General features: G+C 68.3%; 40 protein-coding genes, 2 tRNA genes and 2 pseudogenes. 29 read left to right on the top strand and 15 right to left on the bottom strand.

What is annotated here, in order from left to right; all coding sequences use genetic code 11:
- Positions 1-34 precede the first annotated feature (34 nt).
- The 3 genes from D7X55_RS01435 to D7X55_RS01425 are packed head-to-tail and all read left to right on the top strand — an operon-like array spanning position 35 to position 2,927.
- The gene (locus D7X55_RS01435) at positions 35-1,999 is read left to right on the top strand and encodes a hypothetical protein (protein ID WP_121721988.1); all 1,965 of its coding nucleotides are present in this window, start codon (positions 35-37) and stop codon (positions 1,997-1,999) included.
- A 41-nt stretch (positions 2,000-2,040) separates the two neighbouring features.
- Positions 2,041-2,685, top strand: a complete 645-nt coding sequence (locus D7X55_RS01430) for a hypothetical protein (RefSeq protein WP_120547030.1) — start codon at positions 2,041-2,043, stop codon at positions 2,683-2,685.
- A complete protein-coding gene (locus D7X55_RS01425) occupies positions 2,682-2,927 on the top strand; it encodes a hypothetical protein (RefSeq protein WP_120547029.1) in 246 nt (81 codons plus the stop codon). Before D7X55_RS01430 ends, D7X55_RS01425 begins: the two co-directional genes overlap by 4 nt.
- 46 nt (positions 2,928-2,973) lie before the next feature.
- Here D7X55_RS01425 and D7X55_RS01420 read toward each other — a convergent pair whose 3' ends face one another.
- Positions 2,974-3,705, bottom strand: a complete 732-nt coding sequence (locus tag D7X55_RS01420; protein WP_120547028.1) for an FKBP-type peptidyl-prolyl cis-trans isomerase — start codon at positions 3,703-3,705, stop codon at positions 2,974-2,976.
- A 240-nt stretch (positions 3,706-3,945) separates the two neighbouring features.
- On the opposite strand from D7X55_RS01420, the gene D7X55_RS01415 reads away from it, so the two are divergent.
- The 24 genes and pseudogenes from D7X55_RS01415 to D7X55_RS43200 all read left to right on the top strand — a co-directional run bounded on the left by D7X55_RS01415 (position 3,946) and on the right by D7X55_RS43200 (position 36,478).
- Positions 3,946-4,278: a PilZ domain-containing protein gene (locus D7X55_RS01415; RefSeq protein WP_120547027.1), complete on the top strand. Its 333-nt coding sequence runs from the start codon at positions 3,946-3,948 to the stop codon at positions 4,276-4,278.
- Between the two features lie 193 nt (positions 4,279-4,471).
- Complete coding sequence (locus D7X55_RS01410; RefSeq protein ID WP_121721987.1) at positions 4,472-5,287, top strand: hypothetical protein; 816 nt, start codon at positions 4,472-4,474, stop codon at positions 5,285-5,287.
- A gap of 5 nt (positions 5,288-5,292) precedes the next feature.
- Positions 5,293-5,676, top strand: a complete 384-nt coding sequence (locus tag D7X55_RS01405; RefSeq protein ID WP_121721986.1) for a PEGA domain-containing protein — start codon at positions 5,293-5,295, stop codon at positions 5,674-5,676.
- Positions 5,677-5,798: 122 nt separating this feature from the next.
- A complete protein-coding gene (locus tag D7X55_RS01400; protein WP_120547024.1) occupies positions 5,799-6,983 on the top strand; it encodes an AI-2E family transporter in 1,185 nt (394 codons plus the stop codon).
- Positions 6,980-7,660 (top strand): uracil-DNA glycosylase, encoded by a 681-nt coding sequence (locus D7X55_RS01395; RefSeq protein ID WP_121721985.1) that lies wholly within the window; start codon positions 6,980-6,982, stop codon positions 7,658-7,660. The genes D7X55_RS01400 and D7X55_RS01395 overlap by 4 nt, the downstream gene beginning before the upstream one ends.
- 83 nt (positions 7,661-7,743) lie before the next feature.
- A tRNA-Val gene (locus D7X55_RS01390) sits at positions 7,744-7,815 on the top strand.
- Positions 7,816-7,902: 87 nt separating this feature from the next.
- Positions 7,903-9,831, top strand: a complete 1,929-nt coding sequence (gene thrS / locus D7X55_RS01385) for a threonine--tRNA ligase (RefSeq protein ID WP_120547022.1) — start codon at positions 7,903-7,905, stop codon at positions 9,829-9,831.
- A 101-nt stretch (positions 9,832-9,932) separates the two neighbouring features.
- Positions 9,933-10,442: pseudogene (gene infC, locus D7X55_RS01380) on the top strand (translation initiation factor IF-3); the annotation flags it as partial.
- Between the two features lie 238 nt (positions 10,443-10,680).
- A complete protein-coding gene (gene rpmI / locus D7X55_RS01375) occupies positions 10,681-10,887 on the top strand; it encodes a 50S ribosomal protein L35 (RefSeq protein ID WP_014397248.1) in 207 nt (68 codons plus the stop codon).
- Between the two features lie 91 nt (positions 10,888-10,978).
- Positions 10,979-11,326 (top strand): 50S ribosomal protein L20, encoded by a 348-nt coding sequence (gene rplT, locus D7X55_RS01370; RefSeq protein WP_014397247.1) that lies wholly within the window; start codon positions 10,979-10,981, stop codon positions 11,324-11,326.
- Positions 11,327-11,450: 124 nt separating this feature from the next.
- A complete protein-coding gene (pheS, locus tag D7X55_RS01365) occupies positions 11,451-12,500 on the top strand; it encodes a phenylalanine--tRNA ligase subunit alpha (protein ID WP_120547021.1) in 1,050 nt (349 codons plus the stop codon).
- 31 nt (positions 12,501-12,531) lie between these two features.
- Positions 12,532-14,946, top strand: a complete 2,415-nt coding sequence (gene pheT, locus D7X55_RS01360; protein WP_121721984.1) for a phenylalanine--tRNA ligase subunit beta — start codon at positions 12,532-12,534, stop codon at positions 14,944-14,946.
- Between the two features lie 94 nt (positions 14,947-15,040).
- Positions 15,041-15,319 (top strand): annotated as a pseudogene (locus tag D7X55_RS01355) (integration host factor subunit alpha); the annotation flags it as partial.
- 195 nt (positions 15,320-15,514) lie between these two features.
- A tRNA-Pro gene (locus tag D7X55_RS01350) sits at positions 15,515-15,591 on the top strand.
- A 257-nt stretch (positions 15,592-15,848) separates the two neighbouring features.
- Positions 15,849-18,092, top strand: a complete 2,244-nt coding sequence (locus tag D7X55_RS01345; protein ID WP_121721983.1) for a GTPase — start codon at positions 15,849-15,851, stop codon at positions 18,090-18,092.
- A gap of 62 nt (positions 18,093-18,154) precedes the next feature.
- Positions 18,155-19,765 (top strand): GTPase, encoded by a 1,611-nt coding sequence (locus D7X55_RS01340; protein ID WP_158626295.1) that lies wholly within the window; start codon positions 18,155-18,157, stop codon positions 19,763-19,765.
- A gap of 326 nt (positions 19,766-20,091) precedes the next feature.
- Positions 20,092-22,851, top strand: coding sequence for a hypothetical protein (locus D7X55_RS01335; protein WP_121721981.1), 2,760 nt, complete (start codon positions 20,092-20,094; stop codon positions 22,849-22,851).
- An 80-nt stretch (positions 22,852-22,931) separates the two neighbouring features.
- Positions 22,932-26,243, top strand: a complete 3,312-nt coding sequence (locus D7X55_RS01330) for a hypothetical protein (RefSeq protein WP_121721980.1) — start codon at positions 22,932-22,934, stop codon at positions 26,241-26,243.
- A complete protein-coding gene (locus D7X55_RS01325; RefSeq protein WP_121721979.1) occupies positions 26,240-29,377 on the top strand; it encodes a DEAD/DEAH box helicase in 3,138 nt (1,045 codons plus the stop codon). Before D7X55_RS01330 ends, D7X55_RS01325 begins: the two co-directional genes overlap by 4 nt.
- Positions 29,374-30,828 (top strand): hypothetical protein, encoded by a 1,455-nt coding sequence (locus D7X55_RS01320; protein ID WP_121721978.1) that lies wholly within the window; start codon positions 29,374-29,376, stop codon positions 30,826-30,828. The genes D7X55_RS01325 and D7X55_RS01320 overlap by 4 nt, the downstream gene beginning before the upstream one ends.
- Before the next feature lie 18 nt (positions 30,829-30,846).
- Entirely contained in the window at positions 30,847-33,045 is a 2,199-nt protein-coding gene (locus tag D7X55_RS01315) for a hypothetical protein (protein WP_121721977.1), read from the top strand.
- Between the two features lie 290 nt (positions 33,046-33,335).
- Positions 33,336-34,907: a serine hydrolase gene (locus tag D7X55_RS01310; RefSeq protein ID WP_121721976.1), complete on the top strand. Its 1,572-nt coding sequence runs from the start codon at positions 33,336-33,338 to the stop codon at positions 34,905-34,907.
- A gap of 102 nt (positions 34,908-35,009) precedes the next feature.
- Positions 35,010-36,311, top strand: a complete 1,302-nt coding sequence (locus D7X55_RS01305; protein WP_121721975.1) for a serine protease — start codon at positions 35,010-35,012, stop codon at positions 36,309-36,311.
- A 23-nt stretch (positions 36,312-36,334) separates the two neighbouring features.
- Entirely contained in the window at positions 36,335-36,478 is a 144-nt protein-coding gene (locus D7X55_RS43200; protein WP_158616156.1) for a hypothetical protein, read from the top strand.
- Between the two features lie 12 nt (positions 36,479-36,490).
- Here D7X55_RS43200 and D7X55_RS01300 read toward each other — a convergent pair whose 3' ends face one another.
- The 7 genes from D7X55_RS01300 to D7X55_RS01270 all read right to left on the bottom strand — a co-directional run bounded on the left by D7X55_RS01300 (position 36,491) and on the right by D7X55_RS01270 (position 46,100).
- Positions 36,491-37,897, bottom strand: coding sequence for a polysaccharide deacetylase family protein (locus D7X55_RS01300; protein ID WP_158626294.1), 1,407 nt, complete (start codon positions 37,895-37,897; stop codon positions 36,491-36,493).
- Between the two features lie 127 nt (positions 37,898-38,024).
- A complete protein-coding gene (locus D7X55_RS01295; RefSeq protein ID WP_121721973.1) occupies positions 38,025-40,271 on the bottom strand; it encodes a kelch motif-containing protein in 2,247 nt (748 codons plus the stop codon).
- Entirely contained in the window at positions 40,268-42,514 is a 2,247-nt protein-coding gene (locus tag D7X55_RS01290; protein ID WP_121721972.1) for a kelch repeat-containing protein, read from the bottom strand. Before D7X55_RS01290 ends, D7X55_RS01295 begins: the two co-directional genes overlap by 4 nt.
- Before the next feature lie 152 nt (positions 42,515-42,666).
- Entirely contained in the window at positions 42,667-42,798 is a 132-nt protein-coding gene (locus tag D7X55_RS45280) for a hypothetical protein (RefSeq protein WP_255424941.1), read from the bottom strand.
- A 144-nt stretch (positions 42,799-42,942) separates the two neighbouring features.
- Complete coding sequence (locus tag D7X55_RS01280; protein WP_233609460.1) at positions 42,943-44,652, bottom strand: glycoside hydrolase domain-containing protein; 1,710 nt, start codon at positions 44,650-44,652, stop codon at positions 42,943-42,945.
- Positions 44,653-44,801: 149 nt separating this feature from the next.
- Entirely contained in the window at positions 44,802-45,905 is a 1,104-nt protein-coding gene (locus tag D7X55_RS01275) for a CapA family protein (RefSeq protein ID WP_121721971.1), read from the bottom strand.
- An 18-nt stretch (positions 45,906-45,923) separates the two neighbouring features.
- On the bottom strand, positions 45,924-46,100 hold the full coding sequence (locus D7X55_RS01270; RefSeq protein WP_120547013.1) for an FmdB family zinc ribbon protein: 177 nt from the start codon (positions 46,098-46,100) through the stop codon (positions 45,924-45,926).
- Positions 46,101-46,333: 233 nt separating this feature from the next.
- Here D7X55_RS01270 and D7X55_RS01265 point away from each other — a divergent pair, with 233 nt between their 5' ends.
- The gene (locus tag D7X55_RS01265; protein ID WP_121721970.1) at positions 46,334-47,419 is read left to right on the top strand and encodes a hypothetical protein; all 1,086 of its coding nucleotides are present in this window, start codon (positions 46,334-46,336) and stop codon (positions 47,417-47,419) included.
- Between the two features lie 9 nt (positions 47,420-47,428).
- On the opposite strand, the gene D7X55_RS01260 is transcribed toward D7X55_RS01265, so the two are convergent.
- The 5 genes from D7X55_RS01260 to D7X55_RS01240 form a co-directional block, all read right to left on the bottom strand.
- Positions 47,429-48,586, bottom strand: coding sequence for an ABC transporter permease (locus tag D7X55_RS01260; RefSeq protein ID WP_121721969.1), 1,158 nt, complete (start codon positions 48,584-48,586; stop codon positions 47,429-47,431).
- A gap of 3 nt (positions 48,587-48,589) precedes the next feature.
- Entirely contained in the window at positions 48,590-49,756 is a 1,167-nt protein-coding gene (locus D7X55_RS01255) for an FtsX-like permease family protein (protein WP_121721968.1), read from the bottom strand.
- Entirely contained in the window at positions 49,753-50,448 is a 696-nt protein-coding gene (locus D7X55_RS01250) for an ABC transporter ATP-binding protein (RefSeq protein ID WP_120547009.1), read from the bottom strand. Before D7X55_RS01250 ends, D7X55_RS01255 begins: the two co-directional genes overlap by 4 nt.
- Positions 50,445-51,683 carry an efflux RND transporter periplasmic adaptor subunit gene (locus tag D7X55_RS01245; RefSeq protein WP_233609459.1) on the bottom strand — a complete coding sequence of 413 codons (1,239 nt, stop codon included), beginning with the start codon at positions 51,681-51,683 and terminating at the stop codon, positions 50,445-50,447. The genes D7X55_RS01250 and D7X55_RS01245 overlap by 4 nt, the downstream gene beginning before the upstream one ends.
- 188 nt (positions 51,684-51,871) lie before the next feature.
- Positions 51,872-53,125 carry a polysaccharide deacetylase family protein gene (locus tag D7X55_RS01240; protein WP_121721967.1) on the bottom strand — a complete coding sequence of 418 codons (1,254 nt, stop codon included), beginning with the start codon at positions 53,123-53,125 and terminating at the stop codon, positions 51,872-51,874.
- A gap of 224 nt (positions 53,126-53,349) precedes the next feature.
- Here D7X55_RS01240 and D7X55_RS01235 point away from each other — a divergent pair, with 224 nt between their 5' ends.
- A complete protein-coding gene (locus D7X55_RS01235) occupies positions 53,350-53,712 on the top strand; it encodes a YciI family protein (protein ID WP_121721966.1) in 363 nt (120 codons plus the stop codon).
- A 45-nt stretch (positions 53,713-53,757) separates the two neighbouring features.
- Here the strand turns inward: D7X55_RS01235 and D7X55_RS01230 are convergent, their stop codons facing one another.
- Together D7X55_RS01230 and D7X55_RS01225 are read right to left on the bottom strand one after the other, a co-directional pair.
- A complete protein-coding gene (locus tag D7X55_RS01230; RefSeq protein WP_121721989.1) occupies positions 53,758-54,228 on the bottom strand; it encodes an NUDIX hydrolase in 471 nt (156 codons plus the stop codon).
- Positions 54,225-55,331 carry a DUF2380 domain-containing protein gene (locus D7X55_RS01225; protein ID WP_233609457.1) on the bottom strand — a complete coding sequence of 369 codons (1,107 nt, stop codon included), beginning with the start codon at positions 55,329-55,331 and terminating at the stop codon, positions 54,225-54,227. The genes D7X55_RS01230 and D7X55_RS01225 overlap by 4 nt, the downstream gene beginning before the upstream one ends.
- Between the last annotated feature and the right edge of the window lie 126 nt (positions 55,332-55,457).

Here is a 55,457-nt window from a genome sequence, read left to right as displayed (position 1 = left end):
GGCCTCCACCACCGCGCCCGCGCCGTCCGCGCCCGTGACGAAAGCGTCACTTGCCGCGCTCAAGCAGGAGCTGGTGGAGCAGCACGGCGAGGCGCAGCGCGCCCGCATCGAGCGCGGCGTGGAGCAGGTGGCCGCGCTGTGGCGCCCGGAGGACGGGGACCTGGCGGCCTTCGCGCGCGAGCAGTTCCTTCCCACGGGCCCGCGGCTGGACGCGACGTTCACGCGCTTCGAAGGGCTGTTCGAACAGTTCGACGGCCACATGAACGAGCTGGGCCGCGAGCTCCAGTGGTTCACGGACCTGGACCTGGGGCCGCTCTTGCCGGTGGAGCCGCTGCTCGCGGCGTATGACCCTTCCGCCAACGTCACCTCGGACCTGTTCAACGCGAAGCCGGGCTTCGTCGTGCTGCTCAACTTCCCGCTCACCACCCTGGCCGAGCGCGTGAAGGAGGGCCCGAACTGGACGCGGCGCCAGTGGGCGGAGGCGAAGCTCGCGTCACGGTTCAACCGGCGCGTGCCCGCGGCGGTGGAGCAGAAGGTGTCGCAGGCCATCGCGGACGCGAACCTCTACATCGCCGAGTACAACGTCTGGATGCACCACCTGGTGGACGCGAAGGGCCAGCGGCTCTTCCCCCAGGGCCTGCGCCTCATCAGCCACTGGAACCTGCGCGACGAACTCAAGGCGGACTACACGGATCCGCGGGGGCTGGCGAAGCAGCGCGCCATCGTCCAGGTGATGGAGCGCATCGTCACGCAGACCATTCCCGCCGCCGTCATCGACAACCCGCGCGTGGACTGGGACCCCTTCACCAACAAGGTCACCGTGGCGCCGCCGGAGACGGTGGAGGCGAACGCGCCCCAGCGGCCTGCCAAGGCGGACGCCGCGCCGGAGCCGGACACGCGCTACGCGAGGCTGCTCGCCACGTTCAATGCGTCGCGCAAGGTGGACCCGTATTCGCCGGTGGCGCCCACGCGCATCGCCCGCGCCTTCGAGCTGGACCGCGGCCTGCCGGAGGAGCGCGTGCGCGCGCTGCTCACGCAGCTGCTGGAGTCCCCGCTGGTGCCGCGCGTGGCGAAGCTGATTGAGACGCGCCTGGGCCGCCCGCTGGAGCCTCAGGACCTGTGGTACCCGGGCTTCCGTCCGGGCGCGAAGGTGCCGGAGGCGCAGCTGGACGCGCTGACGCGCAAGCGCTACCCCACGGCGGACGCCTTCGCGCGCGACATCCCGCGCATCCTCCAGAGCCTGGGCTTCACGCGGGAGAAGGCGGACGTGCTCGCCTCGTACATCCGCGTGGACGCGTCCCGGGGCGCCGGCCATGCCCAGCAGGCGCTGCGCCGGGGCGACTTCCCCCGCCTGCGCACGCGCGTGGAGAAGGGGGGCATGGACTACAAGGGCTACAACATCGCGGTGCACGAGCTGGGGCACAACGTGGAGCAGGTCTTCAGCCTGTACCAGGTGGACCACACGCTGTTGTCCGGCGTCCCCAACAACGCCTTCACGGAGGCGCTGGCCTTCGTCTTCCAGGCACGCGACCTGGAGCTGCTGGGCCTGGGCCAGCCGGACGCGACCAGCGAGCGCGTGCTCAACGACTTCTGGCAGTCCTGGGAGATCGCCGGCGTGGCGCTGGTGGACATGGCCACGTGGCACTGGATGTACGAACACCCGGACGCCACGCCCGCCCAGCTGCGCGACGCGGTGGCGGACCTGTCGCGCGACGTGTGGAACCGCTACTACGCGCCCGTGCTGGGGAAGAAGGACAGCGCCGTGCTGGGCATCTACAGCCACATGATCAGCTACCCGCTGTACCTGCCGGACTACCCGCTCGGGCACCTCATCGCCTTCCAGATTGAAGAGCACCTGAAGCAGCACGGCCCGCTGGGCGCGGAGTTCGAGCGCATGGCCACCTTCGGCTCCGTCACCCCGGACGAATGGATGCGCCACGCCACCGGGGCCCCCGTCAGCGCGGATGCTTTGTTGCGCGCCACCGAAGCCGCACTGTGATAGTCGGGCATTCCTCATTTAACTCATCTGGAGGATTTGCCTTGAATTTCATCTCTCGTGCGCTGGTGCTGGGCTCCCTGTCGACCCTCGTGGGCTGTGCGACGACGAAGGGCGGCACGAAGACCCCGGACACGACGGAGCCGACGCCGGCGTCGCTGGTGGAGCACTGCGACGACACGCAGAAGGCCATCTCCAAGGAGGCGGACGCGATGGCCAGCCCCTACGGGATTGATCAGCACATCGCGAAGAACTTCCCGGACCGCAGGGTGTCCTGGCTGATGACGGACAGCGCGTACCAGAAGTTCGTGGTGCAGACGGGCGCGAAGAACTTCGGCCGCTGCAACGACACGGCCTGCTACCTGTTCGCGGCGCCGTCGGCGGCCATCCACGGCGCGGTGGAGAAGTCGAAGACGGCGGACGGCAAGCACGACCCGGCGGTGCTGGGCCAGGCGCTGGGCCTGCCGGCGAAGAACTTCGAGGGCCCGCTGCGGATGATGACGCTGGACCTGGGCGCGCAGAAGATCTGCACGCGCCTGCCGGTGGACGCGGACCCCGGCGTGTGGAAGTGCCAGACGCCGGAGGACACGGACTGCTTCAAGTTCGGCGGCTACACGTCCGGCGGCGCGCCGGAGGTGATGGTCATCAACGCCCCGGTGGCGGACACGCAGGTGGCGGAGATCCCGTGAGCGACGAGGAGGTGCTCCTCCTGAGCCCGCTCCTGTACCGCGTGCTGCGCGAGCAGGACGGGGCGCTGTCCATCGAGGTCGTGGTGGGCGGCATCATGCAGTTCGAGGTGCGCGTGCGCCTGAACGCGGAGGAGACCGAGTCCTTCCAGCGGGAGGGACGCGCGTTCTCGGACCGCCTGGCCCAGGCCATCACGGCCGACCCGCCCTTTGGCGGCCGGTCCGTGAAGGTGTCCCAGGGGTAGAACCTTCGCGGGGACCCGCCACGCGCGGGTCCCCGTCGTGGGTGGACTACGGCGTGGCGGCGGTGTTGCCGGGGATCTCCACCAGCTCCACGTCGAAGGTGAGCACGGCGTTGGGCGGGATGCGCGAGCCCGAGGGCGGGCGCTCACCGTACGCGGTGTTCCCGGGGCAGGTGAGCTTCGCCTTGCCGCCGACCTTCATCTTCTGCACGCCCTGGGTCCAGCAGGGGATGACGCCGTTGAGCGGGAACTCCACCGCCATGCCGCGCTTGTAGGAGCTGTCGAACTCCGTGCCGTCCACCAGGACGCCCTGGTAGTGCACCTTCACGGTGTCGATGGCGCGGGGCGACTTGCCGGTGCCGGCCTTGAGCTCGCGGTAGATGACGCCGGAGGGCAGCTTCGTGGCCCCGGGCTCCTTGGCCGCGCGCTCCAGCGTGGCGGCGTTGACCTGGGCCAGTCGCGCCTTCGCGAGCGCCTGGATCTTCGGGCCGTACTCCTTCGGATCCACGGCGGGCGCGGTGCCATGGACCGCGTCCTGGAGGCCGCGCTGGAGCAGCTGCAGCTCCTCGGGGCTGAGGGCGAGCGCCGTCACGCTCTGGCCCAGCGAGACGCCCAGCGCGTAGACGGTCTTCTGATCATCCGTCTGGAGCTCCAGCGGCGCCGCCTTCGCGGCGGCCTCGGGCGCGGCGGCCGGCTTGGAGGTCTTCGTCGGGGCCTGGGCCAGGGCAAGGCCCGGAGCACCGAGCATCAGGACCAGGGCCGCCTTCCACTGCATACGCATGCTTCCGCCTTTCACGAGAACGGAGGGGACTATAGGGCCGCTCATGCGCCGCCGGTCGGTCATCCGCGCGCACAGGCCAACGCGAAGAATCCAGCGAGCGGAAAACCACGGCGCACGCAGGCTCGCCTGGCGCGCTGGAGGGCCGCCGTTTTCTTGCGCGCATGACGTCTGAACGTACTGTGCCTTCAGGTCGCTGCACCCCCGCAGCAGCCTGTTGCACCTGCTGGAGGTCATGAGCCAATGAGCGAGAAGCGGAAGGCCAATCGGGCGCCCCTGGACATCTACCTCAACAAGTACATGGGCGGCGTGCCGTACATGACCCGGGCCGCGGACATCAGCCAGGAGGGCGTCAGCCTCTCGCGCCTCATCGAGCCCCAGCACGACGCGCGCCGCGTGGGCCTCCAGTTCCAGCTCCCCGGCTCCGAGGAGATCATCTACGCCGAGGGTGAAGTCGTACGCGAGTGGAAGGAACTGGGCCGCAAGGAGCAGTCCGGCGTGCGCTTCACGCTGCTCACCGAGCGGCACCGCAAGATGATCGACGCCTACGTCGACCGTCACAGCAACGGCAACTGACGCAAGGCATTACCCTCCGCGTGCGCCACCGCGATTGCGCGGTGCCACCGGCGGTTCGCGGTACACGAAGCTGGCGGATCCGCCTCTGCCCGGGTCGCCTTGACTTCGCGCGAAGTGACCCCCTTGAATGACCGGAGAGGTTCCCTGTGCGCTCGCCGACTTTTCGCGGCGGCGACAACGGGAGGAGTGCTCCGTGAGGCGTTCGCTGTGGGGATTGTTGCTGGTCGTGCCGCTGACGGCGCTGGGCCAGGGCAAGGAAGCGAAGGTCGCCGCACCCGCGACCCCCGCCGCTGAACCCGTGCGCGGCTCGGGGGCCCCGGGCATCAACTGGGAGGGCCAGATCCTGCGCGCCACGGGCGCCGGGGCTCCGGACCTCAAGGCCGCCAACCCCGGTCAGGCCCGCCTGGGCGCCGAGCGCGCCGCGAAGCAGGACGCCTTCCGCAACCTGATGGATCAGGCCAAGGGCATCCAGGTGAGCGCCGGCCGCACCGTGGGCGACGAGCTCACGCGCGAGGATGTGAAGACCCGCATTGAAACGGCCATGCGCGCCTACAAGGTCGTGGCCACGCGCTACTTCTCCGACAGCGGCGTGGAGATGGACGTGGAGGTGCCGCTCGCGGCGCTCACCGCAGCGCTGACGCCCGCGCAGGAGCCGGCCATCGTGCTCAACGCCGAAGGCGCGGCGAAGTACACGGGCCTCGTGGTGGACGCGCGCGGGCTGGGCGCGAAGCCGGTGCTCGCACCCCGGCTGGTGGACACGACGGGCAAGCCGCTCTACGGCGCGACGGTGCTGACGCAGGAGGCGCGCGGCACGGCGGGCGTCGCCGCGTGGTTCAACAGCCTGGACGCCGCCCGCAAGGCCTCGCGCGTGGGCGACAAGCCCCTGGTGGTGAAGGCCGCGCAGCTCCAGGGCTCCGACCTGGTCCTGAGCGCCGAGGGCATCCGCGCGCTCACCGAAGCGAACACGCGCTTCCTGGCCGAGGGCCGGGTCGCCATCGTCACCCAGTAGCGCCCATGGCCCGCGTCCGGACGACAGCGCTGTTCGCGGGACTGGTGCTGCTGACAGGCGGCTGCGCGGCGAAGCAGGAGCAGCCCGCGACGGTGGCCCGCGCGGAGCAGTTGATGGCGGCCAACGCCGCCAAGCGCGGCGACCTGGTGCTCCGGTGCGAGCCGGCGGACGCGCAGGTCCTGCTGGACGGCGTGGAGCAGGGGACGTGCAGCGACTACGCCGGGGTGTCGCGGAGCCTGCGGCTGATGGACGCGGGCTTCCACCAGGTCGAAGTGAAGAAGCGCGGCTTCTATCCCTACACGACCTACTACCAACCCAGCGGAGCCCGCGTGTCGCTGAACGTGAAGCTCCGGCCCCTGGGACCCGAAAGCGGCTCCATTCCTCCCTGAGCGAGGGGCCGGGCGAGGCCTCCCGCGCGTTCATGGACCGCAATCAAGGGTCGAAGACGCCGTAGGATGGGCGGGGACAGGAGGCAGCCATCGGACGTCGCAAGAGAGGCAGTGAGCGCGCGGTGAGGGTTCCCCAGCCTGGCGCGCCCCCGGAGGTGTCCCCGGTGCTGCACGTCGTGCAACCGGAGCCCGTCCCCCCGGCCGGCGACCCTTCGGCCCTGGATGAGGCGGAGGCCCGCCGGGTCGACTTCGTCTGGTCCGCGGTGATGGTGGGCTCGCTGGCGCTGGTGTTCGCGCTGCTGTCCGTGTTCGGCGGGGTGGCGGTGCCGGTGCTGCTGGCGCTGACGGGCGCGTACGCGTTCAACCCGCTCGTCACGCTGCTGGAGAAGCGCGGCGTGGACCGCACCTGGGGCACGTCCATCCTCTTCTTCGCGGGCACGCTCCTGATGGTGGGCGCGGGTCTGTACCTGGTGCCGGTGTTCCGCGACGAGGCCGCGAAGCTGCCCGGCTTCTTCCAGCGCGCCAGCACTCAGGTGGTGCCGCAGGTGGAGTCGCTTTTGGGCGTGTCGCTGCCGGACCTGGTGAGCCAGCGCACCGCGGAGCTGGGAGAGAAGGCCTCCGAGCTGCTCCAGAGCGCGGGCCCCACGGCGGCCCGGCTGGTGGCGAGCTTCGCCGGCAACACCGCGCGCTTCGCAGCCACGCTCCTGGGCCTGTCCGTGGTGCCGGTGCTGGCGTTCTTCTTCCTCCAGGACTACCCGCGCCTCATGGGGCGCATCCAGGACCTGCTGCCGCGCCGCTCGGTGGCGCTGGTGAGCCAGCGCTTCCGTGAGGTGGACGAGGTGCTGTCCGCCTTCGTCCAGGGCCAGCTCACCGTGGGCGCCATCCTGTCGGTGCTCTACGCGGTGGGCCTGTCCGTGGCGCGCATCGACCTGGCCATCGCCATTGGCCTCATCGCCGGCTTCGGCAACATGGTGCCCTACCTGGGCACGGGCATCGGCGTGGTGCTGGCCCTCCTGGGCGTCCTGCTGTCCTGGCAGGGGCCGTGGCAGCTGGCGGTGGTGGCGGCCACCTTCATTATCGGGCAGCTGGCCGAGGGCTTCGTCATCACCCCGCGCGTCGTGGGGGAGAAGGTGGGCCTGGCCCCCGTGGCGGTCATCATCGCGGTGCTGGCCTTCGGTGAGCTGTTCGGGTTCGTGGGCATCCTCCTCGCGGTCCCGGCCAGCGCCATCCTCAAGGTCGTCCTGAGCGTCGTCCTCCAGCGCTACCGCCGCACGGAGCTCTACAAGGGGAGCGCACGCGCGCCGTGACGAAGCTGGAGAAGCTGCATCAGGAGATCATCGCCTGCTGGGCCTGTCCCCGGCTGGTGGCCTGGCGTGAAGAGGTGGCCCGCGTGAAGCGGCGCGCCTACCGCGACTGGGACTACTGGGGCAAACCCGTCCCCGGGTTCGGCGACCCCAGGGCCCGGCTGATCATCGTGGGGCTGGCACCCGCCGCGCACGGGGCCAACCGGACGGGGCGGATGTTCACCGGGGACCGCTCCGGGGACTTCCTCTACGCGGGCCTCCAGCGGGCGGGCTTCGCGAACCAGGCCCACAGCGAGCACCGGGACGACGGGCTGAAGCTGACGGACGCCTTCATCGTCGCCGCCGGCCGGTGCGCCCCGCCGGACAACAAGCCGCTGCCGGAGGAGCTGGCCCGCTGCGCGCCCTTCCTGGACCGGGAGATGGCGCTGCTGCCCGGACGGGTGCTGCTCGCCCTGGGGGCCATCGGGTGGAACGCCGCGCTGGCGTCCGCCGCCCGCACGGGCAACCGGATTCCCACGCCCCGGCCCGCCTTCGGCCATGGCGCCGAGTACCGGCTGCCGGATGGCCGGTGGCTCGTGGGCAGCTACCACGTCAGCCAGCAGAACACCCAGACGGGGAGGCTCACCCCCGCCATGTTCGACGCGGTGATGAAACGCGTCCGCGCGTTGTTGGAGACGTGAACGCGGGAAGATCAGCACCCCGTGCTCATGTTCCTTGACAGGTGCGGGAGCCCGCTGTTATTCCCCGCGCCCATCCGCACGACGGGTCGTTAGCTCAGCGGTAGAGCACTACCTTGACACGGTAGGGGTCAGTGGTTCGATCCCACTACGACCCATCATCAGTAAGTGATCCATCTCGCGGGCGGCCGGCTTTCTCAAAAGCCTGCCGCCCGCGGTTTTTTCAGCTCAGGGGTTTATCCGCCATGTCCGAATCCATCACGGTGACGCTCCCCGACGGCAGCCAGAAGCAGACCGCCCGGGGCACGACCATCGCGGACTTCGTGAAGGGCAGCATCGGCGTGGGGCTCGCGAAGGCGGCCCTGTTCGCCCGGGTCAACGGCCAGGACATGGACCTGGCCCGGACGCTCGACGAGGACGCGAAGCTGCAGATCTTCACGTCCAAGAGCCCGGAAGGCCTGGACCTCATCCGTCACGACGCCGCGCACGTGGTGGCCAGCGCCGTGCAGAAGCTGTTCCCCGGCACGCAGGTGACCATCGGTCCCGCGACGGAGGAGGGCTTCTACTACGACTTCTTCCGCGAGAAGCCCTTCACGCCGGAGGAGCTGGAGAAGATCGAAGCGGCCGCCAACGCGGAGCTCAAGCAGGACATGCCGTTCGTCCGCACCGAGATCTCCATGGAGGACGCCATCAAGCTCTTCGAGGAGAAGGGCGAGAAGTTCAAGGTGGAGATCGTCAAGGACATCGCCGCCAAGGGCGCCAAGACGCTCACGCTCTACACCCACGGCGACTGGGTGGACTTCTGCCTGGGGCCCCACGCGCCCAGCACGGGGAAGATCGGCGTCATCAAGATCCTCTCCTCCAGCGGCGCGTACTGGCGCGGTGACCACCGCAACCCCATGCTCCAGCGTGTCTACGGCACGGCCTTCTTCGACAAGAAGGCGCTGGACGCGTACCTCACGCGCATTGAAGAGGCCCGCAAGCGCGACCACCGCAAGCTGGGCAAGGAGCTGGACCTCTTCCACTTCCACCCGTACTCGCCGGGCGCGGCCTTCTGGACGCCCAAGGGCACCGCGCTCTACCAGACGCTGTCCAACTGGATGCGCAGCCTCACGGCCGGTGACGGCTACGTGGAGATCAAGACGCCCCTGATGTTCAACAAGGGCCTCTGGGAGACGAGCGGCCACTGGGGCAAGTACAAGGAGAACATGTTCCTGGTGCTCGACAGCGAGTCCGGCGAGCACGACTTCTCCCTCAAGCCGATGAACTGCCCGTCGCACCACCTGTACTTCGGCTTCAAGAAGCACAGCTACCGCGACCTGCCCCTGCGCCTGCACACCCAGGACGTGCTCCACCGCAACGAGGCCGCGGGCTCCCTGGGCGGCCTCACCCGCGTGCGCCAGTTCGCGCAGGACGACGCGCACATCTACTGCATGGAGAGCCAGATCACCGACGAGGTGCGGCGCTTCGTGCAGCTGCTGGACCGCGTCTACAAGGCGGTGGGCCTCACCTACGCGGTGAAGCTGTCCACGCGCCCCGAGCAGCGCCTGGGCGACGACTCCCTCTGGGACCGCGCGGAAGGCGGCCTCAAGGCGGCGCTGGAGTCGCTGAACCTCCAGTACGAGCTGGCCCCCGGCGACGGCGCCTTCTACGGCCCGAAGATCGACTTCGCGGTGTCCGACAGCATCGGCCGCAAGTGGCAGCTGGGCACCATGCAGCTGGACTACCTGGCCCCGGAGCGCTTCGACCTCACCTACGTGGGCGAGGACAACGCCGAGCACCGCCCGGTCGTCCTGCACCGCGCCATCTTCGGCTCCTTCGAGCGCTTCACCGCCATCCTCATCGAGCACTTCGCCGGCGCGTTCCCCGCCTGGCTGGCCCCGGTGCAGGCCACCATCGTCACCGTGGCGGACCGTCAGCTGGACTACGCCCGCAAGGTGCGTGACGACCTGCGCGCCAAGGGCTTCCGCGTGGAGCTGGACGAGCGCGGCATGACGCTCAACGCGAAGATCCGCGAAGCCCAGATGCAGAAGGTCCCCTTCACCCTGGTGGTGGGTGACAACGAGGTGGAGGCCGGCGCCGTGGCCCCCCGCCGGTACGGCGGCGAGGACCTGAAGACGATGAAGTACGCGGACTTCGAGGCCCTGCTGGCCAAGGAAGCCACGCTGCCCTGAGGCGGGTGGGGGACTTGACTCCCAGTCCGGGCTGAACTACGTGCCGGGCTTTCCGGGGATTGGAGGACATCCTCCTTCCCCGACCGTCGGAGGGTCCTCCCATCGTTCGCGATCAGAGAACCAATCGCCGTATCCGAGCCCGGGAGGTCCGCGTCGTCGGGCCCAACGCCGAGCAGCTCGGAGTGATGTCCCTGGAAGCAGCCCTGGCGCGGGCCCAGGCGGACGGACTCGACCTCGTCGAGATCTCCCCCATGGCCAAGCCGCCGGTCTGCAAGATCATGGACTACGGCAAGTTCAAGTACGAGGAGAAGAAGAAGGCCTCGGACGCCAAGAAGAAGCAGGTCGTGGTCCACCTGAAAGAGGTGAAGCTCCGCCCCAAGACGGAGGAGCACGACTACGAGTTCAAGGTCCGCAACACCCGCCGGTTCCTGGAAGAGGGGAACAAGGCCAAAATCACCATCCAGTTCCGGGGTCGTGAAATCACCCACAAGGAGCTGGGGAGCGCCATCCTGGACGACGTGGTGAAGGACCTGAAGGAAATCGCGGTGGTGGAGCAGCACCCCCGGATGGAAGGGCGCCAGATGTTCATGATCCTGGCCCCCAACCCGAAGGTGGCGCAGCGTGCCCGCGAGCTGGCCCGCCAGCAGGTGGAGGCGGCCGGGAAGAAGCAGGAAGGCAGGCCGGCGGTCCCCGCGGCGGTCGTTTCCGCGTCGGCGGTAGGAAATCCTGCCCCTGTCGCGGCAAAAGAGTGATAGAGGCTTCCGCCCAAAGCGTCCGGGAACCGTGTGTCCCGGTCCGCCGTCAGTCACGAAGACTGCCGGCCGACAGGCAGAAGGAAGGTTTGGGATCATGCCCAAGTTGAAGACCCGCAGCGCCGCGAAGAAGCGCTTCCACGTGAAGAAGAGCGGCCAGGTGAAGTTCGGCAAGGCGTTCAGCAAGCACCTGTTCACCTTCTCCAAGACGCCCAAGCAGAAGCGCGGCAACCGTGGCACGGGCCACCTGCGCGACATGGACGCGAAGAAGGTCATCAAGGAGCTGTTCCCCTACGGCGCCTGAGTCGTCCTCGGGTTTGAACCAATCGTGAGTCCTGGCGGAGCGGCGTGAGGCCAGCGCCCCGGGGCTCCCTTCCAGAAGTCAGGAGTGTGTCATGCGCGTCAAAAAGGGATTCAAGGCTCGTCGTCGTCGTAATCGCATTCTGAAGCTTGCGAAGGGCTTCCGCGGCCGTCGCAAGAACTGCTACCGCCGTGCGAACCAGGCCGTCGAGCGCGCCCTGGACTACGCCACCCGCGACCGCGCGGTGCGCAAGCGCAACTTCCGCTCCCTGTGGATCGTCCGCATCAACGCGGCCGCTCGCACGGTGGGTCTGTCCTACTCGAAGCTGATCGCCGGCCTGGCGAAGGCGAAGATCTCCCTGGACCGCAAGGTCCTGTCGGATCTGGCCATCGCGGACCCCGCGGGCTTTGCCGCCATCGCCAACATCGCGAAGGCAGCCTGAGACACGGCCGGCGGTGACGCCGGCTCCCGAAGCTGAAACGGGCTGCCTCCACCAGGGGGCGGCCCTTTTTTTTGCCCGGCGCCAGAGGCGTTCCGGGGCGTGAATGGAAGGCGGGAAGAGGACCATGCGAGACCGGTTGCAGGCGTTGGCGGACGCGGCGCGCCAGGAGATCTCCGGCGTGTCGGAGCCCTCGCAGGTGGAGGCCCTGCGCATCCGCTACCTGGGCAAGAAGGGTGAGCTGTCCGCGGTGCTGGGCGGCATGGGCAAGCTGCCCCCGGATGAGCGCCGGGCCCTGGGCGAGATTGCCAACACCGTCAAGGCGGAGCTGGAGCAGCTGCTGGCGGACGCCACGAAGCGGGCGGAGGACGCGGCGCTGGAGGCCCAGCTGAAGGGCCCCAGGCTGGACGTGACGCTGCCCGGGCGCGCGGTGCCGCCGGGCGGACGGCACCCGGTGTCGCGCACGCTGGAGGACATCGTCCGGACGTTCGCGCGGCTCGGGTTCGAGGTGGCGGTCGGCCCGGAGATCGAGCTCGACTACTTCAACTTCGAGGCGCTGAACCTGCCCAAGGACCACCCCGCGCGGGACATGCAGGACACGTTCTACGTGGACGAGCCCACCCTGGGCCACGCGAAGAAGGCGGACAGCCCGTCGCTGCTGCGCACGCACACGTCGCCGGTGCAGGTGCGGCACATGCTGTCGCGCAAGCCGCCCATCCGCGCGGTGATGCCGGGCCGGGTGTACCGGCGGGATTCGGACATCACGCACACGCCCATGTTCCACCAGGTGGAAGGCCTGCTCGTGGACAAGGACGTGAGCTTCGCGGAGCTGAAGGGGACGCTGGACGCGTTCGTGAAGGCGTTCTTCGGCTCGGAGACGCGCACGCGCTTCCGCCCGTCGTTCTTCCCCTTCACGGAGCCCTCCGCGGAGGTGGACGTCACCTGTGCGTCGTGCGGTGGCAAGGGCTGCCGCGTGTGCAAGCAGACCGGCTGGCTGGAGGTGCTGGGCAGCGGCATGGTGCACCCCAACGTCTTCACCGCCGCGGGCTACGACCCGAAGGAGGTCACGGGCTACGCGTTCGGCATGGGCGTGGAGCGCCTGGCCATGCTGCGCTACGGCATCGACGACCTGCGGATGATGTTCGAGAACGACGCCCGCTTCCTCGCGCAGTTCTGATTCCGGCCCCCCAGGCAAGAGGACAAACCCTGTGAAGATTTCAGTGAAGTGGCTGGGTGATTACGTCGCGCTGCCGCCGTCCGTGGACGAGCTGGCGCGCAAGCTGACCGCGGCGGGCCTTGAGATTGAAGGCGTGGAGCGCCCCGGCGAGGGCCTGCGCGGCGTGGTGGTGGCGCAGATCCGCGAGTCGGTGCAGCACCCGAACGCGGACAAGCTGTCCGTCACGCAGGTGGACATCGGCGGCTCGGCGCTGTTCCAGGTGGTGTGCGGCGCGAAGAACTTCAAGGTCGGCGACAAGGTGCCGCTGGCCACGGTGGGCGCGAAGCTGCCCAACGGCATGGAGATCAAGCAGGCCGCGCTCCGGGGCGTGGACAGCTTCGGCATGCTCTGCTCCGCGAAGGAGCTGGGCATCACGGAGGACTCGTCCGGCCTGCTCATCCTCCCGGCGGACACGAAGCTGGGCCTCCCCATCGCGGAGGCGCTGGGGCTGGATGACTCCGTGCTGGAGGTGAACGTCACCCCGAACCGGCCGGATGCCTTGAGCCACCTGGGCATCGCGCGCGAGGTGGGCGTGGTGACGGGCGCGCAGCTAAAGGTGCCGCAGCCCAAGCCCGTGGAGTCCGGCAAGGCCGTGGCGGAGCTGGTGAAGGTGCGCATCGACGCGAAGGAGCGCTGCTCGCGCTACGCGGCGCGGGTGGTGGAGGGCGTCACCATCCAGCCGTCGCCGCAGTGGATGCAGGACCGGCTGAAGGCGTGCGGCGTGCGCGCCATCAACAACGTGGTGGACGTCACCAACTACGTGCTCCTGGAGTACGGCCAGCCGCTGCACGCGTTCGACCTGGACAAGGTGGCGGGCCAGGAGATCGTCGTCCGCACCGCGAAGCAGGGCGAGAAGCTGCGCACGCTGGATGACAAGGAGCGCACGCTGGACGCGGACGACCTGGTCATCGCGGACCGCGACCGGGCGCAGGCGCTGGCGGGCGTGATGGGCGGCGGCGACAGCGAGGTGACGCAGGGCACGAAGCGCATCGTCATCGAGTCCGCGCACTTCCACGGCTCCGGCGTGCGCCGGTCCGCGAAGCGCTACGCGCTGCACACGGAGGCGTCGCACCGCTTCGAGCGCGGGGCGGACCTGGACGCGGTGCTGCCGGCGTTGGATCGGGCCGCGCAGCTCATCGCGGAGCTGTCGGGCGGCACGGTGGTGCCGGGCCGGGTGGACGTGCAGCCGGAGCCGCTGGCGCCGCGCCGGGCGACGCTGCGCTACGCGCGGGTGGAGAAGGTGCTGGGCGTGGCGGTGCCGGAGGCGGAGGTCCGGCGCATCCTGACGGCGCTGGGCTTCAAGTCCGTGGACGAGTCCGCGGGCCAGACGACGTACGAGGTGCCGCGGGCGCGCGTGGACGTGGAGCGGGAGGAGGACCTGATGGAGGAGGTCGCCCGCGTGTACGGCTACGACAACATCCCGGCGAAGCTGCCGCGAGGGCTGGAGACGCTGGCGCCGGAGCCGCCGACCATGGAGGCCGAGCGCCGGCTGCGCCACGCCCTGGGCGGCGCGGGGCTGTCCGAGGTGGTGAACTACTCGTTCGTGGCGCCGAAGTCGCTGGAGGTGCTGGGCGGGAAGGAAGCGCCCATCGCGCTCCTGAACCCGCTGAGCGTCGAGCAGTCGGTGATGCGCACGAGCCTGCTGCCGGGCCTCCTGGAGAACCTGTCGCGCAGCGTGCGCCATCAGGTGGAGTCGGTGGGCCTGTACGAGACGGGCCGGGCGTACTTCCGGGATGCGGAAGGCGGGCAGGGGATGCGCCCCGCGGCGCGCGAGGTGCCTCGGGTGGCGGGCCTGGTGTGGGGCCTGCGCGGCGGTGGCCGGACCTGGACGCAGAAGGACTCGCGCGTGGACTTCTACGACGCGAAGGGCGCGGTGGAGGCGCTGCTGCACGCACTGCACGTGGAGGGCGCGACGTTCACTCCGGCGGAGGCCCCCGCGTACCACCCGCGCAGCTGCGCCCAGGTGGCGCTGAAGGACGGGACGGTGCTGGGCCTGGTGGGTGAGGTGCATCCCCGCGTGACGAAGGCGCTGGGCCTGCCGGAGGGCGTGTTCGTGTTCGAGCTGGACACGGATCCGCTGTACGCGGCGGCACGGCTGGTGCCTCAGGCGGCGGCGCTGCCCAAGTACCCGGCGGTGCTGCGGGACCTGGCGGTGGTGGTGCCGCTGGAGCTGCGCAACGAGGAGGTGCGCCGGGTGATTCTGGAGGTGGGGGCGCCGCTGGTGGAGGACGCGCTGGTGTTCGACGTCTACACGGGCAAGCCCATCCCCGAGGGGAAGAAGAACCTGGCGTACGCCTTGAGGTACCGCTCGCCAGAGCGGACGCTGACCGACGCGGAGGTCACGGCGGCCCACCAGCGCATCATCACGGAGGTGAACCAGCGGCTGGGCGCGGCGCTGCGCGCCTGAATTCCTGAATGAAGTCAGGACGTTGACACGGTTCGGGGAAGGCTGACACCATGCCCCGCGTTCACCGGCCATTCACGGGTGCCAGAGGACTCGCATGACGAAAGCGGACATCATCGAGGGGGTCTACGAGAAGGTCGGCTTCTCCAAGAAGGAGTCGGCGGAGATCGTCGAGCTCGTCTTCGACACCGTGAAGGAGACGTTGGAGCGCGGGGACAAGATCAAGATCTCCGGGTTCGGAAACTTCCAGGTGCGCCAGAAGAAGGCGCGCGTGGGACGCAACCCGCAGACGGGCAAGGAGATCGAGATCAGCGCCCGCCGGGTCCTGACCTTCCGGCCGAGCCAGGTGTTGAAGAGTGCCCTGAACGGCGAGGCACCTCCGGAGAACCACGCGGAGATCGACGCGCAGGAGGAGGCGGCGGCGGACGCGGCGGAAGCCCGGGGCGAGGACTTCGACGAGGGAATGGAAGAGGGCGACGAGTAGGTTTTTTTCACCGGCGCCCGTCACCTCGCGCTTGACCCAAGAGAGCGGCGAGGGCATAAGGCAGCACCGTTTCACGACGGCGGTTCACGGGGCGTAGCGCAGCCTGGTAGCGCACTTGCTTGGGGTGCAAGTGGTCGCAGGTTCAAATCCTGTCGCCCCGACCAAATAGAGGCCCTGGAGTTTCCGGTGCAAGCCGGTGACTCCAGGGCCTTTGTTTTTGGCGTGGCAGGGACTTGGCGAGGCGATAGCCCTTGCGCCCCCGTCTCCATCTCCTTTGTTCCTACAGATCCGCCTACCCCTCATGGGGGAGCACCTTGAACGGAGCAACCTCGTCGGCCAGTGTGGTCAGACGCGGCGGGGCCACGGCATCCAGGCTGGGTGGTTTGGCGCATGCCGTCGCGAGCCCGTGGGGAGATAAGGCATGCCGCAGTCCTCCGCCCGTCTGAGCGCCAGGAGCGAGCGTCTGGGGCGCGTCGCTCTGGAGGGCAGCGTGGTGCGCTGCCGGCGCGTGGCCCGCGAGAGCTTCGCCGCGACTCAGGCTGAGTTCGCTCGCATGGAACGGGCGCTCCGTGTCTTCGATGCAGAACTCGAAAAGGTCGCGCGGCTGGAACTCGGCCGGCACTCGCATGAGGAGGTCCGCAAGGCGGTAACACTGCTCCTTGAACAGAAGCGGGCGCGCATCAAGGACCGCTTCAAGGATCTTGTCGAAGCGCACGAACTCCGGCGGCAACAGCTCGACTCCTTCACGGTCCTGTTCTTCGGCAAGACCATGGCCGGAAAGTCGACCACGATCGAGGCCATCAGCGCGGGGAGCGGGAACACCATCGGCGACGGTGGACCCGACTACACGAAGAAGGTTGAAGGCGTGTCTTGTGGCGGCCTGCTGCTGGTCGACACGCCCGGACTTCTGGGCTTCCGAAGGGAACTCGCCGGAGTTGCGGAGTCCTACGTTACCCGTGCCGACCTGATCTGCATGGTCGTCGCGGACGAACCCATTGAACCCGAGCTGTTCGAGCGGATGCGGGAGATCCGCGGCCAGCACAAGCGCCTGGCGGTCCTGCTCAACGTGAAGGCTGCGAACCGGAGGCTCCTCTCCGGAGACTTGGAGGAGGCGTGGGACGCGCGTGAAGTCGGCGAATACGTCGAGCTCATCCGCTTGCAGCTTCAGGCCGCGTTCCCGGGGGATGAGGTCCCCATCATTCCATATTGCGCGAACGTCGCCTTTGAGGCGCAACGAGCGGAGGACCCGGATTGGCGAGCGTTTCTCTGGAAACACAGCCGCATTGAGGATGTCATCCGCGTCATAGCGAATACCGTCACTCAGGATGGCCTGGCCATCCGTGCGACGGCGCCTTTCGACGCGCTCGGGTGGTTCGCCCAGAGCATCGCGGAAGAGCTGGAAGAGGACCTTCCCATATTTCGCCGTCAGCTCCCGGAGCTGCGTCGCAAGCAGGGCGAGGCCTTCCGGCGCTTCGAGCGTGTCATCGCGGACTCAGCAACCGAGCTCTCGCAGATCAAGGGCCACTTTCTACAGGTGAACGACCAGCTCTACGACCTCGCGGGGGAAATCATCCGGGGTGAGAGATCCGAATCACCCAATAAGGCGTTCCGCCGCATCTGCAGCTGGAACGTGGTCCAGGAGAAGGCCCGCGCGTACCAGCAGGGGGTGATCGAGCGCCTGCAACGGAACGTCGAGGACTTTCGCGATGCCCTGCAGAGCGACCTTGCCGCCCTTGTGCAGATCGAAGCGGAGCTTGAGGACGTAGTCACGCCGGAATTTGAGAGTCAGGATTGGAAGAAGGCGACGGCGCGCGCACTGCGGGTTGCCGGCAGGCCTCTCGCCGGATTTGGGGGGGGGGCGGCCGGAGGTGCAATCGGGCTTATGCTCGGAGGACCGATTGGCGCGGCTATCGGCACGCTTCTCGGTGCCTGGCTCTTCTCGTCGGGCGTCGAAACAGTTGCCGACGAATTTGATGCGAACGCAGAACGTGAGCTGCGCCGCCAGCATCGGAGTCTTCGGGAGGCCATGCAGAATCAGCTCTGGAGCGCGTACCGGGGCTTGAATGATCGCCTTTTCGATTGGACGAAAAGGGCCGCCGAAAAAACGGGACGCGCTGTTGGTGAGTTCCTTGGCGGTCTGGGCGATGCGATCGATGGCCTTGTGCGGGCGACTGGGACCCTCGTCGACACGCTGCACCGATCACGCCAATCGCTGGCACGCGGCTCCTACCGTGTACTTCTCTCACAGTGCCATCCGGCATTCCGAACAGGAAAGGTAGAACTTGTCGATGCGACCCAGTGGATGCGCTACCGCGCCAAGCTCCGCGTGCGGTGTCCCGACGGAAGCTCGCCCATTGGTCTCGTCGTGGGTCGTGGCGGAGAAAAACTGAGGGCCCTCCGGGCGCATACAGGTACGCCCATCGACGTGGTCGCTGACGCGGGCAGCCGGACGACGCGTGCAATGGTGGTGGAAGCACTTCGACCGGCACGGCTTGACCCAGGAGCGATCTCCCTCGGCCACACGATCTCGGTGCAGGCGAATGGTCCACTCATTGGGGCGATCCGCGGCAGACGTAGCCGCAACCTGCTCCTCGCCAGAGAAATCCTCGGCATCGAAATCTCGCTCGTGACGAAAGCATGGGCCGAACCGCGAGGTTCGCGATGAGGCAACGACGACTCCGATTCGTCGAGGCTGGAGAGACTGCACGTTTCGCGCTCGACCAGTTCATGCGATTGCTCGAAGAGGCAGGCGAGCCCGCCCGCGAGCTCCTTGGTCGTACGCGTGAAACCGTGCGGTTGGAGCCGCGCCGCCTGTCGCTCGCGCTCGCCGGTGAATACTCCGTCGGAAAGAGCAGCCTTGTTCAGGCGCTCACGGGGCAGAGCATTCCCGTTGCCGCAGGACCGACCACGGCCGACGTGACGCCCTACCAGTTTGGGGACATCGACCTCGTCGACATGCCGGGCACGCTGTCAGGGCAGTTTGAGCACGACGAACGCGCCCACAGGGCGATCTCCGATGCGGATCTCCTGCTCTACGTGGTGACCAACGAACTGTTCAATGCGGCGAGCCTTCCCTATTTCCGGATGGCCGCCGAGAGGCTTGAGAAAAGCCAGCAGATGCTTCTCGTCGTGAACAAGTTTGATCGGTTCAACCTTGGTCGACGCACTCCCGAAGAGGCAGTCGCATTCATCAAGTCCACACTGGCCGAGGAGATCCGGCCGTTACCGATTGAGCCGTTCGGCCCGGTGGTCGTTTCGGCGCGAGACTACCTCTCGTCTCTCGCTCAAACGGACGAGGCGCGCAAACAGCGCCGCCTCGCGGAGAGTCGCTTTGACACGCTCTTCGAGGCGATCGATGTCATGACGCGGGAGCGGGGGCTGCTTGGCCAGGCGGCTCGCCCACTCCAGCAGTTGCTCGATTTGATTGGAGATGCCCGGACGCTGGCGCTCGCGGAGGAACCCGCCGCGCAGAACGCCGAGGCGTTTCTTCGTCGGAAGGCCTTCCAGCTCAGTGAAGGTCGAACCTTCGGTCGTAACGAGCTCAACGCGCTTTGTGATCGCGCCCGCGCGCGCCTCGTGAAGCCCCGAGAGCGCGTCCTCAATGCCCTCGATAGCAAGGTGACTCCCGAGGAAATCGAAGCGCTCTGGAAGGAGATCAACGGCGAGGTGGAGCGCGTGGTCGAAGCGACCGGCCGCGAATTCAGCGGCCTTGTCGAACGGCTCTCCCAAGACCTCGCCAATCGGATTGAGGAACTGGAAGGTTCACCCGCAGCGAAGAGGCTCCTTGAGGACTTCGCCGTAGACCTTTCCCGGCCCGACCTGCCGGACGTCTCCAATGGGATTCCCAAGAAGGTTCGCGATTCATTGCTGAAGTCAGCACGCTCGGGGGCGGCGCAGCTCGCGAAAAACGGGGAGCAGGTCGGCGTGGTGGTCGCGAAGATCTACAAGTTCTTCGGAGGCAGATTCAAGCCATGGGGCATCAAGAAACTCGGATCGTTTCTTGGAGGCGCTGGCAAGGTGCTGGGGCCGCTGCTTGTCGGCTTCGAAATGTATCTGAACTACCGCGAGGAGCAGGCTCGAGAGGAGGACGACCGAGCCATGGGCCGCGCCCGCGCGGACGTTCGGATGCAATTCGACGATGCCGGAGACCAGTTCCGGGCGACGCTCGTTGAGCAAGCGGAAGAAGTGGTGAAGGTGCTCTACGACGAGCCCATCGCGAAGACACGGGAGGTCGCCAGTGAGCTCCTCTTGCGCGTGAAGTCACGCCAGGCTCTGGCGACAGGTTTGGAGGAACTCGAATGGAAATGCCGACGGGCCATTCGCGACCTCGAAGCGTGACGTTTCGCAGGTGGGAATAGGGTGTGAAGGTCTTGTACCGGCTGGGCAGACCCCAGAGGGGCTTGGGACACAAGTGGACCCATCCCCATTGGCAGCGGGTTGTGCTTCTCCATGGTATGGTAGGGGTCGAAGTCTGCTGGGGGGACCGCTTGGCGAAGAATAAGAAGCGCTGGTTTCAGCAGGCAACTGCAGCACCGACACCGACAGAAGCGCTTGCGAAAACGCCGGATGCCATGATTGGCAGCCCAGTAGAGAGTTCGAGCCCGGCTGCGCGGCCCGCTGAGCCCGCCTCTGTAGCAGGTGCTCCCGTTGTGAATGGCCTTGCTATGGCTGAGCTGATCCGGGCCAGTGCGATGGACATCGGGACGGTACTGTCCTCCTTGAAAGCCCCCATCGACGAGCTGCGGAGCACGATGCAGGAACTGGCCAGGACCGCGGTGCCGGGCCAGATCGAGAGCATCACCCAGGCAGCGCTCGTTCCTATGCGGACCCAAGTGGAGAAGGCCCTGGGGGGATTCGAACAGCGGCTGGCGGAGGTCCAGCAGAGGCTTGCGGCGCTGAATGGATTCCTGACCGAGGAGCGCGCCAGCCAACTCGTCCATGCCGAGGCTCGCCAGGTGGCCGGACGCCTCCAGGAGGATCTGCAGGCTCGGCTCCTGGAGCTTCAGCAGGCTTTTGAGGACGCCGACGATCGGTACGGGAAGATCAAGAGGCTCATCGATAGCTTCAACCCAGGTGGGCTCGCCGTCCTTCACCAGGAGAACACCGCGCTCCGGGAGACCCTCTCCCGCCGCGAGCAGGACCTCGCCAAGGTCCAGAGCCGCTTTCAAGAGTCGGAGGAAAAGGTCGCCCAACTCGATCGCGAGCTCCTTCGGCTCAGGCTCACTCAAGGCGCGTCCACGCTCGAGGAGTTGGAGAAGCGCCGTAAGGAGCTCTCCGAGCAGGAGTCCGAGCTGCGCGGCCGGGAGGTCCTGGCGGCAGAGAACCAGCGACTGGTGAAGCAGCGGGAAGAGCTGAATGAGGAGCTTGAGCAGTGGCGCAAGCAGGATCGTGCCGAGCAGCGGTACGCGATCGATAAGAAGGAACTGGAGGAGCTTCGGGAAGCAAGGAGCGAGGCCGCCTCGGACAAGGAGCGGCTCGAAAGGGCGCGCGCCAAGGCTGAGCGGGAGCGGAACGAGCTGAAGCGCCGGGTCGATGCGCTCGAGGCTCAACTAGCCGAGGGGAAGCAGCTCCAAGAGGTAGCCCTGAAGCGTGAGGCGCGCCTGGAACGGCTCGAGCAGGAGCGGGAGATCCTCCTGCAGACCCGTGAGGACGCCCGCGTCGAAAGAGATGAACAGCACCGCAAGACGGCCGAGCTGGACCGCAAGGTGAACGAGCTTCTGCGCAAACTCAGTGAGGAGCAGAGCCGCGTGGCTCGGCTAGAGGTGGAGAGGGAAGAGGCGCTTCGCCTGAAGGAGACGCAGGTCAGCAAGGCCGTTCGAGAGAGCCTCCGCAAGGAGTTCGGGGATTGGGCGGAGGACCAAGTGCAGAGCCGTGCCGCGAGGGCCATCACGGAGCGGGACACGGCATTGCAGGAGTGCAAACGCATCCAGGACCGGCTCTCCAAGTTGGAGCAGGAGCTGCAGGACGCCAAGGCATACAACAAGCAACTGGAGACCAAGAGTGCGATGGAACAGGCCTCTCTCGAGGTACAACGCCAGCGCATCCAAGAGAGTGCCTCAGACGAGCTGAACCGCGCGCGCGCTAAGGGCGCGGAGCTCCTCAAGATGGCGGAGGAGCGGAAGGCCAGTGTGCAGCAACAGGCCCAGGAGGAGAGCACTCGGGTGCAAAGCCTCCGCGATGAGTTCCAGAAGTTCGCGCGCGATCTGGCTGCGCTCACGGGAGAGATCGCGGCAAGGCAGGCGGAGCGCGACAATCTCCTCAAGCGCATCGATGAACTCACGGAGAAGGTGCGCTCGAGGGATGATCGCCTGAAGCAGCTCGTTGAGCCCCTCTTCTCCCAGGCGGAGCTTCCGCCCCTCTTTACTGAGGTGCCCGCGGAGACGGACTGGCTGGCTCGTGTGGAGCAGGGCCTCAAGGATGCGGGGTTCCGCTTCCACTCGCGCCTGGTGCACGCCTTCCACACCTCCTTGAAGGTAGCCCAGAGTTCGCCTCTGACCATCCTCGCGGGCATCTCCGGCACAGGAAAGAGCGAGCTGCCGCGCCTCTATGCTGATCTGGGCGGGCTCAGCTTCCTGCCCGTGGCGGTGCAGCCCGGCTGGGACAGTCCCAGCGATCTGTTGGGCTTCTTCAACTACACGGATGGGAGGTTGAAGGCCGACCCCCTGGCGCGCCTGCTCTACCAGGTGAATGCGGAAGGTTCGCGCCTGCGCGAGGGTCTCAGCATCGTCCTGCTCGACGAGATGAACCTCGCGCGGGTGGAGTACTACTTCTCCGAACTCCTTTCGAAGCTCGAGGCCAGACGCGGTGTGGGCGGGGTTCCGGATCGCAAGCGGGCCTCTGTGTCCATCGACCTGGGGGCGGGCGAAACGCAGGAACTTCTCTACCTCGACGAGCGCGTGCTCTTCGTGGGCACGATGAACGAGGACGAGTCCACCCACACCCTGAGCGACAAGGTGCTGGATCGCTCCTGCCTGCTGTCATTCCCCAGTCCCCGCAACATGCGGCTCGAGAAGCAGGGCCACATTTCACGCTCGAAGGAGCGCCTGCCGTTCGAGGCCTGGAAGCAATGGTGTGGGGAGAAGCGCTCCTCAGAGGCCGCAAACACGCTCAACGAGATCAACGACATCATGGAACGCGTGGGCCGGCCCTTCGGGCACCGGCTCTTCCGCGCCATTCACAGCTACATCGCACAGTATCCGGGCAGCACCCTGGAGACCCGCGATCACGCTTGGTCGGATCAGTGGGCCATGAAGATATTGCCTCGCCTCAAGGGCTTGGAGTGCGAAGCCCGCCAGGTCCGGGAGGGGCTCGACGCACTCGCCCGCCACCTTCCGGCAGAGCTCACAGAGTCCTTCGAGCAGGCTCGCCGCGAGGACTACTTCGCTTGGAGGGGCGCGGCGGAACTCTACCGGATCGCCGAATGAGCACGCTTCCCGCTCCACCTCCGCCTTCCCTGCGGCAGTTCCCCTCGGGCGAGCCACGCAACGAGGTGGAGGATGGTCTCTTGCTGCTCGCCCTTCACGGTGCGTTGCTGGAGGCGCTCACGTCGCGAAACCCCGCTGATTTCCAGCCACTTCCCATCGACTTCCTCGAGACGGGCCGCCGCCTACACGAAGTTCTGCGTCGGACCGAGATGCTGCCTCCTCCGTTGGTGGCGGGGCTTGCGCCGTTGCTGACTTCCCGCCTGAGGCGGCTCAGGCATCACCTGCGGCGCAGGCTCGCCCGGACTCGCCGCGAGGTCCCTCTTCGGAGGGTGCGAGAGATGGATCCCGCCTGCCTTCGGGTGAACGCTCGCAAGCCAGGCCGAACCCTGCTGGAGAAGGCAGGGCCCCGGCAGACGCTGCGCGCGCTCGTCCGCGTCGAGCGCTACGACACCAGTGAGAATCGCATCCTGCGCGCCGCCTGTGTCCGCTTGCAGCGGACGGTCCAGAGTGCGTTGCAAGGGGGGCTTGGCTCTCACGAGCGTGCCGATCCGCAGGTCCGGCAGCTTCATGCCCTGGGCCGCGAGGCGGCCGCCCTCATTGAAAGTGAGGAACTCCGAACCGTGGGCCTGCCGCGCCCCGACGAGCGCCCTTCCAATGCCTTGCTGGGGGATGCCGACTACCGCGCGGTCTGGCGCGCCCTGCAGCTGTTGCGTGACGAGGAGGAGCGGTTCATCGAGGAGTGGCGGAGCTTGGAGCGTGTCCTCGACGAGGTGCTCCTCGTGGCGGCGTGGTGTCATTTCGATGCGCAGGGGGAGTTTGCCCCCCTTCCTGGCTGGGTCCGTCCGCTGCATCGCCGGGTGGACTCGAGACGGCTTGAGAGCGACAGACATCGGGGATGGGTCCGCTTCGGCCAGGACCAGGTCGAGGAGTGGTCGGTCCTGTCGGAACCCGGAGGGTTGAGCGTCAGCCACCGGCGCTGGAAGGGAACCTCGCGGCAGGAGCGCACGTTCCGCATCGAGGGCACCCTTGTACAGGCGGCGGATAGTCCGTTGAGCATGCGGCTGAAGGTGATGCTCGCTTCAGGGGCACACTGCCAGGAGTACTCGGCCGATCGAAGCCTGCTTGCTGCCATGGACAGAGTGTTCGGTGAGCTGAACCCGGCACAATCCGCTTTGGCGCCTCCTGCCCACCGCGAGTTGAAAGGGTGGGTGGCTGTCTCAGCACTGGACGCCACCCTGCGCATGATGGATGACGCGGGACCGTTCGATGCGGGCCCGAGCGCGGTGGTCACGATTCTCGCAGGGGGCTCATCGTCACTGGATGTGGTGGGGAGATCGGCCACGCTGGGAGGCGGCGATATGGCCGGTCCCCTCGCGCTGCACGGCCCTCATGCCGAGCGATACAGCCGTCTGCTCCACCGCTGGAAGCAACGTGCTGTCGCGGAACTCGCCGTCGTCGTGCCGGATCGCTTTGATGAAGGGGCGCTTCAGCGGCTGCGGATGCATGCCGGTGCGTGCTGGGCCGTCTGGCAGCCCGTGGCCGTCGCGCTCCAATTGGGAGAGCAGGAGCCTCAACGGGTGACACCTCCGCCAGGAAAGACCCTGCGGGTGCTCGTCATCGCCCTGAGTGATGCCGCCAACGATGTCGCGCTCCTGTCATGTGAGGCGATGCCCGGTGGCGAGCGCGTCTGGCTGCGTGAGCGAGCCGGTCAAGCGCTCCCCTCGGGCGAGGCGCTGCGGTTCGATCCGGTGGAGGCCGAGCGGCGCGAGCCCTTGCGCGCGGCATGGCTGCGCCAACCTGCGGATGACCAGGCCTGGGTACGGCAGGGCGAGGATTGGGAACTGTCTCCGCTGCCGCCGGCCGGCGACCAGTTGGACAGACATCTTCTCGAGGCAGCGAGGACATTGTCGGGAAAGGGCATCGACCTGGTGGCTATCGCGGGTGCAGGGCCGGAACTGGAGGAGCGTCTGCGGCAGGGACTGGCTTCGCTCCCGATCGTCTTCCTTTCCTCGGATGCGGCAGTGCGAGGGGCTCGTGTGTTCCTGGAGCGCTACCGGGCCGGGCGGCCCACGTGGAGGGACAGGCTGCCTGCGCTGACCGTTGAGGTCCGGGAAGAGAACCGGCGCAAGCATGTCGATGTCGTGCCGGAGGGCTCCTATGCCGAACCCGGGCGCCCATTGTCCTTCGTCTCGGCACAGACCCTGATCCTTGAGGCGGGCAAGGATGTGTTCGACTTGAGGATGCTCCGCGACAGGCAGGTGGCTCCCTTCAATCTGCGCCTGGAGGGGCCTCCGCTGCCGCTGTCGCAGGCCGTGACGGTACGTATCTCCGTCCGCTTCCGTTACGGCCTTGAGGATGTGGAGGGACGGCTGGTTCCGTACGAAGCGGCTCCCTTCGAGCGAATTCCCTTTCGACTCCAAGGGGCCGAGCCTGATGCCGGGGACAGGGAAGAGCCCAGCAGCCCCCCCGAATACCGCCCTCCGCCCTTGCTCGAGCAGCAGGCCCTGGAGCGCATTCTGGCGGCCAGCCAAGCCCTGGCTGAATGGTGGCGCAAGTTGTCCATCAAAGAGCGCAAGCAGGCCAAGACGAATGCGGGGTTGCTCAAGGATGACATGCTCCCGCTCGTGGAGAAACTCGAGCAGGCGCTTCGTGCCGTCCAGGGGTCGGGGTCAGCGTCCCTCAGCCAGGAAGGACGCCAGCTGCTGGAGGACGTGGTGGCCCCGCGGCTGGACTGGCTGCTGGGGCTGCGCAGAGGCCCGGACAAGGAGGGGGAGGCGCCCGCGCTCACGGAAAAGGCGAAGCTCTGGGCCATTCGCGCCAGGTCGCGGGCGGCCGTTCGCGGAGATGGGCGCTTCGCGAGCTTCCTCATGGAGAGGATGAAGGAGGCCAAGGGAGGCACACGGACCGAGTGGTGGCGAGGACTTGGCCGCATCGTCGATGGCCGAGCCGATGAGGTCTGGGACGTGATCGTCGGGTTTGAGCCAGGCTCTGATGATGAGCGCCGGAGCCTGGGCAATGCCATGCTCTGGGCGCTTCAAGCCCACCCGGAAGTCACGCCTCACCTGGGCGAAGCGCGTGCCCGTGCAGCGCTCACCGTCCTCACGCGCGAGCTCGGGCGGCTCGAGAAGTCAGAGCGTCGGAAGGATCACTTCGCCTTCCTCCTGCAGTCCCTGATGCACCTGTGCCGCTGCCGCGTGGCCGGCCTGCTGGCCCCCGAGGACCCTCAAGTCCGAGAGACAGTCGCCTTCCTTCGAGAGCTGCGCCAGCAGCTCCCTGAGGAGGTGCTGCGGCAAGCCGTGCGCTCCACGGCCCAGGACGAGCCGCTGTCGATGGCCATCGATGCATTGGAGGGGCGTATCGTGACGCTGCCTCTCGCAGGGAGCGAGCCATGAACATCGCACCTCACCTGGCACGGACCCTGCTGGAGGGGCGGCAAGGCCATGCTTTCCGCACCGAGGCCATTTCCTACGAGGTGGTGGATACGCTCGTGACCTTGCGGATGGAGCGCAAGACAATGCTCCATCTGCCGGGCGGAGACGCGCGCGAGATTCAGCCCGTGTCGGCACAGGACCTGCGGCGCATCCTGGATGCTTGCCCCCACGCCGTCTGGGTGTGCGGATTCAGCGTGAAGGAGCAGTCCGGATCATTGCTTCCCTTCGCGCCGCCCAGGACCCTCCCGCTGTCGGCTCGAATTCCATTCCGTATCCCCGCGTGGCTTGCGGAGCGGGCCGGACAGCTGGGACTCCGTTCCGGGCAGGACGCACTGGAGCGCCTGTCCCTGGACGTGGGCGGCAGGCGCATTGCCGTCATCGGGCAGCGCAGCATCGCCGCACTCTCCGATGATGATGCCCGTGCCGTTACGTGGTGGCTGCCCACCGGGGAAGTCATTGAGACGCAGTTGGTGACGCAGGACGGACATGCCTGGTTCGAACTGCGCCAGTGCATTGATGCCCGGGATGCCGCGACTGCTCGCTGTGGGCCCAACGGGCTGGTGCGGATCGAGCCGGGAGCAGGCTTGCCTGTCTCTGGAGAGGAGGCGGCGGGCGCGGCTGTCGCCGACGCTGTCGCCTTCATGTCGGAGCGCTCGCCCTTGTTCGATACCTGGGCGCGCTATGCCCAACTCTCCCGCGAACGGGCTCAGGAGAAGCAGCAGGCCCGGGCCGCAGTGCCCCTGCACTACGAGGGGGCGAGCCAGCATGGGAGCACGTGGGTGGCACGGGCCCGTTTGAATGACGAGGGCATGCGGGCCTGGCTCGGGCCTCAGCAGCAAGAGGGCCGCTGGGTCAAGCTGGATCAGACGGTGAAACAGGAGGGGACGGAGGAGGGGGCGCTGACGATCGAGAAGATTCGACGCAAGGGCCCCGGGCTCGTGGAACTGCGTATGAAGCCAGGGCGAAGCGTCCGGGAGATTCCTGCCGCGGGCGTGTTGCAGGCCGTGGAGAACCGCGGCGTCCGCAAGCAGGAGGAGCGGCAGCGGGAGGCCCTGGACGTCCTTCGCGCCGGACGCGCGGCCTGCTCTCGCTTGCTGGACATCCTCAATGCACCAAGCCTCACCCGGGAGCCCGCAGTCGTGCGGCTTCCCAGGCCTGTGCTGGATCAGCTCGACGAGCACCAACAGGCCGCTCTCCTGAAGATCCTAGGCTGTCAGGAACTGGTGGCGATCCAGGGGCCGCCCGGCGCGGGCAAGACGCGCGTCATCGTCGAGGCACTCCAGCAGCTCGCAGCGACCCGGCGCCGGTCGCAGCCCCCCATCCGGGTGCTCATCTCCTCCGTGCAGAACGAGGCCATCGACAACGTCGTCGAGAAGCTCGAGTCCATCCAGGGGCTCGTCGTCCGGACCGTCCGGAAGGGCGGGCAGAACGAGGACGAGGACTTCGCCCAGGCCGAGCGGCGTGCCTGGGGACGAGAGCGCATCATCGACTCGCTGCAGACGCGCCTGAGTGCGGATCCCATCGTTCGCAAGCTACAGAGCCTGGAGGATGTCCGCTCGGAGATGGCGCGGTTCCGGCTCCTGATGCTGGCGGGGGAGGTGGCTTTCGAGAAGATGGCGGAGGCGCTGGAGCAACTGGCTGGCAACGAGGCGGCTCCGCTCACGCCTTCCTCCCGCGAGGAGGCGTGGAGCCTGGCAGGAGCGTTGCGCGCATGGGCTCCACCAGCCGGGCCGGAGGGGGAACCTGATGCTTCTCCGCAACTCCCCGAGCAGGCCGGAGACGTTCAGGCCTGGTGGGCGCACGTTCGGGACTCGTGGCCCATCGCCTCCCGGGCGCACGTGGATGCGGCCGTGGCGGCCGTCCTCGAAGCCACGCAAGGAATGCGGGTCAACCCCTTGCGTTGGTCCCGCCGGGTGGAAGAGCGGTGGAAGGAGCTGCGGACGTGGGTCGAAGCAGGGCATCGTCCGGCCCATCCGCCCCTCCCGCCAGCGCCTAGCGAGGGGGATGTCCTGCGCCAGCACCTCGCGGCATGGGCGAAGCGCGCCGAGGAGGATGTGCGCCAGTGCGCCGATGGGCTGGTCCGCACGCCCGTGGCCGTCGCGTTCCGATTCATGACCCGGCTGCGCAACGATCCCGCCGCCTGGGAAACCATCAAGCAGCGGCATGGCAACACCACCGCGGCGACGTGCTCCATGGCGGCCAAGGCGCGAGTGCCCGATGAGCCTGAATACGACTGGGTCCTCATCGACGAAGCCGGCAGGGCCTCTCCCTTCGAACTGCTCGTCCCCATGGTGCAAGGACGCCGAGTCGTCCTCATCGGAGACCACCGGCAGCTGCCCCCGATGGTGGAGGACGAAATCATCGATGCCCTGGAGAGCGATCGGCCGCCTTCTGTGGACATCCAGCGAGAGACGCTCTTCGGGCTGCTTTACGGGCTGATCCCCGCGGGCTGCCGCATCCGTCTTCAGACGCAGTACCGCATGCACGGGACTATCGGGGCGCTCGTAGACCGGCTCTTCTACGCACCGCATCAGGAAGCGATTGACAGCTACCATTCCGGCCCTGTGTTGGCTGCGAAGCGTGCGCCGTTCTGGGGCGTGCTGGCTGATCGGCCTGTGGTATGGCTCGACCTGCCTCGAACCAAGGAGGCCGTCTATACGAATCCCACCGAGATTCGGGCGGTGCTCCAACTCCTTGAGCAGTACAGCCGCAGCCAGGCGGCGGACAATGGCGCACCCTTCGTGGGCGTCATCTGCGCCTACCTCGCCCAGAAGGAAGCGCTGGACTACGCCTTGAGGACGCGGCCAGAGCTGAGGGCCATTGCCACCGTGCGCACCATCGACTCGGTGCAGGGACGTGAATACCCCGTGGTCCTATTTTGCACGACACGGATGGACGGCAAGCCGGGCTTTCTTGCCGCGCCCTCGCGCATCAACGTCGCGCTGAGCCGGGCGCAAAGGCAACTCATCATCCTCGGCAACGCAGGCGCCATGTCCTCAGGGCTCGTCAAGACGGGAGCGCCCCACCTGGCTCAGCTCGTGAGTCACTGCCAGGAGGCGAGTCTCATTGAGCCCTGGAAAGAGGCGCTGGCATGACGGCCGAGCAGCGCATGTGGTGTCAGGTCCCGGCCTGGTGGTTCCCTGTCTGGGTTTCGTTGCACGGAGACGCCCATGCGCAGGATCCGCTGGAGGAGGCCGTTCTCGGTTTGATCGAGCTGGGGCATGGGCATCCTGGAGACCTCGCCCTGACCCTGCAAGTGGACGCAAGCCTCATCCACTCCGTGCTGGATGCCCTGGACGGTGCAGGGCAGATCCAACAGCAGCCGGGGCAGGAGCGCTGGGAGCCGCGGCCAGCCGTCAAGCCATCCGAGGAGCCCTACGAGCGTGAAGGATGGATCGCCTGGGATCCGCTTGCCCGCAGGCCGCTGCTGCAGGTCGTGTTTGGCTTGCACCCCAAGGACAGGCCGGAGCTGCCCAAAGGATGGCAGGGTGTCGCCTGCGATGCCGAACCTGAACTGGGAAAGCGTCCGAGCGACGGGGTCGTGGATAGGGCACTTTCTTTCCTACCGGACGTGCCCGAGCTGCGAGGGATCGAGCGGATGGGGAGCGGCGTGCAGAATTTCGACTCCGGGTTGATCCGCCGGATCCGCCGAAACCCTCGCGAGAGGCCCGAGCGCGGGAATGTCTTTGTGCCCGTCGAGTTCCGGCCGACGACGGACCCGGTGGTCTGGCGTCCGTGTGTCGTTCCCTCCGCACGGATCTCCTCCGAGTTCGACTCCGCCGGGTGGCAGGGGCTGCTGTCACGGGTGGATGAGGCGGGGCGCCGTGAGCTCGAGGCACGGAAGCTGGAGGTGAGTGCGTTGCTCACCCCCTTCATCCTGAAAGAGGCGGGCTACGCGAGCATGAGCGATCTGCGCGAGGCCGCAGGCCGCAAGGCCCGGCATGCACTCGTGGGCGTCTGGAACAATCCCGGCTGGGAGTTGCTGCAACGGATGGTCGTGGATGCCGAGGTCTTCGCCACGATCGCGCATGCCGTGAAGCACACCTCGCTGCGTCAGGCGCTCCACTGCTGGGCTGATGTGCTGGAGGCCCTATCAGGGATGCTTCACCAGCGATTCGAGGCCGCCTTCACCAAGGAGCGCTTTCGGGAGGTGTTGGCGCTTCCCATCACGACCCGGAAGGATCGCGTCCTGGCTCGGAGCGCCAACCTGGGCAGGAGCGCTCAGCATCTGCTGAAGACCGTGTCCAAGGATGATCCTCTGCACCAACTTCGCGGGGTTCTGGCGCGCAACGCCACCATCGGAACGCGGATCCTGGGGTTTGCATTCGCGCGTGTCTTCGTGCCCGACGTCGGGCGGCTCGCAGATCCAGCACTGGAGGAGTGCCCGGCATTCTTTGACGAACTGGCCGATGCGAACGAGCGGCGGGTAAAGGTCGTGCATCCTGACATCGATGAGACCGAGACTTCGGAACCCGTCGATCTGGAAGACTTCCGGCAGCGCGTCCTGGGCATCGTCCGGGCCTCAATGAAGATTCCCTCGCAGTGAGCATCGGGAGGCACGTGCATGTCTCACCCCGTCTGGACACTCGCTCTGGATGAGTCAGGCCGCTTCGAGCAGGAGCCTCCGCAGGACGAAGTCCTCGTCATTGGCGGTGTCCTCTGCCCCGGCGAGGTGGATCGGCTCGCAGCGCCGTTGGAGCGCGCCTTGCGGCAGGCCTGCAAGGCAGAGGGGATCGACAAGTGGCCCCCGCACGCCTCCGAGTTGCCCCGCGAAGTTCGCGGCCGGATTCTTGAGGTCCTTTCGCGCGAGTTGACCCGGCTGGGGGGCTGCTGGATCTTCCTCGTGGAGCCCCCGAGCGGCCGTGCGGACACCCGGCTTGCCACCTACGTGCGAATGCTCGCGGACGTGGTGGACATCTCCGCCCGGCTCGCGGTGCTTCAGGGGGCACGCGAGCTGGATGTCCGGCCCGCCACGCGCACACTTCCCTTGATGGAGGAGACCGCCCAGGCGGCGGCTCGGCGTGGCATAGCCCTCCCTCTGGAGGCGCTCGAGAAAGATGGAGAGCCTCCGCGCAGATGGGTTCGCTCCTACACCGAGGCCGAGGTTCGCCAGACCCTGGACGGGCTCGCGCGCGAGTCGTCCGGACAGTTGGGCTCATGGCCTTCCTTGAGGTCCATCGAGGTGGACCCCGGCCGCTATGGGGGCGCCCATCCCGCGGTGTTCCTCTCGGACTTTGCCTGCAACTTCCTCCATGGCTTGCTGGGAGGGGTGTCCGGCAAGGAGGCCGTGACTGGTGGCTCTCCGCTCGACCCCGATGGAAAGAATCCTCCTCTGGTGATCGCTCGAGCCGCGTTGAAGACGCTGCGAGGTGTGGATCGGGCGCTCCGGGAGGACACGGTGGACCTGTGGCAGGCCTCGGCCCTTATGGAAACGCTGGCGGGAGATGTCCGAGGCCAGACGTCGTCCCTGTCCCGCTACCGGGCGGCGCGGGAAGGGGCGCTCCTGGCTGCATCTCAGCTTTGGGAGCGGGCCTGCAGGGTGCTCGGGGCCGACCTGAAGGTTCGTGAAGCGATGGGCGTTGGGGTGGTCCTGAGCGGCCGGAGCCAGGGGGCACTGGCAGCCAAGACTGGCGATTACGAGGGGACCTGGCGCGCCATCGAAGCGGGCTGGTCGGGAGAGGGGGCTCTCGCGAAGTCGGTGCGACGGGCTCTTGCCGGTGAGCGCGAGAGTGCGGCCCGGCTCTGGCGCCAGACGCTTGAATGCGCCAATCACCGCGGAGACATCTCCGCGGGAACACGGGCAGCCAGTGCCTTCCGGGAGCTGCTCGTCGCGGGGCTCTCCTTCGGCCTGCTCGCCGAGCGGCAGCAGATGCTGAACCTCGAGCAGGTCATGTTGCAGAACCGCCTGCCCGCGGACGCGCCCGAGTTGGCGTCATGCCTGGGGGAGCTCGCGTCTTCGGCCGAAGCCCTGGTGCGGAATGCCGAGGAAGATGGAGAGATCCTCACCCTGGCGATCCATCAGCCGGTCCCACCCACCCTCATGGACGCGAGGGAGCGAGCCCTGGCGGAGGCACTCGGGCAAGAACCTGGATGGGATGTGCCTGATCGAGAGCGGGGGCGGATGTTTGGTACGGCGGCGCGTTCCCTCGCCTTCTGCGGACGCGCCGAGGAGGCGATCCGGTTGGCATTGAGAGCTCGGCGCTACTTCCTGGACTCGCCAATGGACCTGCGGATGAATGCCACGATTCTTGCGCGCATGCTCCTAGAGCGGGTACGTCTCTCAGGAGCAGACGCGGACATGCGAGGCATCTCTGAGTCCTTTGAACTGGCAGGGGTGGGGGAGATTCGGAAGCCAGCGGAGGCTGCAGGGCTCGTCAAGCGTGAGCCGGGCATGCGTTTCACGCTCGATCTCATTCTCCGCGCCCTGCTCTGGGCTCCCGGTTGTGTGCCGCGGGGCGATTGGCCAGGCGTGCTTGAGGAGCGTGGGCCCAAGTCGCTCTTCGGTGTGCTCGCCTCGGGAACGCTCCGCTCGCATCCCTCTGAGCTGATCGCCCGGCATGCAGGGGAGCTTCTTGCTCGGCACGATCGGCCCTCGGCGGCTCGTGAGTGGTTCGGCCTCTCTTGCGAACTGTGCCAGGGGGCTTCAGAAGGCAGCGCGCTGCGGCGCTTGGGGGTTTTCACGGAGCGCCTCGCTACCTCATCCTGCGCAGTTCCCGAAGGTCCACTTGGTTCCCTTCTCAATCCGAGCTTCGAATACCGCTGAATGGGCCATGCATGACCTCCCGTACGGTCAGCAGCCAGAACCGGAGACCTCCATCGCCACCGGGGCGGAGCCCAGCAGCAAACTAAACTAACAGCAAGAATCTTGGGGTCCGCGGGCTCAAATCCTGTCGCCCCGACCAAATAGAGGCCCTGGAGTCCCCGGTGCAAGCCGGTGACTCCAGGGCCTTTGTTTTTGGCCATCACCCGGTCGTCGACAATCTCACCGCGCTTGAAATCGAACGGAGGGGCGGACGTACACCGTGCGTCCCACCCCTTTCCTCCGGTGAACCCATGCGTCGTTCCCTGTCCCGCCTCGTGCTCGCGGCCATCGTGTTCAGCCCGGGAGGCGCGGCCCTCGCGGCGGAGGGAGCGAAGAAGCCCGCCACGCAATGGTTGGCCAGCCCTGCTCAGGCGGCCCGCGCGGCGCGAGTGGAGGCGGGCCTGGTCCCGGTCGTCATCGAGGGTGAGAAACCCCAGAGCCTGACGCTTCAGCAGTGGATGGCGCTGTACCGGATCCCCGGGCTGAGCATCGCCGTCTTCGACAAGCACGCCATCGTCTGGGCCAGGGCCTATGGCGTGAAGACGGCGGGTGGCTTGGAGCCCGTCACCCTGGAGACGCTGTTCCAGGCGGGCTCCATCAGCAAGCCGGTGACAGCCCTGGCGGCGCTGCACTTCGTCGAGGCCGGCAAATGGTCGCTCGACGAGAACATCAACGACAGGCTGCGCTCGTGGAAGGTCCCCGAGAACGACTTCACGAAGGAGCAGAAGGTCACCCTGCGCCGGCTGCTCAGCCACAGCGCGGGGACGACCGTGCATGGCTTCCCCGGTTACGCCGTCGACGCGCCCATGCCCACGCTGGTGCAGGTGCTGGAGGGCGTGGCGCCCGCGAACACCTCCCCGGTTCGCGTCGACCTCGTCCCCGGGACGAAGACGCGCTACAGCGGCGGTGGCACGTCCATCGTCCAGCTGATGATGGTGGATCAGCTCCAGAAGCCGTTCCCCCAGGTCATGCGGGAAACGGTGCTGAAGCCGCTCGGCATGAGCAGCAGCTCCTACGAGCAGCCCCTGCCTCCGGCCCTCGCAGCCAGGACGGCGACCGGGACGTCCTCCAGCGGGAAGAGCGTCGCGGGCCGCTGGCACGTGTACCCGGAGATGGCCGCGGCCGGACTGTGGACCACGCCATCCGACCTCGCTCGGGTCGCCCTCGAGGTGTCCAGCGCGAAGGCGGGGAAGTCCAAGCGCGTGCTGTCGCAAGCGATGACGCAGCAGATGCTGACGCGGCAGTCGGAGCGGTTCGGGCTGGGCTTCCAGGTGGAGCCCGGCAGCGACCGCTTCTGGCACGGTGGCTCGGACGAAGGTTTCCAGGCCGTGTTCATGGCCTTCAGTGACACGGGCAGCGGCGTGGTCGCCATGGCCAACTCCGACAACGGCTTCCTGCTCTTCGACCGGCTCATCGCCAGCGTGGCGGCCGAGTATGGCTGGCCCGCGTTCAAGCCCGAGCCCGTGTCGCCGTCCGCCCAGGTGGACGTGCTCATGCGGCTCAAGGGCGTCGACACCGCGCTCGCGTGGTACGCCGCGAAGCATCGCGAGGGCATGAAGGGCCTGGAGTCGGGGGACCTGAACCAGCTCGGCTACCGGTTGCTGTCAGACGGCAAGGGCGCCGAAGCGGTGCGGGTGCTCGAAGCGAACGTGAAGCTCTTCCCCACGGATGCGAATACCTACGACAGCCTGGGCGAGGCACAGCTCCAACTGGGACAGAAGGAAGCGGCCATCGCGAGCTACAGGAAGTCACTCGCGCTGGACGCGGGGAATGCCAATGCGGTGAAGGTCCTCGAGAAGCTGGGCGCGCCCACCGGGAAGTGAGCGCTTCTCCTGAGCTGGAGACAATGCTCGTTAGGCGTGTGTTGCGGAGAGCGCATGTTTAGCGCGAGCATGCGCTCTTCACCCTCAAGGAGTGTTCAGCACATGCGAATCCCCCGGACTTCTGGCCGCAGGACGCTGCTCGGAACGCTGCTGTGTACCCTCTCCCTGGTGGCCTGCGGTCCGGCCCCCGAGGGGGAGTCCGCCGACAACGCTCCCCTGGGCACGGAGAAGCAGCCCGTCGTCTATGGGACGGACAACCGCACGGACGTGTACGCGCACTCGGACGCCACGCTGCGCGCCCGTGCTCAGCAGTCCACCGTCGCGCTGATGAACCCTTCGGACTTCAACGCGACCAACCCCGACAAGGTCACCTTCAACGCATCCACGCTGCGCTCCGCGTACAACCTCTGCACCTCCGAGCGCTTCCTGGACGACCTGACCCCGGCGTTCTGCTCCGGCACGCTCATCGACGATGACCTGGTGCTCACCGCGGGCCACTGCATCACCAGCGCTTCGGCCTGCACCAGCACGCGCTTCGTCTTCAACTTCTACCGCACCGCCGCCGGCGCCATGCAGACGGTGACGACCGCGGACATCTTCTCCTGCAAGGAGATCGTCGCGCGCCAGCAGGGCACGGTGGGCGGCCGCAACCTGGACTTCGCTGTCGTCCGGCTGGACCGGCCGGCCACCCCGCGCTTCACGCCCGCGCCCATTCGCGCGGGCAACGCCGCGCTGCCCGTGGGCACCAACGTGACGGTCATCGGCTCGGGCAGCGGCATTCCCTTCAAGATCGACTCGGGCGGCTCGGTGCGTGACGCGCGCGCGGGCACGCTGGACTACTTCGTGGGCACCACGGACACGTTCGGCGGCAACTCGGGCTCGGGCGTGTATGAGAACAGCGGCTACACGGTGGCCGGCATCCTGGTGCGCGGCGAGACCGACTACAAAGCCAACGGCAGCTGCAACGTCGTCAACACCTGCACGGAGACGGGCTGCCGCGGCGAGGACATCACCTACGTCCGGCCGGCCATCGACGAGTACTGCGGCGTGGCGACCAGCACGCGCCTGTGCGCGGGCTACCCGCCGCCCGTGACGCCGGTGACGTTCACCTTCACCGCCACCAACACCAACAGCGCCAACCAGAACACCGTCAACCGCAACGTCACCCTGGCCGCCGGGCAGACCCTCAAGTTCGGCACCTGCTCGGTGGCGGGCGCCTCCGGCACGGGTGACACGTACCTGCGCCTGTACAACGGAACCACCCAGGTGGCCTCGAACGACGACGCCTGCGGCACGCTGTCCTTCGCGAGCTTCAAGGCCACGACGGCGGGCACCTACCAGATCCGCGCGGGCTGCTACTCCAGCGGGAGCTGCAGCGGCACGGTGGCGTACACCGTCCAGTAGTCCCTGAAGGACCGAAGCGGGCGGTGGCGTGTCCGTCACCGCCCGCGCCGGGCTCCTTCATCCGCATGCGGCTCTTCTTCACGGGCCATGCGAACCCGCTGATGGAGACGTTCACGCTCGCCGCCTACCAGGCGCCCACGCCGTCCGGCAGCAACCGACCCGCTTGAAGGACGATGCGCTCAGGGGACCGGCGGTTCGGGCTCGAGCGGCGCGAACGGGCCCGGGCCGAGGTCCTCGAGCCTGAAGTCATCCATCGTCAGCGTGCCCACGCGCTCCAGGGCCAGCCCCACGCTCAAGCCCCGGCCCGCGGAGGGCGCCGCGGGCGTCGTCCACTCGGCGTAGCCGTAGGTGCCTCGCGTGGGCAGCAGGGCGCTCTGGGCCCACCATGCCCAGCCTCCTGATGCGTTGCGGTAGTACGCCTTGAAGAGGGGCGCGGCGGTGGCCTTGTACCAGGCGGACACCCGGTAGCGGTGGCCCGGGGTGAGCGGCGGCGCGCACGCTCCGAGATCCTCCAGGGAGATGAGCTTGCGGTCTCCGCTGGAGTAGCTGGTGACGCTCAAGCGCTGGGCCCAGGTCCCCGAATGGGCATCCGTGGTCCGCGACCAGCTGTAGGCGTTGGCGCCATAGCCGCCGCGCTGCCAGCAGTCCGGGGCTCCGTCTCCGTTGCTGTCGGTCTCCAGGGATGGATTCGCCAGCAGTTGCGTGGGAGGTGGAGTGCCAGCGTCGGGCAGCGGCGGCCCGTTGACCGGCGGCTTCACCGCGCCTCCGATGACCTGATCCACCGTGCGCACGAAGGTGCCTCGCGAAGCGCGCGCCGCGAGCCAGTCCAGGAAGGCCGTGAAGGTGGACACGTTGATGCCGTAGGTCTCCGACGTCGGGCAGGGCCCCGGGCAGATCTCGTGGAAGGCGATGGGCACCCAGCCTCCGCCGGCGGACTCGGCTCGGAGCACCAGCCCCTGCAGGTCCGCCAGCGTCTGGGTTCTCTGGACGGAGCCGTGGTTGCGGATGGCGAAGGCGTCCTGCGGCGGCACGGTCTCCGCGTAGGGGCAGCCCGTGCAGCTGTCCGGCGTCCGCAGGCCGCCGGATTCTCGCGCGGAGTTGTAGTTGCAATCGATGACGACCTGTTCCGTGGTCGCATCCCTCGCTCCGGAGGGATAGGCGAAGGACGTCACCCTCAGCCCCGCGTTCATCAGGGCCACCCGGTCGTCGCACACCTGGCGGCGCTGCGAGTCCACGTCCAGCGTGGGGAGCTGGACGTGGGACACCGTGTGGCCGCCCACCTCGTGGCCAGCGGTCTGGAAGCGCCGGAGCTGATCGCGCGTCAGATAGCCCGTCATGCCGAGCCTCCCGCTGCTGACGAAGAAGGTCCCGCGCATTCCGCGCGCCTCCAACAGGGAGGCCGCGGTGACCTGGCTGGCCCTCGCGTCATCGAAGGTGATCGAGACGACGAGCTGCCCGGGCTCCAGGACGAGGCTCGGCGACTGCTGCTCCAGCGCTTCTTCGGACCCGGAGCCCTGGCACGCCAGGGCCATCCAGAGCAATGACAAGCCGAACGCGTGGGCAAACCGGAAGAACAATGGGGGCATGGTGCCCGCCAAGGTGCGTGCGTTTCTCCCGCTGCCCAGCGGCCCGGAGGCATGGCGCGGCTGCTCACGGGTGAGCGCAACCGGCCGTTCGTCGCATGGCGATGGCGTCCGAGGATGGCCCTCAAGCTCACAGCGGGGTGTAGAGCTCGGCCGCTTCGGATTCGTAGCTTCCCGACGTGACGAGCACCCGGCCATCGGGCAAGAGCGTCGCCGTATTGAGCCCATAGCGCGGGACAATCGTGGGAGCGGTCGGAGTCCAGGTGCCCGTGGCCGGGTCGTAGAGCGCCGCGGCGTCCACATACGCGACGAGCACCTTCCCATTTCGCAGCACCGTCTCCGGGCCGCCGAGCGGTGCGGGCGGTGAACCCGTGAGGGTCCAGGTGCCCGTGGCCGGGTCGTACAACTGCGCCGCGGTGCCTGACACGGCGAACACCTTCCCATCCGGCAGCAGCGCCAGAGAGCCGTTGACCGGTGCGACCGGAGAGCCCGTGGAGCTCCAGGTGCCCGTGCCCGGGTCATAGAGTTCGGCGGTGGTGACGTCGCCGTCCAGGTTGCGCCCTCCCGCGACGAGCACCCTGCCGTCCTGCAGCAGTGTCGCCGGGTTCTCATAACGCACCACGGCCAGTGAGCCGGTCATGCTCCAGGTCCCCGACGCGGGGTCATAGAGCTCCGCCGTCGTTTCGCTCTGGACGAGCACCTGACCGTTGGGCAGCAGCGTCGCCGTGTGGCCCGCGCGAGCTTCCACCATGGAGCCCGTGGGACTCCAGGTGCCCGTGGCCGGGTCATAGAGCTCCGCCGTCCGCAGGACGAAGAACCGGTCCAGGCCTCCCGCGACGAGCACCTTGCCGTTGGGGAGCAGCGTGGCTGTGTGCCCATAGCGGCATTCGAGCATGAAGCCGGTCGCGCTCCAGGTATTCGAGGCCGGGTCGTACAACTCCGTCGAGCTGGTGCATTGGCCTCGTTGCGCCTCACTGCCGCCCGCGACGAGCACCTTGCCGTTGGGGAGCAGCGTCGCCGTGGTGTACAGGCGCAGCAGGAAGTTGACCCTCGGTCCCGTCAGGGCCCATGTCCCCGGGACGGAGCAGCCCGGCAAGCCCGTCACCGTGAAGCTCCGGGTGGCCGTGAGGCCAAAGGCATTCGTCACGGTGACGGTGATGGAGGGCGGCGTGCCACCGCTGGCGCAAGGCGGCGCCGTCCAGGTGACGCGGCTGTGCGTGGAGTCGCCGGTCGGCGTGGCCAGTGTGCCGGTGGTGGCCTGCCAGGAGAAGCCGAGCGTGGAACCCTGCGGGTCGCTGGCCGCCACCTCGTAGGTGATCACGTCGCCCGGGTTGGCCGTGTCCGAGGAGCGGTACGAGCGGAGGATGACGGGCGCGAGCTGGTTGCTGGGGGGCGTATTGCTGACGCACAGGGCGACGGTGCCCGTGTTGTGCCCTCCACGCCCGTCGGACACGGACACGCTCAGGCGGCAGTTGTTGCACGCCTCGGCTGGCGCGATTGAGGGCGTGAATTGACCGAGGGCGGAGGTCGCGTCGGTCCAGGTGCCCGCGCAGGACGCGCTCCAAGCGTAGGAGAGACTGTCTCCATCCGGATCCATGGCCAGCGCGAAGACAGTCGTCGGCTGTCCCACGGCCAGCCGCGTCGCTGTCGCGGTGATGGAGGACACCTGGGGCGCGCTGTTGAAGGAGATGGACAGCTCGGCTTCACCTTCGCCTTCGGGGACGACGTTGACGAACAGGAGCGCGCTGGAGGCCAGGCCGCGCGAGTCCGTCACCGTCAACGTGACGGTCTGGAGCCCGGCGGAAGTGGGGGCCGTCCAGGACGTGAAGCGCTCGGTGGGCGCGGAGATGGTGCCCGCGGTGGCGCTCCACGCGTAGCTGATCATGTCCTCCGGGTTCGGGTCATGCGCGGAGGCGTAGAGGGAGACGGTGCCCCCGGCCGCCACGGTGCTCGGGTTCACCGCCACGAAGTCGATGAGGGGCGCTTCGTTGTCGAAGGGCGGCGGCGGGTTGACCTGCTGGAGGGTGATGGCGACGAGGGTCGTCTGGTTGGAGAGGATGGTGACGCCGTCGGCGGAGCCGGAGAAGAGCAGGGTGCCGGAGGCGTCGTAGGCGCGCGCGGCGAAGGCACGGCCGGTGCCCGCAGGGATGTTTCCAATGGTGCCGCCCCAGACACCGTTCGTGGGCGCCAGGTCCACCCAGACGGTGCGGATGTCGGGACCGCCCGAGGCGACCGCGACGCGAGCGATGGTGGAGGAGAGGGATTGGGGCACCGACACGGCGAAGCGCGCCGTGCCTGTGTCCCCGGAAGTGTCTCCGCAGCCCGCGAACACCGCCGCCGCGAGCGCCAGCATCAGGTGAAGGGATGCGCGTCTCATGGGGTGTAGACCTCCGCCGACTCCACATCCGACTCGGTGTTGGGAGGTGTTCCGGCGATGAGCGCCCTGCCGTCGGACAACGCCGTCAAGGTGAATCCACTCCGATCGATGGCCGGGGTATTGGCCATGGTCCACGTGCCCGTGGCCGGGTCGTACAGCTCCGCCACCTCCCAACCCACGACGAGCGCCCTGCCGTCGGTCAGCAGCACCGCCGGACCGTTGATGGGTTCTCGTGGGGCGCCCGTCAGGCTCCACATGTCCAGGAAGGGGTCATACAGCTGCGCCGTCCTGCCCCCGGCCACGAGCACATTGCCATCGGGCAGCACCACCGGCGGCCCCCCGGGAGATACAACCGGAGGACGGGTCGGGCTCCAGGTCCTCGTGGCCGGGTCATAGAGCTCCGCCGAGTTCAATCCCGTGGCGAGCACCTTGCCCGTGGGCAGCAACGCCGACGTGCGGTAGCGAGGTTCGGCCATGGCGCCCGCCGGGCTCCAGGTGCCCGTGGCCGGGTCGTACACCTCCGCGGACGTGAGGTCGCCGCTCATGTCCTCGCCCCCAGCGACGAGCACCTTGCCGTCCGGCAGCCGCGCCGCCAGGTGCCTGGAGCGGCCCTGCGCCATGGAGCCCGTCGGGGTCCAGGTGTTCGTGGCCGGGTCGTACAACTCCGCCCGGGCGGAATAGAACTCGAAGCCTTCTCCTCCCGCGACGAGCACCCTGCCATCGAGCAGCAAGGTCGCCGAGTGGTAGAGGCGGCTCACGTTCATGCGGGGGCCATAGGTCCAGGTGTTCGTGGCCGGGTCATAGAGCTCCGTCGAGTCGAGGAAGAAGCTCCATTTCTGGGCGCTACCTCCGGCGATGAGCACCCTGCCATCCGGCAGCAGCGTCGCGGTGTGACCCCAGCGAGGCCCGCCCCCCATGTGGCCCGTCGGGTCCCAATCTCCCACGAGGACACAATCCGGCAGCCCCGCCACCGTGAAGGTCCGGGTGGCCGTGAGGTCGAAGGCGTTCGCCACCGTGACGGTGACGGACGGAGTCGTGCCCGGGCGGATGCACGCGGGCGCCGTCCAGGTGATGCGACTGTGATTGCCCACCCGCACCGGAGCGCCTGTCGTGCCGACGCTCGAGTCCCAGGAGAAGGTGAGGGCGGAGCCCTGCGGGTCGCTGGCCACGACTTCATAGGTCAGTGTTTGGCCCGGGCTCGCGGTGTCCGAGGAGCGGTAGGAGCGGAGGATGACGGGCGCGAGGTGGTTCACGGGAGCCGTGCTGGCGACGCACAGGGCGACGGTGCCCGTGTTGTGTCCTCCGCGCCCGTCGGTCACGGACACGCTCAGGCGGCAGTTGTTGCAGGACTCCGTGGGCAGGAGCGAGGGCGTGAACGTGGCGATGCCGGAGGACGCGTTGGTCCAGGTGCCCGCGCACGACGCGCTCCACGAGTAGGAGAGAGGGTCCCCGTCCGGGTCCGATGCAGTGACCAACACCGCCGTCGGCTGTCCCACGACGAGTTGCGTGGGCGTGGCGTCGATCGCAGCCACTTCCGGTGCACTGTTGAAGAAGATGGACAGCTCGGCCTCGCCCTCGCCCTCGGGGACGACGTTGACGACCAGGAGCGCGCTGGAGGCCAGGCCGCGCGAGTCCGTCACGGTCAGCCTGACGGTCTGGAGCCCGGTGGAGGTGGGCAGCGTCCAGGAGGTGAAGCTCTCGGAGGGCGAGGAGATGGAGCCTGCGGTGGCGCTCCATGCGAAGTGGACCGTGTCCTCCGGGGTCGGGTCATGCGCGACGGCATGGAGGGTGACGGTGCCTCCGGGCGCCACGGTGCTCGGGGAGACCGAGACGTAGTCGATGATGGGGGCCGCGTTGTCGAAGGGTGGCGGCGGGTTGATCTGCTGGAGGGTGATGGCGACGAGGGTCGTCTGGTTGGAGAGGATGGTGACGTTGTCGGCGGAGCCGGAGAAGAGCAGGGTGCCGGAGGCGTCGTAGGCGCGCGCGGCGAAGGCGCGGCCGGTGCCCGCGGGGATGTTGCCGATGGTGCCGCCCCAGACGCCGTTCGTGGGCGCCAGGTCCACCCAGACGGTGCGGATGTCCGGACCGCCCGAGGCGACCGCGACGCGGGCGATGGTGGAGGAGAGGGATTGGGGCACCGACACGGCGAAGCGCGCCGTGCCTGTGTCCCCGGAGGTGTCCCCACAGCCCGCGAACAATGCCGCCGCGAGCACCAGCATCAGATGAAGGCCTGCTCTTTTCATGAACGTTTCCCCCTCATCGCGAGCGTGAGGCTCGCGGCTGGTGTTGACTATCCAGGATGGGAGGGATTGCGGCCTATGACCCGGACAGGTGGCGCGCCGTCCTCTGCCGGACGGCGGTGGCGCCCTCGTGTGCGAGGGGGCTCAGGGCGGCGTCAGTAGGGTGCGCAGGTCAGGCCCACGCAGTTGCCCGCGCCGTTGTCTCGCGCGACGTTGCCTCCCCCGTCGAACGCGGCCGGCGCGAAGAGGCCGTAGCCCGTGTTGCCCAGAGCGACGTTGTTGAGCACCGTGGGCGTGCTGGGCGCCTGCAGTGGCCGCGGGTTTCTCAGGCGAACGGCTCCTCGGTGCGACCATGGACAAGGTGATGGCGAACCTCTTCAAGTCCTCCGAGAAGACGCTCGTCAAGCCCGAGGCCTCCTCCAAGTAGGCGCCTACTGCGCCGCAGCGCGGTTTCGGCACAGCTGCAGGTAGCGCCGGATGAGCTGGAGCCTTGCCTTGTCGAACGCCTCCCCGTCGTCGGGCACCGCCCAGGCGTGCGGGATGAGCTTCCGGGCCACGGTGCGCGCGTACGCAGGGTCGCCCGCGTCACTCACCAGCTTCAGCCATTCGTAGTCCTGCATGCCCTGCCGGATGAGCTTCATGAGGATCGAGGGCAGGGGGATCTCCGTGGTGCCGCCGATGATGGACGGCAGCCCCGGATAGAAGAGCGTGCCGTCACCATTGCCGTTGAAGCGGAACTGCGTCGTCCATGCGGTGTAGAGCAGGCCCACCGTCTGGTAATACAGCTCGCCGCTCGCGCCGTTGATGAAGTCCAGCCATTGCATGCCGCGCGCCTTGGCCGCCGAGCGGTCCACCATGTACGAGGGCCAGCCCTGGCCCGGGATGTTCTCCGGCGGGGGCGGTTCGCTGGGAGAGCAGCCGTGGCTCGCGCAGCTCTGGTACAGCCACAGCTGGCGGTTGGGCAGCTTGAGGAAGTCGTCGTACTTCGGGCGCTGGTTCCCTTCGTAGGGCGGCTGGGTCCCGTCGATGAAGTTCACCAGCACGGTGATGATGTCGATCTCCTCCAGCAGCCCGTGGGCCTCCAGCTCCGTGACGGTGCTGGTCAACAGCGTGCGAAGTTTCGGGGCCGCCGTGCGGGTGAGCTCCGCCCGGGCCGCCACCGCCTCCCAGGTAGTGCCGTAGGGCGGCTCATCCCCGACGTAGTCGAACGAGCGCGACAGCCAGCCGCGCTCCTCCGCTTCCGTCTGGAATTCGGTCAGCGCCGCGCCGTTGGCCGGCCCCAGGTACTGCAGGGCCGTCATTCGGGCCCCAGGCAGGCGGTTGGGTGCGGTGCCGTCGAGGAACGGCCCCCAGCGCTCCGCGAACGTGTCGTAGTCCGGCAGGTCCCACGTGGGCAGGTTCACCTCTCGCGGAAAGCCGCTCGCCAGGGTGAGGCGGTGCTCCAGCGCCATCCGGTGGAAGAGCTTCAACAGGCGCACCTGGGTGTCCACGGGGCACACCGGGTCCCCGGTGAAGGCGCGGCACACGTGGGGCGGCCAGAGCAAAAAGGCGCTGCGCAGCGAGGAGGTGCTCGGCAGGCGGGCATCCACCACCTGGAGGTTCACCTCCACCCGCGACGTGAAGCCGTCGCCCTTCACCGTCACGGTGCCACGGTAGTTGGCCGGGCGCGCGTTCGGCGGCACGTGCACGTCCACCCAGATGGCGCGGGCTTCTCCCGCGGGCACGTCGAAGGGAAAAGCCAGACGCTTCTCTCCCACGACCTCGTCCACGTCCGGCACCAGGCCATCCGGCCACCGCCCGGGAGTCGTTCCCGGCGGCGTGGGCGTCGTGATGTCCAGGAGCGCTTCCCGGTAGAGCAGCAGGTCCCCACCAGAGATACGAGCCCGGCCCGCGCGCAGCTCCGGCAGGACTGCGCTCACCCCCTTCAGGCCGGACCGTCCTCCGTGAAGCACGACCTGGAAGGACACGAACTCGTTGCGCGCGGCGGTCAGCGACACGGACCGCTGGTTGCGAGGCGGCGTCTCCGGACGCACCTTCACCATCGCGCTTTCGCCCCAGATGGCCGGACGCGACGGATGCGCCCCGGCCACCAGGCCCCACCCCAACGACAGACAGACCAGCGCCAGCTTGATGGATTGCATGACCTCCCAGGCTGGAGCTTGAGAGGAATTGCGGCAATCCGCCCTCCGGCGCCAGCGCCGATGGGGCAGCCGACATCGGGAGCGTTCCCGGACGAAGCTCAGGGGGGAATACAGCACTCCACGGTGCGCCGAGGTGCCCCGTGCAGGAGTCACCGCCACTCGAGGCCGATCGTCCCGTCCGCCATCAACTCCACGTGCGTCCCCAGCCGGCGTCCCTCGCGGTCCAGGACTCCGCGCAGCCATTCGGCATCCCGTAGCGAGGCCCGCTGGGGACGGAGCTGGCGCAGCTGCATGGGGAGCATGCGCAGGCTGTCGAGCCGGCCGTCCGCCGGGTCCACCGACGCCAGGTACATCAGGGCCAGATCCGGCCGGAAGTCCTCGTGGCCAAGGATGCCCTCGTAGTCATTCAGGAAGTCGCCGCAGCCATGGAGGATGAGGTGGCCGTGGTGGACTTCGATGCCGCGAGGGTGGTGCGAGGAGTGGCCATGGACGAGGTCCACGCCAGCCTCGTCGATGAGTGCATGGGCGAAGTCCTGCTGCTCCCGTGGCACCGCGTAGCCCCAGTTTTCGCCCCAGTGGATGGAGGCGATGACGACGTCGCCCTCGCGCTTGATGGCCGCCACCCGGTTGCCCAGGCGCCTCGCGGTGAGGGAGGACAGGTCGGGCAGCAGGTCCACTCCCGGCCTGTTCATCCCCGCCGCCCACGCTGGCGGAATGCCACTGCTGACGTCTCCGAACGAGAACACGACGACCCGTCTTCCGGCCCCTGCGTCCAGGACCGCGGGCCGCTGGGCTGCCTCCAGATCCTCGCCCAGTCCCGCGGTGGCGATTCCCAGGCGCCGGAGCGTCGTCAGCGTTTCCGTCAGTCCCGGGTAACCCCAGTCCAGCACGTGGTTGTTCGCCAGCGCGCAGCAGCCGATTCGCGCCGCCGTGAGACAAGCGGCGTTGTCCGGATGCATGCGGTAGTGGATTCCCTTGTCGGGCCACCACTGCTCGCTTGTGGTGAGGCTTGTCTCCAGGTTGATGAGCCGGACGTCGGGCGCGGCCTGCTCCAGTGCCGCAAGCGCGTCTCCCCAGATTTCGCTGTAGCCGACGGGCTTTCGGATGGGGCCGTTGCGCTCTTCGGCCAGCGCTACGTAGTCCCGGGCGTCATGCACGTAGGCCTCGTGCAGGCCTGGGGGCGCGGGGTGGGGCAGTGCCTGATCAATGCCCCTGCCGGTCATCACGTCGCCGCAGAGGAAGAGGGAGAGCAACCGCTTGTCTCGCTGGTATCAGTAGGTGAGCGACTTCCTGGTGGTCACGGCATGGGCGGGAGAGATGCGCTTCTCCACCTCCTTCGTGTCGTGGCAACGCGGGCACTCGGGGGCTTGCTCGTCGTGCTCCTGGATGGTCATGAGCGCGGTGAAGGGCTCCTGGCACTTGCGGCAGAAGAACTCGTAGATGGGCATGGCGAAAGGTGCGGTCCGCCATCGGCGGCTTGCAGGTCACGAGGCGCCATCCTCCCGCCGGCGCGCTGGCCCTCGCTGGCCACTCCTGGGGTGCCTGGAACATTCGACTGAATATGGAAGTGGAAACTCCAAATTGTCGAATGCCGAGAATCCCCCCTGGCTGACGGGTGAACTGCTTCCATCCCGTCATGTAGGATTCGTGCCCTCAAGCACCTTCAGCCGGAGACAGGCCCTTGATCAGCTCCCTCATCCGCCAGGTCGTCAGCACCGTCCAGACGGCGATCTCGAAGCCTCCCGTGGCCCCGCCTCCGCCCGCGCCTCCTCCCGCCGCGCCCTATTTCAAGGACGGGATGGACCCGGCGAAGGCCAGCCCCGTGAACCTCAGCGGTTACGGGAACACGTCGGCTGCGGCGAGCGTGGACTCGCCTCTCACGAAGGCGAGCAGCGGGGAGAAGGTCGGCCCGGAGTTCATCCACCTGGATGCCGGGTGGACTCCCCAGGGACAGGGCTACGACGCCAGGCGCGGTGAAGTGCTCACGACCTATTACAACGACGACCACCGCGTGCTCCTGTCCGTGCAGAACAAGGACTCGGGGAAGGAGACGCACCAGGCCGTGCTCGGCGGCCCGCCTCCCGCGGGTCCTCCCAGCCATGGCGGCGGCGTCTCCACGGACGGCGACCACGTCTACGTCTCCGACACGGATCACGTCTACGTCTACACGCGTGAGGAAATCGAAGCGGCCCAGAACGAGTGCCGCGAGGCCATGCCTTCCCAGGTCATGGATGTCCCCAAGCCCGAGGGGCTGACGGATCCGGCCACGGGCATCGGGCTCGTGTCCTCGGGCAGCTACATGACCGTCAAGGACGGCTACGCGTACGTCGGCGGCTACAGCCCGGATGGCGACGGCAAGGCGGGCGCCGTCTGGCGTTACAAGCTCGACGAGAAGACCGGTGCCCTCATCGAGGACTCTCGCGAGGGCCCCATCCGTGCCCCGGACCGCGCGCAGGGGATGACCGTCACCGACGACGGCATCATCTTCACCACGGGGGACAAGAAGCTCATCTACCAGCCGTTCACGTCCACCGAGGACACGTTCTCCGCGGACATCGAGCAGCGGGTGGACATCGGCAACGGGCTCATCGACCCGTACGCCCAGGGCGTCAACGTCATCGACGGCGAGCTGTGGGTCACCTACGAGAGCGGCTCGCACAAGTACCGCGACAACGTGGACGAGCCCCGTGAGCACATCCAGCGCATCCCCCTGGAGGACCTGGACCTCGCGGCGGGCTGCCTCACCGCGGAGCAGCTGGAGGGCTGAGGCGGGCGCTCAGGCGCGCAGCGCGTCCAGGATGGACAGGCGCGAGGCGCGCAGCGCGGGCAACAACCCTCCCAGCAGCCCCATCCCCGTGCCGAACAGCAGCGCGCCCAGCAGGATGGCCGGGGTGGGGGAGAAGCCGAAGCTCACCGCCGCGAACGTCTGGAAGTTGAGCGTGCGCACGTGGATCCACCGCGTCGCCAGCGCCCCCAGGGCGCCCAGCACGCCGCCGGCCGCGCCCAGCATGGCGGACTCCACCACCACGCTGGCCAGCACGCTGCGCCGCCGGAAGCCCACCGCGCGCAGCATCCCCAGCTCCGCCACGCGCGTCGCCACCTGGGCGTACATGGTGATCATCGCCCCCAGCACCGCGCCGATGCTGAAGACGAAGGACACGAAGAGGCCCAGCACGCGGATGAAGGCCGCCAGCCCGCTGGCCTGATCCGCCCAGTAGGCCGGCTCCGGCCGGGCCTCCAGCGTGAAGCGCGGGTCGGCCGCCACACGGTTCACGAAGGCGTCCACCTGCGCGGGCGAGCGCAGCCGGACGAGCACGGAGCTGAAGTCCTCGCGCCCGAACGCCGTGCCCAGGCGCATGCCGTCCGCCCACACCTCGGACTCGAAGGCCCCGCCCCGCGCGGCGAAGACCCCCACCACGGGCCAGCGCTGGCGGGCGAAGCGCAGCTCGCCGCCCAGGGTGGCCTCCGGCGACGTGCCCACGAGCGAGCGGCCCAGCACCACCTCGTTGGTGCCCGGCCGGGGCCTGCGTCCGGAGATGAGCTGGATCTCCGGCCGTGCCTCGAAGCTCGCCTCGCTGATGCCGCGCGCGGAGGTGTTCATCGCCTGCGTGCGTCCGCTGGGCAGCGACAGCAGCACCACCCGCTCCCCGGCCACCAGCGGCAGGCCTTCCGGTCCGGACGCCACCTGCGGGTCCGTGGCGAGGACCCGCACCGCGTCCCGCCCCACGCCGCTGACCAGCTCGCTGGTGGCCCCCTTGCGCAGCACGACGACGTTGGAAGGGTCCCCGCCGGAGGCCAGCGCGGACTCGATGCCGTTGGCCAGCATGAGCACCGCGGAGAAGACGAAGACGACGAGCCCCAGCCCCACCACCGTGAGGCCCGTGGACAGCCGGCGCGCCCACAGGCTGCGCGTGTTGTAGAAGAGCGGCACCATCGCTCAGGCCACCTTTCGCAGGCCTTCCGCCACGGGCAGCCGCACCGCGCGCAGGGCCGGCCCCACGCCCGCCAGCAGCGCCACCACCACCGCCGCGAGCGCGGAGATCCAGAGCGTGTGCGCGCGCGTGAGGTTGTCCGGCATGGGCCCGAACCGCGCGGCGATGAGCTTCGTGAAGACGCCTACCAGCACCGGCGCGACCGTCACGCCCAGCGCCGCGGAGCACAGCCCGATGAAGCTGGACTCGGCCAGCACCAGCCCCACCACGGTGCGTGGACGGAAGCCCAGCGCACGCAGGGTGGCGAAGTCCCGGGTCCGCTCGCGCACGCCCATGGCCAGCGTGTTGCCGATGACGAGCAGGATGATGAGCAGGATGACGGTGGACACCACCCGCACCGCGGTGACGATGGCCGAGGACATGGCCACGAAGCCCATCTGGAAGGCCTTCTCGCTCTCCGTCTTCGTCGGGTACGGGCTGTTGTCGAACAGGCGGTCGATGGCCGCCGCCACCTCGGCCGAGCGCGCCGGGTCGTCCACGCGCACCGCGTAGATGCCGACCTTGTCCTTCATCGCCTCGGTCAGCCGGTCGCTCTCGTTGAGGCAGCGGTAGCCGAACACCAGCGTGGTGGTGTCCACGCCAGGGCGCGCGCCGCGGTAGACGCCGTGCACGTTGAACGTCCAGTCGCCGGGGTAGAGCTGCCCCTTGAGCGTCACGCGGTCTCCCACCTTCCATCCGAAGCGCTGGGCCAGCTGCTCGCCCACGAGCGCGCCGCAGGGGTCGCCCCGGAAGGCGGCCAGCTGCGCGGGCGGGACGACGAACTCCGGGAAGACGTCCAGGAAGGTGCGCGCGTCGACGGCGAAGTTGGCGAAGAAGTCCTTCTGCGAGTCACCCACCTTGCCGCCGAACCACTCCTGGTGCGTGACGGCGGTGACGCCCGGCAGCGCGGCGATGCGCGCGTAATAGGACAGCGGCAGCGGCTGGGTGAATGACACCTTGTTGCGGACGATGAGCCGGTCCACCTGCGCGGCCCGCGCGTTGGAATAGAAGATGTCGACGACGGTGCTCAGGAAGATGAACGCCGTCACGCCGACCGCACCCGCGAGGATGGTGAGCGTCATCCGCAGCGGGTTTCGCATGAGGTCGCGCGCCGCCAGTCCCGCGTAGTTCACTGGAGCACCCCCTTGTCCAGGTGGTGCACACGGCCCGCGCGCTCCGCGGCGTGCGGATCGTGCGTCACCATGACGAGCGTCTTGTGCAGGTCGCGGTGCAGCACGCCGAAGAGATCCAGCACGGCCTCCGCCCCCTTGCGGTCCAGGTCTCCCGTGGGCTCGTCCGCGATGATGAGGTCCGGGTCGGAGACGATGGCGCGGGCGATGGCCACGCGCTGCTGCTCGCCGCCGGACATCTGCGGCGGGCGGTGGCCCACGCGGTGGCCCAGCCCCACCAGCTCCAGCGCGGCGGCCACGTGGCGGCGCCGCTCTCCGCGCGAGAGCGGCGTGAGCAGCAGGGGCAGCTCCACGTTCTCCGCCGCGGTGAGCACGGGGATGAGGTTGTAGAGCTGGAAGACGAAGCCCACGTGGGCGGCGCGCCAGTCGCTCAGCTCGCGGTCATCCAGCAAGGCGAGGTCGCGGCCGGCCACCTCGACGACGCCGGTGGTGGGCCGGTCCAGCCCGGAGACGAGGTTGAGCAGCGTGGACTTGCCGGAGCCGGATGGGCCCATGAAGGCCTCGAAGGCGCCGGTGGCGATGGTCAGGTCCACGCCGGCCAGCACGGGCACCTCCACCGTGCCGCGCCGGTACGCCTTGGACACGCCCCTGAGGCGCACCATGGGGGCCGGAGCTGGCCGCGCATCCAGGTTCATCCGCCCCCCGATTCCACCTTCACGCGCCGGCCGTCGTGCATCCGCTTCGGATCCGGCGCCACCACCACCTGCGTGCCCGCGCCCGGCCCTTGCTTCAGGGACAGCTCGTCTCCCACGCGCTCACCCACGAGCACCGGCTGGCGCACGAGCCGTCCGTCCCTCACCACCCACACCGCGCTGCCTTCCGCGTCGCGCACCACCGCGCTGGCGGGCACGCGCGGAGGCTGCCCGTGCGCGTCCAGCGCCTCCGGGGGCAGCGGCTTTCGGAGGAAGGACACCTTGGCGCCCATGTCCGGCAGGGCGCCCTGGGGGACGGACTGGAAGCGCACCAGCACCGTGGCGGTGGCCTTGGAGCGGTCGATGGCGGGGCGCACCGTGGTCGCCGTCCCGGGGAAGGCGCGCTCCGGCAGGGCATCCAGGAAGATGAGCGCGGGCTGGCCCGGGTGGATGCGGGAGAGCTGCTCCTCGCTGACCTCGGCTTCGACCTCCAGGGCGTGGAGGTCCACCAGCTCCACGATGCCGCCCAGGTTGGTTCCGGTGAGCGCGGCCGGCGCGAGCACCGCGCCTTCGTTCGCGAGCTTCTTTGACACGGTGCCGTCGAACGGCGCGCGCACCACGGTGTGGGCAAGCTGGAGGCGGGCCGCCTCGCTCGCCCGGCGGGCGACGGCGAGCTGTGCCCGGGCCTGGTTGAGGGTCTCCTGCGTGGCGCGGCCCGCGGTCTCCACGTCCTGCAGCTGGGCCCGGGGGATGACGCCCTGGCGGGCGAGGTTGCGCGTGCGCTGGGTGGTGCGCTCCGCGTTGACGGCCTGGGCCTCGGTGGCGGCGAGCTGTGCCTCGGAGGACCGCACGGCGGCCTGGGCGCGGTCGAACACCACGCGGGCATCCCGGTCATCCAGGCGGGCAATCACCTGTCCCTGCCGCACGGCCTCGCCTTCCTCGACGGTGACCTCCACGAGCTGGCCCGCGATGAGCGGCGCGATGACCGAGCGGCGTCGCGAATCGACGTACCCGGAGGCGGACAGCTCCGTCTGCTGCTCGCCGGGGAGAGGCTGGCGCACCTCGGCCACGCGCACGGTGGGGGTGCGGCGCGCGACGGCGGCCCCCACCAGCACGAGCACGGCGAGCAGCACCGCCGCGGGAAGGATCCAGCGCAGCTTGCGCCGGCGTTTCATGGGGGCGGCGGAGCGGTCGATGCGCAACACGCTCAACGAGGTCTGGGGCGGTGCGGCGGTCACGGCTCCTCCGGATCAAGAGTCCAGGCTCTTTGAAGAAGAGGGTAGGTCGCGCGCTCCACGCGAACAGCGGTGGCCTTGTAGGGGGGCGTGCGGGTGTACGCGGCTTGATGCGGAACGATGAAGGCGTTGAGGCCTGTCTTCGCGCACGCGCCGATCGCCGTGCACTCCGGTCATGCGTCCCCTGGGCCCTACGCTGGCGCGGCCGCCTCCATGTCGGCGAGCGTGAAGTCGTCCATCGTCAGCGTCCCCACCTGGTCGATGGACAGGCCCACGCTGAGGGCCTTCGCCGCGGACGGGGTCGCGGGCGTGGTCCATTCCGCGAAGGTGTAGCTGCTCTTCGGAGGCAGCAGCGGACCCTGGGACCAGTAGGTCCAGGCTCCCGCGCTGTCCCGGTAGTACGCCTTGAACCGCACCTGCGTCGTGGCCTTGTACCAGGCGGTGATCCGATAGTGATGCCCCGTCACCGGCGTGGGCGTGCAGCTGCTGTCGTCCTGCCGGGTGATGAGCTTCCGGTCTCCGTCGGTGATCTGCGTGATGCGCACCTGCTGGGCCCAGCTCCCTCCGTGCGCGTCCGGCGTCCGCGTCCAGGTGAAGGTGTTGTTCCCGAAGCCGCCTCGCTGCCAGCAGTCCGGCGTCCCATCTCCATTGCTGTCCGCTTCGAGCGACGGGTTCTTCAAGAGCTGCGCGGGGGGCCAGCTCACCGGCGGCTTGAGCACTCCGCCGATGATCGCGTCCATCGTGGCCACTGTCGTTCCCCGTGAGGCGCGAGGTGCCAGCCAGTCGAGGAACGCCGTCAGCGTCGCGGGTGCGATGGAATAGGTCTGCGGTGGATCGCAGGGCCCGCAGATGTGGTGGAAGACGATGGGGATCCAGCCGCCTCCGGACTCCTCGGCTCGCAGGACGTAGTTCTTCAGGTCCGTGAGCGGGGTCGTCGCCTGCACCGAACCGTGGGTCCGGATGGCGTACGGATCCGCGGGTGGCACGGGCTCCGCGGCCGGGCTGCTTCCGGTGGAGGTGGTCCTCAGTCCTCCGCTCTCCCTCGCGGAGTTGTAGTTGCAGTCGATGACGATCTGCCGCGTGGTCGCGTCCTTGTCTCCGAAGGGATAGGCGAACGACGTCACCCGGAAGCCCGCGTTCAGCAGCGCGACCCGGTCGTTGCAGATCTCCTTGCGCTGCGCATCCGCCGAAAGCTGCGTGAGGTGCGGATGGGTCAGCGTGTGTCCGCCAATCTCGTGCCCCTTGTCCCGGAGCGCTCGCACCTGGGCGAGCGTGAGCCGGCCGGACTGCCCGAGCCTGCTGCTATTGATGAAGAACGTGCCTTGCATGCCTCGGGCCTCCAGGGCGGAGGCCGCGATGAGCTGGGAGGCCAGGCAGTCGTCGAAGTTCAGCGAGACGACCACCTGGCCGGGCAGGAGAGCGGCGGCTCGGGTCGTGGGTTCCATGGTGGGTGCTCCCCCTTGTGCACGAGGACTTCACCCACAACGTGTGCACGCCTTCCGGCGTGAGCCCCGTGCCTGGGAGAGCAGCGGGCCCTGCGGCTGGGACCGCGGCAGCAGCGTCGCGTTCGCTCCGTGGCTTCGCCCAGGTCCGTCATCCAGGGTCCTCCGGGCAGTGGTAGGCCGCGTCGGACCCGTGGCATAGGCTGCGTCCCAACAAGGAGCAGGCCATGTCGTACATGCTGGCGGTGAGGCAGACCATTGGTGGGAAGGCCCAGACGGCGGAAGAGAAGCGCGTCTCGGCGGACCGGATGAAGCGGATGCTGGGCTTTGGCGCGGCGCTTCAGGCGCGCGGCATCCTCCTGGCAGCGGAGTCCCTGCGTTCGGATGAGGAGGGCATCCGGGTGGAGCGGCGCGAAGGCAAGCTGAGCTTCATGGACGGGCCGTTCACGGAGTCCAAGGAGATCATCGGCGGCTTCTTCCTCATCGACGTGAAGACGCGCGAAGAGGCGGTGGAGCTCGCGACGCAGTGCCCCGCGGCGGAGTGGTCCACGGTCGAAGTCCGCCAGTGCGGCCCCTGCTACGACGAGTAGGCATTGCGTGCGACATGGCGGCCCTGGCTGGGCCGCCGCTGTCAATCAGGCTTCCTTATCTGGCAACAGCGTGAGGAGAAGCGCGTCGTCGGGGCCGCACGGTCGCCAGCCAGCGGGGGGCGGATGGGCGAAAAGTTCCGCGTTGGCCTGCCTGACACGTGCCTGATGCGTGACAGGCGTGAAGCCAAACCATGACCCGAGCACCAAGGCGACGTCCATCCGGGCTTCGTCGTCCAGCACGGGAGGCCAGCCATTGGGGAGCCCCTCGGACAGCTCTCGGACGAACTGACTGCGCACCAACCGCGTGACCTGATGGGCCCGTTCTGCCTCCTCGACCAGCACTCTGAACACCTGCACCCCTGCGATGTCTCCCTGGCCCAGCGCCTCGGCCAATTCAACCAATGAAGCAGTAGGGCGTGACTCCGCGAAAGCGGTCAATGAGGTGTAACCCAATTCGCGGACCCGCTCAGACAGCCGCGCTGGCCAGTTGCCGCGCCAGGAAGGCCCGTCGGTCATCGCCCGCTCCAAGAGGTGAAGTTCGCGGGGATGCTATAGCGCTTCATCTCTTTGGCGACGAGCTTCAGTATCGCGTCTCTCGTCAACTTCCGGCCGGCCGTAGTCTCGGCTTCGCGCAGAGAGCGCATGAGCATCTGATTCCATTCATCGGGCCATGTACGCCCCAGCTTCCAATTCCCTCCACCGTGAATCGCCTCATGGTGGGCCTGCTCCAACCGGACGCAGAACAGGTCGATGTCCATGTCGCCCTTGAAGCCGCGCTGCTCGAACCACTCGCGATGCTCTTGCGGTAGCACGTGGTGCTTCGGTCCGTCCGACATGCCCGCCCCCGTTCTGCCGGTTTCGTGCATGCCGCGCACCTCGGGGCTGTCCCCCAGCGCTTCGCGCACGCCCCTGGGCAGGTCCCGATGCGCCTGGGCCATCATGACCTGTCCGCCTTGAATCAGGACGGCCGCGCTGACGGCGGGAACGGAAATGACGCCCGCCTGCACGAGCCGCCGCATCATCTCCACCCACTCGGCTGAGACGACCATCCGCGAGCCCACCACGACTCCGCCCGAACTCATCGCGAGCCCCACGCCAAGCGCCGCGGGGGGCCCGCGTGGCAGGGACAGCTTCAGGGTGGAAATCATCGTGACCATCTCCACCGCCTGCATCGCGGCGATGATCTGCCCGCCAAGCTTCATGGTCGCGCGGGTCTCCCGCTGGAGCGTGTCGAACTCACGCGTCAGCTTTCCCATCAGCTCGGGCATCGCGGTCGTCGCCGCCTCCACCCGTTCGCGGTTCAGCGAGGCGAGGTCCGTGAGCGTGGGCTCCATCAGCCCCTGAATGCGATGCAGGTCCGTGAAGAGCTTCTCGGCGCTGCACATGGTGCAGTTGCGGAGGACAGCGTCCCCGAGGTGCAGGATGTCCACCCAGGTGGCCAGGAGAAGGGTCCCGAACTGAGCCGCCTGGAGCTTGGGCCCCGTCATGCGCAGCAGGCCCAGCTCCATGTCCGCGTCGCCAACTTGCGAGGCTGCCTTTGTCACCGCGGTGGCGCTCCCCAGCGCGCCATGGAGCCACGTCACCTGCCTGGAGCCGTGGTCGAGGTAGCGCGTGAACACGCCGGTGAGGCTCCAACCCCAAAGGTCTGGAGGACGGGCCGCCAGCCGGGTGAACGCGGCTTCGACGCTGCGCAAGGAGCCCTTCACCTCGTCCGTGGCGTCGAGGACCGCCTGTCGCGTCAGTGC

It is taken from the genome of Corallococcus sp. AB049A, assembly GCF_003668885.1.
In the GTDB taxonomy this organism is placed as follows: domain Bacteria; phylum Myxococcota; class Myxococcia; order Myxococcales; family Myxococcaceae; genus Corallococcus; species Corallococcus interemptor.
Note: the sequence above shows the minus strand (reverse complement) of the source record. Positions and strands in the feature narration are given on the sequence as shown.

Coding starts and splice junctions, on each gene's coding strand:
- D7X55_RS01420 (WP_120547028.1), bottom strand. CDS start 3,705: ATGCGTATGCAGTGGAAGGCGGCCCTGGTCCTGATGCTCGGTGCTCCG.
- D7X55_RS01415 (WP_120547027.1), top strand. CDS start 3,946: ATGAGCGAGAAGCGGAAGGCCAATCGGGCGCCCCTGGACATCTACCTC.
- D7X55_RS01405 (WP_121721986.1), top strand. CDS start 5,293: ATGGCCCGCGTCCGGACGACAGCGCTGTTCGCGGGACTGGTGCTGCTG.
- thrS (WP_120547022.1), top strand. CDS start 7,903: ATGTCCGAATCCATCACGGTGACGCTCCCCGACGGCAGCCAGAAGCAG.
- rpmI (WP_014397248.1), top strand. CDS start 10,681: ATGCCCAAGTTGAAGACCCGCAGCGCCGCGAAGAAGCGCTTCCACGTG.
- rplT (WP_014397247.1), top strand. CDS start 10,979: ATGCGCGTCAAAAAGGGATTCAAGGCTCGTCGTCGTCGTAATCGCATT.
- pheS (WP_120547021.1), top strand. CDS start 11,451: ATGCGAGACCGGTTGCAGGCGTTGGCGGACGCGGCGCGCCAGGAGATC.
- D7X55_RS01345 (WP_121721983.1), top strand. CDS start 15,849: ATGCCGCAGTCCTCCGCCCGTCTGAGCGCCAGGAGCGAGCGTCTGGGG.
- D7X55_RS01340 (WP_158626295.1), top strand. CDS start 18,155: ATGCGATTGCTCGAAGAGGCAGGCGAGCCCGCCCGCGAGCTCCTTGGT.
- D7X55_RS01335 (WP_121721981.1), top strand. CDS start 20,092: ATGGCTGAGCTGATCCGGGCCAGTGCGATGGACATCGGGACGGTACTG.
- D7X55_RS01325 (WP_121721979.1), top strand. CDS start 26,240: ATGAACATCGCACCTCACCTGGCACGGACCCTGCTGGAGGGGCGGCAA.
- D7X55_RS01320 (WP_121721978.1), top strand. CDS start 29,374: ATGACGGCCGAGCAGCGCATGTGGTGTCAGGTCCCGGCCTGGTGGTTC.
- D7X55_RS01315 (WP_121721977.1), top strand. CDS start 30,847: ATGTCTCACCCCGTCTGGACACTCGCTCTGGATGAGTCAGGCCGCTTC.
- D7X55_RS01310 (WP_121721976.1), top strand. CDS start 33,336: ATGCGTCGTTCCCTGTCCCGCCTCGTGCTCGCGGCCATCGTGTTCAGC.
- D7X55_RS01305 (WP_121721975.1), top strand. CDS start 35,010: ATGCGAATCCCCCGGACTTCTGGCCGCAGGACGCTGCTCGGAACGCTG.
- D7X55_RS01300 (WP_158626294.1), bottom strand. CDS start 37,897: ATGCCCCCATTGTTCTTCCGGTTTGCCCACGCGTTCGGCTTGTCATTG.
- D7X55_RS01295 (WP_121721973.1), bottom strand. CDS start 40,271: ATGAGACGCGCATCCCTTCACCTGATGCTGGCGCTCGCGGCGGCGGTG.
- D7X55_RS01290 (WP_121721972.1), bottom strand. CDS start 42,514: ATGAAAAGAGCAGGCCTTCATCTGATGCTGGTGCTCGCGGCGGCATTG.
- D7X55_RS01280 (WP_233609460.1), bottom strand. CDS start 44,652: ATGCAATCCATCAAGCTGGCGCTGGTCTGTCTGTCGTTGGGGTGGGGC.
- D7X55_RS01270 (WP_120547013.1), bottom strand. CDS start 46,100: ATGCCCATCTACGAGTTCTTCTGCCGCAAGTGCCAGGAGCCCTTCACC.
- D7X55_RS01260 (WP_121721969.1), bottom strand. CDS start 48,586: ATGGTGCCGCTCTTCTACAACACGCGCAGCCTGTGGGCGCGCCGGCTG.
- D7X55_RS01250 (WP_120547009.1), bottom strand. CDS start 50,448: ATGAACCTGGATGCGCGGCCAGCTCCGGCCCCCATGGTGCGCCTCAGG.
- D7X55_RS01240 (WP_121721967.1), bottom strand. CDS start 53,125: ATGGAACCCACGACCCGAGCCGCCGCTCTCCTGCCCGGCCAGGTGGTC.
- D7X55_RS01235 (WP_121721966.1), top strand. CDS start 53,350: ATGTCGTACATGCTGGCGGTGAGGCAGACCATTGGTGGGAAGGCCCAG.
- D7X55_RS01230 (WP_121721989.1), bottom strand. CDS start 54,228: ATGACCGACGGGCCTTCCTGGCGCGGCAACTGGCCAGCGCGGCTGTCT.